This window comes from Agilicoccus flavus (assembly GCF_014857905.1).
In the GTDB taxonomy this organism is placed as follows: domain Bacteria; phylum Actinomycetota; class Actinomycetes; order Actinomycetales; family Dermatophilaceae; genus Agilicoccus; species Agilicoccus flavus.
In genome coordinates this window covers 1-55,773 of record NZ_JACYXE010000015.1, presented here as the reverse complement: position 1 = coordinate 55,773, position 55,773 = coordinate 1, and the positions used below count along the sequence as shown (strand labels likewise).

Sequence of the window (55,773 nt, the reverse complement as noted above, 5' to 3'; positions counted from 1 at the left end):
CGAGGAGGGCGAACGACCCGACGACGTTGTTCTCCCAGTACAGCTCGGGCGACTCGACGGACTCGCCCACGAGCGACTTGGCGGCGAAGTGGAGGACGCCGTCGGCGCCGTCCAGATGGTCGCCGATGTCGTGGATGCGGGCCCGGACGAACGTCGCCCCCGGTGGGACCGCATCCTCGTGGCCCGTCGACAGGTCGTCGACGACGGTGACGTCGTGGCCGGCGTCGAGCAGTTGGGACGTGACGACGGACCCGATGTACCCGGCCCCTCCGGTGACGACGAGCTTCATGCGGTGCCTCTCAGCGGTGGTCGTGGCGGAGCGCCCACTCTATCGCCGCGCCCGGCGCGGGGACGGGGTCCGCGCCCCAGGCGAACCCGAGATGCCGTGGCGCTCAGGGCCCCACACCGCCCACCGCTCAGTTCGCGGTCAGCGGTGTCGATGGGAGCGATCGAGACCCAGGAGGTTTGCATGGAGATCCGCCGCCGGTCACGGCCCGCCCTGTCCCGACGCGACCAGGGGGTGCTCGACCTCGAACGACGCTTCGGCCACGCCGCGGCGACCGCCGACATGAAGTTCGCCGAGGCGGAGCGCACGCTCGGGCTGACCCGGGCCGGGTACATGCTCGTGCTCACGGCCCTCGTCGAGGACCCGGCGGCGCAGGCGCACGACCCCGAGACGATCGCCAAGCTGCGGGCCGTCCGCTCCGCCGACGGGGACCCGGGAGCGATCCGGCGGTACTGACGGCCGAGGCCGCCCGGGGTGGACGGCTCGTTTTCGTCCCCCCGGCGCCCTCGTGCTACCGTTCCATGTCGTTGCGAGGAACCGGTTCGGGGCCCCGCGATCACCCTGTCCGGGTGGCGGAATGGCAGACGCGCTAGCTTGAGGTGCTAGTGCCCTTTATCGGGCGTGGGGGTTCAAGTCCCCCTCCGGACACCACACATCAGCCTCTTGAGGTCCGCAGGCGTCAGAGATCATCGAAGGCTCCGACCCACCGGGTTCGGGGCCTTCGTCGTGCCCGGGGCCGCCCGCTCGGCACACGCCCGCTCGTAGGCTGGCGACATGGCCGATCCCCAGACGCCCGATCCGACTCCCGCCCCCACGGCCGGAGACCGTCCTCGGACGACGGCCGGCGGCGCGCCCGACCCGCAGGACGAGGTCGCGCGGATCTGCTCCGAGCTGATCCGCATCGACACGAGCAACTACGGCGACGGGTCCGGGCCGGGGGAGCGGCCGGCCGCCGAGTACGTCATGGAACAGCTCACCGAGGTGGGGCTGGATCCCGAGTACGCCGAGTCGGGGCCGGGGAGGGCCAACGTCGTCCTCCGCACGTCCGGAGCGGATCCCGACCGGCCGGCGCTGTGCCTGCACGGCCACCTCGACGTCGTCCCCGCGAACGCGGCCGACTGGCGGGCCGACCCGTTCGGCGGTGAGCTGCGGGAGGACGGCTGCGTGTGGGGGCGCGGCGCGGTGGACATGAAGGACATGGACGCGATGATGTTGTCGGTCCTGCGCGACCTGGCCCGCACGGGGACGCGCCCGCCCCGCGACATCGTGTGGGCGTTCTTCGCCGACGAGGAGGCGGGCGGCGTCGACGGGGCCGGTTGGCTCGTCGACCACCGCCCCGATCTGTTCGAGGGGGTCACGCAGGCCGTCAGTGAGGTCGGTGGCTTCAGCGTCACCGTCCCGGGACCCGACGGGGCCGACCGGCGCGCGTACCTCCTGCAGACGGCCGAGAAGGGCATCGCGTGGCTCACCCTCACGGCCACGGGCACCGCCGGCCACGGCTCGGTCCCGACGCAGGACAACGCCGTCGTCCACCTCGCCCGCGCGGTGGCGGCGATCGCCGACCACCGGTGGCCGCGGCGCTACATCGCCTCGGTGCGGGGCCTGCTCGACGGTCTGCGCGACCTCACCGGCGTCGGCTACTCCGCCGACGACTGCACCGACCTCCTGGCGCTCATCCCGGGTGCCCGGGGCTTCGTCGAGGGGACCCTCGCCGACACGGCCAACCCGACGAGCCTGTCCGGCGGGTACAAGCACAACGTCGTCCCGCAGACCGCGACGGCCACCGTGGACTGCCGCTTCCTGCCGGGCCACTTCGACGAGCTCATGGCCACCGTGGCGGGACTGGTCGGGGAGCACGTCCGCGTCGACGTGCACCACCACGGCATCGACCTGCAGGCCCCGTTCTCCGGGGACCTGGTCGATGCGATGCACGCGGCGATCCGGGCGGAGGACCCCGAGGCGAGCCTTCTCCCGTACTGCCTGTCGGGCGGGACCGACAACAAGCACCTCGCCCGACTCGGGGTCACCGGCTACGGGTTCGCCCCGCTGCGGCTCCCGCCGGACCTGCCGTTCGCGCCCATGTTCCACGGCGTCGACGAGCGCGTCCCGGTGGAGTCGCTGCGGTTCGGCACGCGGGTGCTGTCCCGCCTCGTGCGCGACTGCTGAGAACCGGTACCGGGTTCCCCCGGGTTCCCCGGGTCGGCCCGTTCTCCGGTTCAGGCCGTCCGGCGCACGCGGATGATCTTGCGGCGCAGCCATACCCGGCGCCCCCCGCCGAGGTAGAGCCGCAGGCGGACCATCTCCCATTGCTCGCGTTCCGCCTGTTCGGCGAGGATCTGTCGGGCCTGTGAACGCGTCACGTCGCGGCCGAAGGTGAGGATGCGGTACTCGTAGTCGATCATCACGGCCATTGTCTCTCGCGCGTCCCGTGGCGCGGTGGGCGATCCGCCTCGCCAGGGGGTAGTTTCGACCCATGAGCGCTGACCCGCGGGCCGCCCTGGCCACCTTCGTCTCCGCCCTCGAGCGCCACCTCGAGGCCGCGTCGTCCCGGCGCGGCGAGAACGACCCGACCGTCGTCGCCGCCTACCAGGACGTCGCCGAGGCGTTCGACCGGTACGAGGACGCGCTCATGGACGCCTACGAGGAGGTCACCCCCCTCGAGATCTACAGCGACGACGAGGACGACGACTTCGACGAGGACGACGACGACGACGAGGACGACGACGACGACGGGGACGACGAGGACGGGCCCTACGTGGGCCTGGACGGCGACGACTTCGACGACGAGGCCTCGACGACCTGCCCGGCCGAGGGTGGCACGCAGGGGCGCTGACCTGCGCCGGCGTCGATCCGCCCGGCACGCTCAGCCTCCGTTCAGCGTCGCCGACCTAGACTGAGCCCAGAAGCAGACGCCACCTCGTGCGTGGCGTCTTTTCTGTGTCCGTTCTCCTGGTGTGTCCGTTTCCCGTCCGGCACGCCGTCCCGAGAGAGGAACCCCACCCGTGGAACTGTCCTACCTGGACGCCGTCATCCTCGGCATCGTCGAAGGCCTCACCGAGTATCTGCCCGTCTCGTCGACCGGCCACCTGACGATCGCCGAGCACCTGCTCGGCCTCCCGATCGACAACCCCACGGTCACCGGGTACACCGCGACGATCCAGATCGGCGCCATCCTCGCGACGCTGTTCTTCTTCTGGACGAAGATCCTCGGGCTGGCCAAGGCGTGGTTCGCGGGCCTGCGCGACGAGTCCGTGCGCGGCGACGAGTATCGCCTCGCGTGGGCGGTGGTCCTCGGCTCCCTGCCCGTCGGCATCGTCGGCTTCCTGCTGCGCGACCTCATCGAGGGCCCCCTGCGGTCCCTGTGGGTCGTCGCCTTCTCCCTCATCCTCTGGAGCGGCGTCATGTGGTACGCCGAGAAGCGCTACGAACGCACCGTGGCCGCCGGCGCGGAGCGGGCCGAGAACGACGTCACCATCAAGGACGGCCTCGTCATCGGCGCCGTGCAGTGCCTCGCGGCCGTGTTCCCCGGCGTCTCCCGCTCCGGGGCGACGATCTCCGCCGGCCTGCTCAGCGGCATCAACCGGGTCGCCGCCACCGAGCTGTCGTTCTTCCTCGCCATCCCCGCGCTCACCGCGGCGGGCCTGTTCGGGCTCAAGGACGTCGACCCCGCCATCATCCCGTTCGGTCCGATGATCGTCGGGATCGTCGTCTCCTTCATCGTCGCCTACGCCTCGATCGCGTGGCTGCTGCGCTTCGTCGCGACGAACTCGCTGCGCCCCTTCATCTACTACCGCGTCGTGCTGGGCCTCGTCCTCATCGGGCTGCTCGGCGGCGGGGTCATGTCCGCGACCTGATCGCGGCTCACAACCAGCCCACCCGCTTGAACTGGGCGAACAGGCCGGCGCAGGCGGTGAGCATGAGGCCGAGGGCGTAGAAGTAGCCGTAGTGCCACGTCAGCTCGGGCATCCAGTCGAAGTTCATCCCGTACACCCCGGCGATCATCGTGGGCACGGCCGCGATGGCCACCCACGCCGAGATCTTGCGCATGTCCTCGTTCTGGCGCACCGACACCTGTGAGAGGTGCGCGGCGAGGATGTCGGAGAGCAGGTGGTCGTAGGACTCGACGTGGTCGGCCACCTGGAGCAGGTGGTCGAGGACGTCGGCGAAGAAGGGACGAAGTCGCTTGTCGAAGGCGCGTCGGTGGTCCCCGGAGACGATGCGGCGCAACGGGACGACCAGCGGCAGGGACGCCCGCTTGAACTCGAGCACCTCGCGCTTGAGCTTGTAGATCTCGCTGCCCCGCACGTCGGTCGACCCCGCGAAGACGCGTTCCTCGATCTCCTCGAGGTCGCGACCCAGCTCGAGGTCGACCTCCACGTAGGTGTCGACGATGTGGTCGATCACCGCGTGCAGCACCGCCTGCGGCCCGAGGGCGGCGCGAGCGGGGTTGTGCTCGAGGCCGGCACGGATCCCCGCGAGCGGGTTGGCCTCGCCGGTGCGGACCGTCAGGACGAAGTGTGACCCGATGAAGATCTGCAGCTCCCCGGTCTCGACGTCGGAGGTCTCCTCGAGGTAGCGCAGGGTCTTGAGGTTGACGAAGATCGACTCCTCGTAGAAGTCGATCTTCGGCCGTTGCCGCCCCACCACGGCGTCCTCGACCGCGAGCGGGTGCAGGTGCAGCTGCTCGCGCATCGTCGCGAACTCGGCGTCCGTCGGGTCCTTGAGCCCGATCCACAGGTACCGGCTGCCCTCCGACGCCCCCGGCTCCGACAGGTGGGTCAGCTCGGCCCCGACGTCGCCGCAGGGTCGACGGACACCGTCGATGTACAGGGCCTGGTCCACGATCACGTCGTTCATGGGACCACGCCGGTGACCTCGCCGCCAAGCACGCGGCTCCTCGGGCCCACCCTGACCCTGCCGGAGGCACCGGGTCCGGGCGGCGACGCGGACCGTTCGTAGAGTGGGTGCGTGCCGACAGTCCTCGTCGTCCGCCACGGGCGGACCGCAGCCAACACGTCCGGGGTGCTCGCCGGGTGGACTCCGGGCGTGGGTCTGGACGACCACGGTCGGGCCCAGGTCGAGGCCCTCTCCGACCGGCTGGGCACCCTGCCGGTGCGGGCGGTGATGACGAGCCCCTTGCAGCGCTGCCGCGAGACCGCAGCCGCCCTCGCGCAGGCCTGGCCCGGCGTCCGGGTGGCCCAGGACGAGCGCCTCGGCGAGTGCCGGTACGGCGCGTGGACGGGGCGGGCGCTCACCGACCTCGCCGCCGAACCGATGTGGCGCGTCGTGCAGGACCAGCCCAGCGCCGCCAGGTTCCCCGACGGCGAGGACTTCCCCGGGGAGGGCATCGCCGACATGGCCGCCCGCGCGGTCGCGGCGATCCGCGAGACCGACGCCCTCGTCGAGGCCGAGCACGGGGCCGACGCCCTGTGGGTCGCGGTCTCCCACGGCGACGTCATCAAGGCGATCCTCGCCGACGCCGCCGGCACCCACCTGGACCAGTTCCAGCGGATCACCGTCTCGCCCGCGTCGCTGTCCGCCGTGCGCTACACGCCGCGCCGACCGTTCGTCCTCACGGTCAACGGCACGGGTCACGACCTGTCCGGGCTCGTCGCGCCGCCTCCCGTACCGGCGGACGGGACGCCGGACGGCGGCGCGCCCGCGGGATCGGGCGACGCCGCCGTCGGCGGGGGAGTGTGAGGACTCAGTACAGGCGGTGGTCGTTCGGGCCCTGCACCCGCAGCCACCGGTAGCCGTACCCCTCGAGGACGAGCTCGACGTCGCCCTTCTCGCCGACCTCGCACTTCTCGTCGGCGAAGACATCGACGAGCGTCGAGCCCGGCTCGGCCTGGTCGAGCCGGAAGCTGACGGTGGTCCCGTCGGGGCCGAAGTTGTGCGCCGCGATGACCGAGCTGCCGTCCCAGCGGCATTCGTGGACGAGCACGGAGGTGTCCGGCTGCTCGACGATGTCGACCTGGCCCCAACCGAGCTCGGGGTGCTGGCGGTAGCGGAAGATGAGCTGCCGCAGGAACGAGAGCATCGAGTCGGGGTCGCTGCGCTGGTCGGCCACGTTGACGTGCTCGGGCCCGTAGCCCCCGCTCGGCAGCGGGGAGATGAGCTTGCTCGCCGGCGCCTGCGAGAACCCGCCGTTCTCCTCCGACGTCCACTGCATCGGGGTCCGCACGGCCATCCGGCCCTCCTGCGCGAGGTCCTCGCCCATCCCGATCTCCTCGCCGTAGAAGATCGACGGCGTGCCCGGCAGCGTGAAGAGCAGGCTGTAGGCCATCCGGATGCGCCGCGGGTCGCCGTCGAGCATCGTCGGGACGCGCCGCTTGAGGCCGCGCCCGTAGACCTGCATCTCCTCCTCCGGCCCGAACGCCGCGAACACCTCCTGACGCTCCTTCTCCGTGAGCTTGTCGAGGGTCAGCTCGTCGTGGTTGCGCAGAAAGTTCGCCCACTGCGTCTGGCGGGCCAGCGGCAGCTTGCGGCGCTGCGCCAGGGACGTGACGATCGGGCGGCAGTCCTGCCGGGCCAACGCCAGGTACGTCGACTGCATCCCGATGAAGTCGAACTGCATCGTCAGGCCGTCGCCGCGGTCACCCCCGAAGAACGTGTGCTGGTCCTTGTAGGGGACGTTGACCTCGCCGAGGAGGATCGCGTCGCCGGTGCGCCGCGTGAGGAACGAGGTCACCTCGCGCAGGAACTGCTGAGGGTCGCCGAACGACTTCTTCTCCTCCGCCGAATAGCCGGTCGTCTCGAGGATGAACGGCACCGCGTCGACGCGGAACCCGTCGATGCCCATCTGGGTCCAGAAGCCGATGATCTTGAAGATCTCGTCCTGCACCTTGGGGTTGGCGATGTTGAGGTCCGGTTGGAACGTATAGAAGTTGTGCAGGTACCACTCGCCGGTCTTCTCGTCCTTCTCCCAGATGCTGTCCTCCTGGTCGGGGAAGACGACCTTGTCGGACGTGTCCGGCGGCTCGGTGTCGCGCCACACGTACCAGTCGCGGTACGGATTCTCCTTGCTCTTGCGGGCCTCCTTGAACCAGGGGTGCTCGTCCGAGGTGTGGTTGATGACGAGGTCGGCGATGACGCGGATGCCGCGGTCGTGGGCCGTGCGGATGACCTCGACCATGTCGCCGAGGGTGCCGAGGCGCGGGTCGACGTCGTAGTAGTCGGTGATGTCGTAGCCGTCGTCCTTGTCGGGGCTCGGGTAGAACGGCATGAGCCACAGGACCGTGACGCCGAGCTCGGCGAGGTAGTCGATCCGCTGGGCCAGACCCGGCAGGTCGCCGACGCCGTCGCCGTTGCTGTCGCAGTAGGTCTCGACGTCCAGGCTGTAGATGACGGCGTTCTTCCACCACAGGTCGCTCGTGTCGGTGATGCGCACGGGTCCTCCTCGCAGGTCGGGGCAGGCGCCGTCGGCGACGGCGCCGTCAGGCAGGACTACCCGCGTGGGGGGTCCGCGACACACGCGCGCCCACCCGCCGGGCCCGCGCCGGCCGCCGGGAGCGGGGCGACTATGGTCGATTCCATGGCCTTGATCGAGTTCGACCCGCCCGAGCGGTTCGTCACCGGGACGGTGGGTCCGCCCGGTCAGCGACAGTTCTTCCTCCAGGCCCGTGGCTCGGCCCGCACCGTGTCGGTGGGGCTCGAGAAGGCCCAGGTCCACATCCTCACCGAGCGCGTCGGCGAGCTGCTCGACGAGTTCGTTCCCGCGGCCGTGCCCGGGGCGGCCGACAACGACCCGCTCGCGACACCCGTCGAAGAGGACTTCCGCGTCGGGACCATGGGCCTGAGCTGGGACCCGCGGCGCGACCGGCTCGTGCTCGAGTGCCACGCCGCCGGCGACTCGTACGACTCCGCGGACGTCCTGGAGGAGGTCGAGGCGGGCGCCCCCGAGATCGCACCGGAGGACGACCCCACCCAGCTCGTGCTGCGCGTCGTCCTCGACGCCCCGTCCGCGCGCGAGTTCGTGCGACGCAGCGAGAGGGTCGTCGCGGCGGGCCGACCCCCGTGCCCGTTCTGCGCCGGCCCCCTCGAGTCCGAGGGCCACCTGTGCCCCCGCGCGAACGGCTACCGGCGCTGAGGCCCGGACCCGTCGACGACGTCCGGCGCCGCCTCGCCGCCGGGTCGCTCGACGTGCTCGGCCGGGTCCTCGACGCCTCCAACGCCGCCTTCCTCGCGCGGGTCGACGACCCGGCGGACGCGGCCGGCCCGACACCCGCCGAGGGCGGCGGGGCACCGCACGTCATCTACAAGCCCGTCGCGGGGGAGCGGCCGCTGTGGGACTTTCCCCACGGCCATCTCGCCTACCGCGAGGTGGCCACGTCGCTGGTCGCCGACGCGGGCGGGTGGTCGGTGGTCCCGCCGACCGTGTTGCGGCAGGGACCCGCCGGGCCCGGCTCGGCGCAGCTGTGGGTCACGCCCGTCCCGGGCGTCGACCCCGACGACGACGCCGAGGCCACCACGACCGGCGAGGATCACCGCGCCGATGACGCGTTCGACGACGGCGAGGGGGACGTCGACGACCGGGACGACCTCGACGACCTCGACGACGTGGAGGGCATCGAGGACGACGACCTCGACGCGCTGTACTCCGACGACGCCGACCCCGCCTACGTCCGCCTCTTCGCGCCCGACCGCCTGCCCAGCGGGTGGCTCCCGGTGCTCTCCGGCGAGCTCGGCGACGGGCGAGCGGTCGTCGTCGCGCACCGCGACGCCGCAGAGCTGCGCTCGCTGTCCGTCCTCGACGCGGTCCTCAACAACAGCGACCGCAAGGGATCGCACGTGCTCGTCGATGCCGGCGGACGGTTGTGGGGCATCGACCACGGGCTGACGTTCCACGTCGAGAACAAGCTCCGGACCGTCCTGTGGGGGTGGGCCGGGGAGCCGCTCCCCGACGCCGACCTGGAACGCCTCCAGCGCCTCGAGGCCCGGCTCGCCGGGTCGGAGGCGGATGCGCCCGGCGGGGAGCCCGGGGCCGGTCTTCCGGCGGCCGATTCGCTCGTCGAGGCCCTCGACGCCCTCCTGAGGGTCGACGAGGTCGAGGCGCTGCGTCACCGGATCGGTCGTCTGCTGCGTCGCCGCACCCACCCCCTGCCCAGCCGCGACTGGCCCGCCGTGCCCTGGCCCGCGCTCTGACGCCCCGTCCTCCCCGACCTCCCCGACCTCCCCGACCTCCCGGCCACGACGGACGACCCGGGCCGGGCGCACGGGGGCGCCGCCGGGGCACCGGTTAGGCTTTCGGCGTGAATTCCTGGCCGTCACCCCCCGTCCCCGCACTTCCCGGACGCGGAGGGTTCCCGGTCGTCCACGACAGCGCCTCCGGCGGTCCCCGCACGATCCGCCCCGAGGGCGACACCGCCCGCCTCTACGTCTGCGGCATCACGCCCTACGACGCGACGCACCTCGGGCACGCGGCCACCTACGTGACGTTCGACGTCCTCGGCCGCGTCCTGCGCGACGCGGGGGTCGACGTGGACTACGTCCAGAACGTCACGGACGTCGACGACCCGCTCCTCGAGCGGGCGCAGCGCGACGGCCTCGACTGGCGCGAGCTCGCCGCCCGCGAGATCCAGCTCTTCCGCGACGACATGAGCGCGTTGCGCGTCCTCGCCCCCCGGGCCTACGTCGGGGTCGTCGAGCGCATCGCGGGGATCGGCGCCGACGTCCGGCGGCTGCTCGACTCCGGCGCCGCCTACCTCGTGCCCAACGACGACGCCGTGCAGGCGGACTCCTCCGACGTCTACCTCGACGTGTCGGCGCGGCCGGACCTCGGCGGCGTCAGCGGCTGGACCCGTGAGCAGATGCTCGAGGTCTACGCCGACCGCGGCGGGGACCCGGATCGCCCCGGGAAGCGCGACGCCCTCGACCCGCTCCTGTGGCGGGCGGCGCGCCCCGGTGAGCCCTCCTGGGAGGTCGACGGGCTGCCGGCGGGCCGCCCGGGCTGGCACATCGAGTGCACCTACATCGCCGCCGGCGAGCTCGGCCCCGCGTTCGACGTCCAGGGCGGCGGCATCGACCTCGTCTTCCCGCACCACGAGATGAGCGCGGTCCAGGCCGACGCGCTCGACGGCGGTCCGTTCGCCCGCGCGTACGTCCACCAGGAGATGGTGGGGCTCGACGGGCACAAGATGAGCAAGTCCCGGGGCAACCTCGTGCTCGTCTCGAAGCTGCGGGCCGGCGGCGTCGACCCGGCCGCGATCCGCCTCGTCCTCCTCGGGCAGCACTACCGCACCCCGTGGGAGTGGACCGACGATCTCCTGCGCGTCGCCGAGAACCGGCTCGCGGCATGGCGAGAGGGCGTCGACCGGATCGACGAGGACGCGGCCCGGGCCCTGCTCGCCGCCCTGCGTGAGCGGCTCGCCGACGACCTCGACACCGCCGGCGCCCTCGCCGCCGTCGACGCCGCGGTCGCGGCCGCCCCGGGGGCCGGGGACGGCTCCGACGCCGCGTCCCGCACCTCCGGGTCGGGCCTGACCCGCGACGCCCTCGACGCTCTGCTGGGCGTCCGCCCCTGACCACGACCTGACCCCGACCCCCGACCGGTGCGGCGGCCCGCCGCCGGTGACGGTCGGCCGGCCCGCTCCCGCCGGGTCAGGGGTGGGCCGTCAGGAGCCCGCCGGTCGGTCCGTCTCGCCGGGGTCGTCGCGTCGGCGCAGGTAGCGCTCGAACTCGCGGGCGATGGCGTCGCCGCTCGCCTCCGGGTGGTCGGCGGTGTCCTGGGCCTCCTCGAGGGCCTGGACGTACTCGCTGACCTCCTCGTCGCTCGCCGCGAGCTCGTCGACCCCCCGCTCCCACGCCTTCGAGAGCTCCTCGAGCTCGCCCCGGTCGATGGTCGCCTCGAGCACGTCCTCGAGGCGGGACAGCAGGGCCAGGGTCGCCTTGGGCGACGGCGTACCGCCGGCGTAGTGGGGGACCGAGACCCAGCAGGACAGGGTCGGCAGGTCGTTCTGCGCGGCCGCGTCGGCGAGCACGCCGACGATGCCCGTCGGGCCCTCGTACGTCGGCTCCTCGAGCCCGAGGCGATGCGTGAGCCGGGCGTCCTCCGAGAACACGGACACCGGGCACGGCCGCGTGTGCGGCACGTCGGCGAGCAGCGCCCCGAGCGCGACGACGAGGACGGCGTCGATGTCAGTGATCGCCTCGAGCAGTTCGACGACGAAGCTGCGCCACCGCGTCGACGGCTCGATGCCCTGGACGAGGATGACGTCGCGGCCGCCCAGCGCCCGCGGGGCGTGCAGCAGGCGGGTCGTCGGCCACGACAGGCGCCGGCGTCCGTCCTCGTTCGCCACGCGCGGCCGGTTGACCTGGAAGTCGTAGTAGTCCTCGGGATCGATGGCGGCGACGGGCACCGCGTCCCACAGCTGGGCGAGGTGCTCGACGAGGGAGGAGGCCGCCTCCCCGGCGTCGTTCCAGCCCTCGAACGCGGCGATGACGACCGGGTCGACGAGGTCGGGGAGGTCGTCGAACTCGATCACCGCTGGGCCTGTCGTCGCCGGCGGCGCTGCGGGGGCGGGGGTGCCGCCGCCGGGCTCGCGTGTCGTGCAGTCATCCCCCCAGCGTACGAACCCCGTGCGCGGGCCCGGGGCGTGCACCCCCGTCCGAGGGGCTTCGCTAGCATCGCGGGGGTGACCAGCCGGAGCACGACAGCATGAGTGCCACCCCGTCCACCCCGTCCACCGAGGCCGTCGGCGGCGCGCCGCCCTCCGCCGCCGGTGGCGATCCGCACGAGCTGCCGGCCGCGGTCCTGTGGGACATGGACGGCACGCTCGTCGACACCGAGCCCTACTGGATCGAGCAGGAGCACCGGCTCGTCGAGCGGTTCGGGGGCACGTGGACCGAGGCGGACGCCCACTCGCTGGTCGGGAACCCCCTGCTCGTCTCGGCCGAGTACATCCGCGCACACACGCCGGTGACCCTCACCCCGTTGGAGATCGTCGATGAGCTGCAGAGCGGTGTCATCGCCGCGCTGAGCCGGCGCCTCCCGTGGCGGCCCGGAGCCCGCGAGCTCCTCGCCGAGCTCGGCGACCTGGGCGTCCCGTGCGCCCTCGTGACGATGTCGTGGCGGCCCATGGTCGACGCGCTCGTGGCCACGCTGCCGGACGGCGTGTTCGCCGCCATCGTCACCGGCGACGAGGTGACGCGGGGCAAGCCCGATCCCGAGCCCTACCTCACCGCGGCCGCCGCCCTCGGCGTCGACATCGGCGACTGCGTGGCCATCGAGGACTCGAGCACCGGGTCGGCGTCCGCGCTCGCCGCGGGCGCCCGCACCATCGTCGTCCCGCACGTCGTCGCCGTGCCGCCGGCCGACGGCCTGTTCCACCGGAAGACCCTGGAGGGGCTGCGCGCCCGCGACCTCCTCGCGGCGACCGCCCCCTCCGCACCGTGACCGATCCCGTCGCCGACGTCGACCGGCTCGTCGACGTCACCGAGGATCTGCGCCACCCCCGTCCGCGCCTGGTGGTCCGCCACCGCCGCCCGGACGGTTCGGTCGCCGACGTCGTCGGCCTCGACGTCGACTCCTGCCGGGGGCGCCCCGGCCCGGTCGGCCGGCACGGTTCACCGGCGGTGCGGGTCCTGCCCGACGACGGGCCGCTCGTCGTCGTCCCCGCCGACGCGATCGCCGCCACCCGCGTCGTCCCGCCGCGCGCGGTCCGGCCCGTCTCGTCGCCCGCCGCGATCGAACGGATCGCCGCCCGAGGCTGGCCCGGTGTGGAGCAGACCCGCCTCGGTGGCTGGCTCCTGCGCGCCGGCGGCGGCTGGACGGGCCGGGCGAACTCGGCCCTCACGGTCGGCGACCCGGGCGTCCCCCTCGAGGAGGCCCTGGACGCGGTGCGGGCGTTCTACCGCGACCGCGGCCTGACCGCCCGGCTGCACGTCCCGCTCGAGCTCGACGGGTCCGACCCGAGCGGCCTCGACCCCGACCTGCGCGGGCGGGGGTGGCGTCCGGTCGACGAGACCCTCGTGCTCGTCACCGACCTGCGCCGACTCGCCCTGCCCGAGGACGACGGGTCCGACGGCGGGTCGGACGATGGGTGCAGCGGCGGGTCGGCGACGCCCGGCGACGTGCCCCCGGGCCTGGAGGTCGGGTGGGCCGACGAGCCCGACAGTGCCTGGTTCTCGCTGACCCGCGGCGGGAGCGCCGCCGACGACCCCGCGGCCGCCGCGGTCCTGCGGGCCGTGCCGGCCCGGTACCTCACCCTGCGCCGCCCCCGCGGTGACGTCGCCGCCGTCGGGCGCGTCGTCGTCACCGACGACTGGTGCGGCATCGGGGGCATCGAGGTGGCGCCCTCCGCGCGGCGGGCGGGTCTCGGGCGGGTGGTCACGGGTCTGCTCCTGGGCCGCGCCCGCGCCGCCGGGGCCCGCTTCGCCTACCTGCAGACGCTCCGGGCGAACACCGCGGCCCTGGCGCTCTACGACGCAGCCGGGTTCACGCCCCACCACGCCTACCACTACCTCGCCGAGGGCCCCGATCCTGACCGACCGGTCACGTCTCCCCCGGTGAGCTGACCGGGCGGTCAAACTCGTCAGGGGCCGGGCGCCGCCTCTGGCCCCGGGTCGGGCGGTCGCGGCACGACGTGCGATCCCGTGCGGCGCGACGCCGGTTCGAGCTCCGTCGCGCCGTCGGGCAACGGTGGGGGAGTGCCGCCCCACGCGGGACAGACCGGCCGGAAGTGGCACCAGTCGCAGCGGCGCGACGGAGCCGGTCGCCAGTCCCCCGCCCGCACGCACCCCTCGATCGCCTGCCACAGGGCCGCGACCTTGCGCTCCGTGGCCCGCAGGTCGGTCTCGTCCGGGTCGAACGTGAGGACCTCGCCGCTGCCGAGGTAGACGAGCTGGAGCCGGGCGGGCACGACCCGGCGCATGCGCCACAGGACGAGGGCGTAGAAGCGGAGCTGGAACATCGCCGCCGCCTCGAACCCGGGCCGGGGCGCGCGGCCCGACTTGTAGTCGACGATGCGGATCCGCCCGTCGGGGGCCACGTCCACCCGGTCGACGTAGCCGTGCAGGCGCACGCCGTCGCCGGGCTCGACGACGTGGTCGGTGACGACGTGCAGCTCCCGGTCGGCGGGCTCCAGGCGGGTCGGGTCCTCGAGCACGAACCACCGGTCGACGAGGGCGAGGGCGTCGTCGAACCACGCCTGCAGCACCGCCGGGTCCGCCGCCGACACGAGGTCGGCCAGGTCGTCGGCCCGGGTCACCATCTCGCTCCAGACCTCGGGCATGAGCCGCTCCGCCGTGGCGCGCGTCCGGTCGGGGGCCGGGGCGTCGAAGATGCGCTCGAGCACGCCGTGCACGAGGGTGCCGCGCGCGGCGGCCTCGCTCGAGGGCTCGGGCAGCCGGTCGATCGCGCGGAACCGGAACAGCAGCGGGCAGGACATGAAGTCCTGCGCTCGCGTCGGTGACAGGGCGGCCCGCATCGCCCCAGGCTAGGAGACGGCCGAACCATCCCCTCGGATCGTCCACCGCGCGCTCTCGCCGCGGGCCCGGAGCACGCCGGGCGCCCGGTGGGCGGGCACGGGGTCGGCGCGGCGGCGGCCGTAGACTCGGCGATCATGGATCGCCCGCAGACCACGCAGACCGCCGACACCCTCGGTGCGCCCGGCGCCGACGCCCGGACGCCGGTGGGCGCGGACCGGATGCGCGGCCCGTTCCGCGTCGGCGACCGGGTGCAGCTCACCGACCCGAAGGGGCGGATGCACACCATCGTCCTCGAGGCGGGCAAGCAGTTCTTCACGCATCGCGGCAGCCTGCGCCACGACGACCTCATCTCGGCGCCCGACGGATCGACGGTGACGAACACCACCGGGGTCGAGTACCTCGCGCTGCGCCCGCTGCTCTCGGACTACGTCATGTCGATGCCGCGGGGCGCGGCGGTCGTCTACCCCAAGGACTCGGCGCAGATCGTCGCGATGGCCGACGTGTTCCCGGGAGCCGTCGTCGTCGAGGCCGGCGTCGGCTCCGGGGCGCTGTCCATGTCACTGCTGCGCGCCGTCGGCGACGCCGGATCGGTGCACTCGTTCGAGCGCCGCGCGGAGTTCGCCGACATCGCCCGGGCCAACGTCGAGGCGTTCTTCGGCGGGCCCCACCCCGCGTGGCGGGTCACGGTGGGCGACCTCGTCGAGTCCCTGCCCGACGAGGTCGGCGCGGGCACCGTCGACCGGGTCGTCCTCGACATGCTGGCGCCGTGGGAATGCCTCGACGTCGTCGCCGACGCGTTGGCGCCGGGCGGCGTCCTCATCTGCTACGTCGCCACCGCGACCCAGCTCTCGCGCGTCGCCGAGGCCATGCGCGACCACGGCGGGTTCACCGAGCCGAACGCCTGGGAGTCGATGGTGCGCGGCTGGCACCTCGAGGGTCTCGCCGTCCGCCCGGAGCACCGGATGCACGGACACACCGGCTTTCTCATCACGACGCGTCGGCTCGCGCCCGGGGTGACCCCGCCGCTGCGCAAGCGCCGCCCCGCCAAGGGCGCCTACGGAGTGGGCGGCGCGAGCAGCGGCGCCTCCGGAACCTCCGGTGCCTCCGGCGGTCTCGTCGATGCCGAGGAGGCGTGGACCCCGGACGACATGGGGGAGCGACACCTGTCCGACAAGAAGCTGCGCCGCCTGGCGCGGTCGGCGGCGGCCTCCACCGCGCGGGCCGACGACGACGGCACCGACCCCGGCAGCGCCGACGGTCGAGCCGGCGGCAGCGACGCCGGGGGGTCAGGACGTCCGCCCGCCGACCGCCTGCCCGAGGACAGCATGCCCGCCGACACCGCGCCGGACACCGCGCCCGACGACGCGCCGCAGGAGGCCCTGTGACCACCACCCCGCCCCCCGGTCCACCCGCCGGCTCGAGCGCCGGCCCGAGCGCCGCGCGGCTGCAGGCCGAGCTGCGGGCCGCGGCGCGCCGCAACGACGAGCTCGTCGGCGCCCTCAAGGGGGCGCGCGACCAGCTCGTCACGCTCCGCACCCAGGTCGAGGCGCTGTCGGCGCCGCCGTCCACGTTCGGCGTCCTCCTCACGCACACACCGGCCGAGGGCGAGTCCCCGGCCACCGCCGACGTCCTCTCCGGCGGCCGCCGGCTGCGAGTGCCGGTCAGCCCCGAGGTCGACCCCGCCACCCTGCTCCCGGGCCGCGAGGTGCGGTTGTCGGAGTCCCTCGCCGTCGTCGAGGCGGGCCGCTACGAGGACCTCGGTGACGTCGTCGTCGTCCACGAGGTGCTCACCGGCGACCGCGTCGTCGTCACGCTGCGCGGCGAGGACCAGCGCGTCGCCCGCGTGGCCGCGCCGCTGCGCACGGAGACGTTGCGGCAGGGCGACACGGTGCTGCTCGAGCCCCGCAGCGGCTTCGTGCACGAGGTCATCCCGCGCGCCGAGGTCGAGGACCTCGTGCTCGAGGAGGTGCCGGACATCGGCTACGAGGACATCGGCGGGCTCGCCGGACAGATCGAGGCCATCCGCGACTCGGTCGAGCTGCCCTACCTGCACCCCGAGCTCTTCCGCGAGCACCGGTTGCGGCCCCCGAAGGGGGTGCTGCTCTACGGCCCGCCCGGATGCGGCAAGACGCTCATCGCCAAGGCCGTCGCCGCGTCGCTCGCCCGGCAGAGCGCCCAGCTCGCCGGGCGGGAGGAGACGACGAGCTTCTTCCTCAACGTCAAGGGCCCGGAGCTGCTCAACAAGTACGTCGGCGAGACGGAGCGGCAGATCCGGCTCATCTTCTCCCGGGCCCGTGAGCACGCGAGTTCGGGCGCGCCCGTCGTCGTCTTCTTCGACGAGATGGACAGCCTGTTCCGCACCCGCGGGTCCGGTCTGTCGAGCGACGTCGAGACGACGATCGTCCCGCAGCTGCTCGCCGAGATCGACGGCGTGGAGCGGCTCGACAACGTCATCGTCATCGGGGCCAGCAACCGCGAGGACATGATCGACCCCGCGATCCTGCGCCCGGGCCGGCTCGACGCCAAGGTGAAGATCGACCGGCCCGACGCCCGGGCCGCGGCCGACATCTTCGCCAAGTACCTCACCGTCGACCTGCCGCTGTCGCAGGACGACCTCGACGCGGCCGGAGGGGACGCGCAGGTCGTCGTCGACCGGCTCATCGAGGCCACCGTCGAGCGGATGTACGACCGGGGACCCGAGAACCGGTTCCTCGAGCTGCGCTACGCCTCCGGCGCGGGCGAGATCCTCTTCTACGCCGACTTCGCCTCGGGAGCGATGATCCAGAACATCGTCGACCGGGCGAAGCGGGCCGCCATCAAGGACCTGCTCGCGGGCGGCGCGCGCGGGCTGACGCTCACGCACCTGCTCCAGGCGTGCACCGCGGAGTTCGCCGAGAACGAGGACCTGCCGAACACGAGCAACCCCGACGAGTGGTCGCGGGTCTCGGGGCGGCGCGGGGAACGCGTCGTCGAGCTGCGCCGCATCGCCGATCTCCCGGCCGACCCCGACGGCGGCGTCCACCACCATCACCGGGTGGAGGAGGTCGCGGTCCGCGGCGACGTGCTCTGAGGAGCCTCAGGCCGACGTCGACCTCGCGGCGCGTCGCGCGGACCACGCCGCGCCCACGACCCGTCGACCGAGCAGCAGGACGCCGGTGACCACGGTGGCCACGACGACGAACGAGGGGGCCGTCCCGGCCCCGGTGAGCGTGCGCACGGCCATGCCGCCGGCGACCGTGGCCACCCAGACGACGACGCCGTCGCGCACGCCGATCGGCGCCCGACGGCGCGCCCCGGCGACGACGAGCCAGCCGAGGGCGGCCCCGGCGAGGAACGGCCACGCCGTCTGCCACAGCCCGAGCAGCGCGCCTCCCTCGCCGTGGCTGCGCCGCCCGAGCGCGGCGAACAGCAGGAGGACGCCGGCGTCGAGCAGCGCCGCGAGCGCCGCCGACCGGGAAGGCCTCACGCGGGACCGGCGGAGTGGTGGCCGGCGAACGAGAGGCGGAGTTGCGGCGGGGCGTGGCGCGGGTCGACCCCGTCGAAGAGGCTGCTCACCGACTCCCCGATGTGGATGCGGGCGATCGCCTCGGCGAACAGCTTGGCCACCGACCGCACCCGCAGGGCGGGGAAGTCGGGCGGCGAGGGCACCGTGTCGGTGGTGACGACCTCGGTGACGAGCGGGTGCGACCCGAGACGCTCGACGGCGCGACCCGAGAACAGCCCGTGCGTGCAGGCGATCGCGGCGGACGGGCAGCCGGCCTCGCCGAGCTTGTCGAGGAGGCCGATCATCGAGCCGCCCGTCGCGATCTCGTCGTCGAGGACGATCGCCGGCTTGCCGTGGACGTCGCCCACGATGGAGTCGATCTCGACGCGGTCGTCGGCAAGGCGCTGCTTGTTGCCCGCGGCCACCGGCAGCCCGAGGAGCCGGGCGAACTGGGTGGCCGTCTTGGCGTTGCCGAGGTCCGGGGAGACGACGACGTGGTCGGTGAGGTCCCGGCCGCGGAAGTGGTCGGCGAGCACCCCGATCGCGGTGAGGTGGTCGACGGGCACCGAGAAGAAGCCGTGCACCTGGGGTGCGTGCAGGGCCATCGTCAGGACGCGGTCGACGCCGGCGGTGACGAGCATGTCGGCCACGAGCCGGCCACCGATCGAGATGCGGGAGGCGTCCTTCTTGTCGGACCGGGCGTAGGCGTAGTGCGGGATGACCGCGGTGATCTGGGCCGCGGACGCGCCGCGGGCGGCGTCGATCATCATGAGCAGCTCGACGAGGTGCTCCTGCGTCGGCGGCACGAGCGGCTGCACGATGTAGACGTCGCGCTGGCGGCAGTTGACGAGGAGCTGCGCCTGGAGGCAGTCGTTGCTGAACCGTTGGATGTCCACGGGGGACAACGGGACGTCGAGGTGGTCGCAGATCGCGCGCGCCAGCCCCTCGTGGGCGCTGCCGGAGAAGACGATCACGTCGCGCATGCAGACCACCTCGGGTCGTTCGGTACGGCCTGGTCGGCAGCCTACTCAGCGCGCCGCGGGTGCGCCGCCACCGACCCGCGCGCGAGCGACGGCCGGTAGGTTGACGCCCATGGAGCCGACCCGTCCGCCCGTGTCCGTCGCCCGCGTCATGGGGGTCGAGACCGAGTACGGGATCAGCGTGCCGGGCAAGCCGCACGCGAACCCGATGGTCGGCTCGGGGCGCGTCGTGCAGGCCTACGCCCGCACCGCCGGCGGCACCCGCGTGCGATGGGACTACGCCGGCGAGGCGCCGATGTCGGACGCGCGCGGCTTCGACCTCGACCGGGACCGGGCCCACCCGAGCCAGCTCACGGACGAGTGGGAGGACGACCCGATGGTCGCCAACGTCGTCCTGACGAACGGCGCGCGGCTCTACGTCGACCACGCCCACCCCGAGTACTCCTCGCCGGAGGTCGCCTCGCCGCGGGAGGCGATCGTGTGGGACCGCGCCGGCGAGATCGTCATGGCCCGGGCGGCCGCGGCGCTCGCGGAACAGGCGACGGACGAGGGCGGTGGCGAGGTCCCCGACCTGTACAAGAACAACACCGACGGCAAGGGCGCGAGCTACGGGACGCACGAGAACTACCTCGTCCCGCGCGAGACGCCGTTCGGCGACCTCGTGGCCGGCCTCCTGCCCTTCTTCGCGGTCCGGCAGATCCTCTGCGGGGCCGGTCGCGTCGGCATCGGGCCGGAGTCGCAGCTGGCCGGTTACCAGATCTCGTCGCGCGCGGACTTCATGGAGGCGGAGGTGGGGCTGGAGACAACGTTCCGGCGGCCCATCGTCAACACCCGCGACGAGCCGCATGCCGTCGCGAAACGCTACCGCCGCCTGCACGTCATCGTCGGCGACGCCAACCTGTGCGACGTCGCCGCGCTGCTCAAGACGGGGACGACGAGCCTCGTGCTCGCGGCGATCGAGCGGGGCCGGGCCCCGTCGCTCGCGCTCGCCGACCCGGTGCGCGCCATCCGCACGGTCTCGCACGACCCCACCCTGCGCGCTCGCGTCGACCTCGCGGACGGCCGGTCGATGACCGGCCTCGACGTCCTCGAGGCCTACCACGAGGCCGTCGCCGCGATGCTCGAGGAGGGCGGCGCGGGAGAGGGCGCGGGCGGTGCGGACGCCGACACGCGACAGGTCATGACGCTGTGGGCGCAGACGATGGCTGACCTGCGCCGCGACGTGGCGAGCTGCGCGGACCGCATCGACTGGGTCGCCAAGCTGGCCCTGGCTCAGCGCTACCGCGACCGTGACGACCTGGCCTGGGACGACGCTCGCCTCCGGGCCGTCGACATCCAGTTCAGCGACGTCCGCCCGGGCAAGGGCCTCGCCCGGACGCTCGAGGCCAAGGGGCGCCTGCGCCGCCTCGTCGCGGACGACGAGATCGCGCGCGCCGTCACCCACGCCCCGGAGAGCACCCGGGCGTGGTTCCGCGGCGAGTGCGTGCGCCGCTACGGCCCCGAGGTCGTCGCCGCCTCCTGGGAGTCGGTGGTCCTCGCCCCGGCCGGCACGAGCGCCCGCCAGTGGGTCGGCACGCCCGAGCCGCTGCGCGGGACCCGTTCCCTCGCCGGCGACCTGCTCGACGCCTGCCCCGACGCGGCGTCCCTCGTCGCCGCCCTCACCGCGGGCTGACGCCACCCGTCCCGGGACCGACGCCGGGACCGGCGCCGGGACCGACGCCGCGACCGCCGTCGCTAGGCTGGACGAGGCGGTCACGCGCCCGCCCCGCCCGCCTCGCCCGGTTCTGCGCCCGGGCCTCGACCACGTGATCAGGAGCACCCATGGCCGGACAGCGGCAGTTCGACGAGCACTCCCGACGCCCCGACGAGCCCGACGACGGACCCGAGCCCGCGGTCTCACCCCAGGCCCAGGCGCAGGCGGCCCGGGTGGACGCCGACATCGACGACGTCCTCGACGAGATCGACGCCGTGCTCGAGTCGAACGCGGAGGAGTTCGTCAGCGGGTTCGTCCAGAAGGGCGGTCAGTGACGCCCCGGTAGGGTCGCCCCCATGGACCGGCGGATCTTCGGCATCGAGACCGAGTACGGCGTGACGGCGACCCACGACGGGCGCCGGCGCCTGTCGCCCGACGAGGTGGCCCGCTACATGTTCCGCGGGATCGTCGCGTGGGGCCGCAGCTCGAACGTCTTCCTGCCCAACGGCGCCCGCCTCTACCTCGACGTCGGCAACCACCCCGAGTACGCGACCGCCGAGTGCGACCGGCTCCTCGACCTCGTGGCCCAGGACCGGGCCGGCCAGGCGATCATGAACACGCTCGTGGCCGAGGCGACGCAGCGGATGCGCGACGACGGGCTCGCCGGGTCGATCTACCTCTTCAAGAACAACGTCGACTCCGCCGGCAACTCCTACGGCTGCCACGAGAACTACCTCGTGTCCCGGGCGACGGACCTCGCCCGGCTGGGCGACCTGCTCGTGCCGTTCCTCATGAGCCGCCAGATCATCTGCGGGGCCGGGCATCTCGCGCCGCGCGAGGGCGGCGCCCGGTTCTGCCTCAGCCAGCGCGCGGACGTGATGTGGGAGGGCGCGTCCAGCGCGACGACCCGGTCGCGGCCCATGATCAACACCCGCGACGAACCCCACGCCGACGCCGAGCTGTACCGCCGGCTGCACGTCATCGTCGGCGACTCCAACATGAGCGAGACGACCACCTGGCTCAAGGTGGGCGCCACCGACCTCGTCCTGCGCCTCCTCGAGACGGGGGAGCCGATGCCCGACCTCGGGCTCGCCAACCCGCCGAAGGCGATCCGCGCCATCAGCCACGACCCGGCCGGCCGCGCCCGGGTGGGCCTGGTCGACGGCCGGGAGCTGACGGGCGTGCAGATCCAGCGCGAGTACCAGGAGCGGGCCGCTGCGCTCGTCGCGCGCACCGGGGCCGCCGCGGAGCACGACGAGGCGGTGCTCGAGCTGTGGGACCGTGCGCTGACCGCGGTCGAGACCGGCGACCTCACCCCGCTCGCCCGCGACGTCGACTGGGTCGTCAAGCAGCGCCTCCTCGACGGCTACGCGAGCAAGCACGGCCTGGGCCCCGACGACCCCCGCCTCGCGCAGCTCGACCTCACCTTCCACGACATCGACCCCGACCGGGGCGTGTTCGGGCTGTACGAGAAGCGGGGGCGGGTCTCGCGCGTCGTCGACGACGCCGCGGTCCGCGCCGCGGTCGAGGCCCCGCCGGCGACGACGCGCGCCGCGCTGCGCGGCGCCTTCGTGTCGGCCGCGCGGGCCGCCGGCCGCGACTACACCGTCGACTGGACCCACCTGCGCCTCAACGACGGCTCACCCCGCACCGTCCCGTGCAAGGACCCGTTCGCGGCGCAGGACGACCGCGTGGACCGGCTCCTCGCGCAGATCGCCGGCGACTGAGCCCACCTGCGCGTCAGGCGCGTCGGGCTCGTCGGTCCGCTTCGGCCCCGGCGACATCACGGTCGTGCGTCGATCGCGCATCGGTCCCGCGTCGGGTCGACGCCGCGGCCCTCTTCGCCGGCGGGCGTGGCTAGGTTCGGCTCGTCCCGTCCCCCGATCGCCCGGAGGTGGCAGCGTGAGCGCCCGGCGCCGTCGACTGCTCGCGGCCGGCATCCTCCCGGTCGTCTTCCTTCTGCCCGCGTGCGGCTCGTCCGTGGCGGGTGGTGTGGCCCCTGCGACGGTCGCCGCGTCGTCGGGGACCGCCCTCGACGGCGTCGGCGTGAGCGCGGGCGCGGCGGGCGCCGCGCCGGCCCTGACACTGCCGAGCACCCCGTTCACCGTGCCGCAAGCGGCCCGGCGCGTCGTGCGACCCGGCACCGGCGCGACGATCACCGACCAGCAGAAGCTCACCGTCGACTACCTGCTCGTCAACGGCCGCGACGGCAAGGCCCGCCAGACGATGTGGGGGCCGGACGCCGCGCGCATGTCCCTCGCGCAGGTGCCGCAGTTCTCCGCCCTGGCCGGGCAGAAGGTCGGGGCGCAGGTGCTCTTCGCGATCCCGGCCGCGCAGGCCGTGGGCCCCGCGGGCGAGGCCACGCTCGACATCCGCGCGAGCGACACGCTGCTCTACCTGCTGCAGGTCACCGACGCCGCGGCGCCCCTGACGCAGGCGACCGGCTCGCCGGTGGCGCCGAGGCCGGGACTGCCGACCGTGCGGATGGGGGCGACGCCGAAGGCCCCCGCCACGTTCACGATCCCGCGGACCGACCCGCCGACCGAGACGATCGCGCAACCGCTCGTCCTCGGCACCGGCCCCGAGGTCATGCCCGGCCAGACCGTGCGGGTCACGTACACCGGTGTCACCTGGCGCGACCCGGCCACGCCCTTCGACCACTCCGGCAAGACCCCGACCGGGTACGCCGAGTTCCCGGTCGGCAACGGGCGCCTCATCAAGGCGTGGGACGAGCACCTCGTCGGGCAGAGGGTGGGGACCCGGCTCCTGCTCGTCGTCCCCCCGAAGGACGGGTACGGCTCCGCCGGATCCGGCCAGGACATCCGCGGCACCGACACCCTCGTCTTCGTCCTCGACGTCCTCGACGCCGGCTGAGGCGTCCTGCGCGCCGCGACGGCGGGACGGGGGCGGCCGGGGCCGCGGGGGCGGCGGGTAGCGTGATCGGGGTCGGCCGGATCCGGTCGACCGCCGTCACGAGAGGAACACGCCGATGCCCTTCGACCCGAACACGACCAAGCCCGAGGTGGACTTCCCGGAGGGCGGCGCGCCCGACGAGCTCGTCGTCGAGGACATCACCGAGGGCGACGGCGCGACCGCGCAGGCCGGCTCGACCGTCACGGCCCACTACGTGGGGGTCGCCCTGTCGACGGGCGAGGAGTTCGACGCGTCCTGGAACCGCGGGGAGCCGCTGTCGTTCCCGCTCGGCGCCGGCCGCGTCATCGCGGGCTGGGACCAGGGCATCGCCGGGATGCAGGTCGGCGGCCGCCGCAAGCTCACGATCCCGCCGCACCTCGGCTACGGCGACCGCGGCGCCGGCGGCGTCATCAAGGGCGGCGAGACGCTCATCTTCGTCGTCGACCTCGTGGACGTGAACTGAGCCGCGGGCGAGGGCGGGTCCCGGGCGACACGCCGCGCGATCGCACATCCGTTCGACGCGGGTCGCCCTCCGGCCTAGCATGTCCGACGTGAGCGAGAGCGCATCGACGCCGACGGCGGCCGCCGCCAAGACCGAGCGGCTGCTCAACCTCGTCATCTGCCTGCTGTACACGCGTCGGCCCCTGCTCAAGGGGCAGATCCGCGAGGCGGTCGCGCAGTACGCGAACAGCTCGGACGAGGCGTTCGACCGGATGTTCGAGCGCGACAAGGACGAGCTGCGCGCGCTGGGTATCCCGCTGGTGACCCAGCACATCGACACGTTCTTCGACGACGAGCCCGGATACCGCATCGACCGGCGCGAGTACGCGCTCCCCGAGATCGAGTTCGCCCCGGACGAGGCGGCCGCGCTGGCGTTGGCCGCCCGGTCGTGGGAGCACGCGTCGCTGGCGGGCCCGGCGGCTCAGGCGCTGCGCAAGCTCGCCGCGTCGGGGGTGGAGGCCGACGACGCGTCCGTGCTCGGCGTCGAGCCGGGCATCCGCACGAGCGAGCCGGCCTTCGAGGCCGTCAAGGACGCGGTCGTCACCGCCCACCCGATCGCCTTCTCCTACCGCCGTTCCGGCGCCGAGCCCACGCTGCGCCACGTCCAGCCGTGGGGCTTCACGTCGTGGCGCGGTCGCTGGTACCTCACTGGCTTCGACACCGACCGCGGCGACGCCCGCGTGTTCCGCGTCTCGCGGATCGAGGGCCGGGTGCGCCGCACCGGCGCGCCCGGCAGCTACGTCATCCCCGCCGACCACGTGCCGCGCGCGGTCGTCGCCGGGCGGGTCGGAGGGGACGAGACGGCCACCCGGACCGCCCGGCTGCGGGTCCGGGCCGGGCACGGCCACGCACTGCGGCGGCGCGCCACCGACCGCGACTCGCTCCGCGAGGCGAGCGCCGAGGACCAGAGCTGGAGCGTGCTCGACCTCACGTTCTCCGACGCCCACCGGCTCGCGGAAGAGCTGTGCTGGTACGGACCCGACGTCGTCGTCGAGGAGCCCGCCGACGTCCGCGACCTCGTCGTGGCCCGCCTGGGCGCGGTCCTGCGCCCGAGCGATCGCCCGACCGATCCAGGGGCCACCCCCGGTTCTCCCGCCCCCGGGGAGGTGCCCGCGTGAGCCCCGAGTCCGCGACCGCGCGCGTCGCGCGCCTGCTGACCATGGTCCCCTGGCTGCTGCGCCATCAGGGGGTGCCCGTCGAGGAGGCCGCGGCCGAGTTCGGCCTCACCCCCGCGAAGTTCGAGGCCGACCTGTCGCTGCTGTTCCTGTGCGGTCTGCCGGGCGGCATGCCCGACGACCTCATCGAGGCGGACTGGGACTCCGGGCGTGTGTACCTCGGCAACGCCGACGCCATCGCCCGGCCCCTGCGGCTCGGGCTCGACGAGGCGCTCACCCTCATGGTCGGGCTGCGCGCGCTGCGGGCGACCCCCGAGCTCGCCGACACCGACGTCGTCGACCGGGCGCTCGCCAAGCTCGTCGAGGCCACCGGCACCCACGCGTCGGAGCTCGCCGACGAGGCCGGGCGGCGCATCCACGTCGAGGTCGGTGACGGCGCCGAGGCGGCGCACCTGTCGGCCCTGCGGGGGGCGTTGCGGGACCACCGCCGCGTCCACCTGCGCTACCACGTCTCCGACCGCGACGAGGCCACGGAGCGCGACGTCGACCCGATGCGGGTCCTCGCCCGCGAGGGCCACTGGTACCTCGAGGGGTGGTGCCACCGTGCCGACGCGGTCCGGCTGTTCCGGCTCGACCGGATCGAGGAGCTGGGCGTGCTCGACGTCGACGGCACGCCGCCGGCCGCGGCCCGTCCCCGGGACCTGGCCGACGGCGTCTTCAGCGCCGCCCCCGACGACCGGATCGTCGAGCTCGACCTCGACCCCGGCGCCCACTGGGTCGCCGACTACTACCCGCACGAGCGCGCCGAGATTCGACCCGACCGGACCATGCGTCTCGTCCTGCGGGTCGCCCGCACCGACTGGGTGCGCCGCCTCGTGTGGCGCACCGGGGGAGCGGCGCGCGTCGTCGCCCCGCCCGAGCTCGCCGAGCAGGTCCACGACGGTGCCCGCGCGGCCCTGGCCGCCTACGGCCCGCGCACGACCGGCGCACAGCCGGCTGCCGGGGACCCGCGCGTAGACTGATCGCGCCCGCCTCACCGCACGCACGCCCCGACGAAAGGCCCGACATGCCCAGCTGGCTCGGTGGCCCCGAGATCATCGTCCTCATCGTCGTCATCGCGATCGTCTTCGGCTGGAAGAAGCTCCCGGACGCGGCGCGCAGCCTCGGCCGGTCGATGCGCATCTTCAAGGCCGAGGTCGAGGAGATGAAGCACGACAAGCAGGACGGTCCGCCGAGCGCGGCGAGCCGCGAGACGGTCGACGGCGAGTCCGTGCGGCGCGAGACCCGCACCGAGACGGTCACCGAGACCTACGCCGAACCGGCGCGGGACGAGACGCACCACCAGGTCCACCACCGCGCCGACGCCGACCCGGGCGACCCGACGCGCCCCGCGGGACCGAGCGGGTCCGGCGCCACGTCCGCCCCGCGCGACTGACGCGCCGCCCCACCCCGCATGGCCCTCCGTCGCCCGCCCCTGCCGCGCCGAACCCGGCGCGACCCCGAGGGCCGGATGGCACTCGCCGACCACCTCCGGGAGCTGCGCACCCGGTTCCTCGTCTCCGTCGTCGCCATCGCGCTCGGCTGCATCCCGGGCTGGCTCCTCTACCCCTATCTGCTGACCAAGCTGTCGGAACCCATCACGGCCGCCGGAGGTCAGCTCAACTTCCAGGGCCTCATGACCGGGTTCTCGGTGCAGCTGCTCGTCGCCCTCATGGTCGGCATCATCGTCGCCTCCCCGGTGTGGGTGTACGAGGTCTGGGCGTTCATCGTCCCCGGGCTGACGAAGAAGGAGAAGTGGACGGCGCTCGCCTTCCTGTCGTCGGCGGTGCCTCTGTTCCTCGCCGGCTGCGGGATCGCCTACCTCATCCTCGACAAGGCCGTGGCGATCATGCTCAGCTTCGTCCCGGCCGAGCAGCTCAACATCATGCCCGCGGCCGACTATCTCGTCTTCGTCACGCGGTTCATCGTCGCGTTCGGCCTCGCGTTCCTGCTGCCCGTCCTCCTCGTGGCGCTCAACATGGTGGGCGTCCTCCCGGCGGCGCTCATGCTCCGCTGCTGGCGCATCGCGGTCATCGTCATCTTCGTCCTGTCGGCCCTCATCACCCCGACCCCCGACGCCGTGACGATGTTCTTCCTCGCCGTGCCGATGGTCGTCCTCTACTTCGCGGCCTGCGGGGTCGCGTTCGGCCTCGACCGGCGACGCGAGAAGCAGCGGCCCGAGTGGGCCGACCTCGCCGACGACGAGGCCGGCCCCCTCTGAGGCGTCCTGGCCTGACGTAGCCTGGCGGGTATGTCGAGCCCCGCGGAACGGTATGCCCGCTCGAAGCGGCAGGGGGCCGGACGCCACCCGCGGCTCGCGGAGTTCGAGACCCGGTTCGACTTCCCGCTCGACGACTTCCAGACCTGCGCGTGCGCGGCCCTCGAGGAGGGCCGGGGCGTCCTCGTCGCGGCCCCCACCGGGGCCGGGAAGACGATCGTCGGCGAGTTCGCCGTGCACCTCGCGCTCGCCGGGAAGAAGAAGGCGTTCTACACGACGCCGATCAAGGCGCTGAGCAACCAGAAGTACGCGGACCTCGTGCGGGCGTACGGCCCCGAGCGCATCGGTCTGCTCACGGGCGACAGCTCGATCAACTCCGAGGCGCCCGTCGTCGTCATGACCACCGAGGTCCTGCGCAACATGATGTACGCGGGCTCGGACACGCTGCGGGGGCTCGGATACGTCGTCATGGACGAGGTCCACTACCTCGCCGACCGCTTCCGCGGGCCCGTGTGGGAGGAGGTCATCATCCACCTCCCCGACGACGTGCAGGTCGCCTCGCTGTCCGCGACGGTGAGCAACGCGGAGGAGTTCGGCGCCTGGCTGGAGCAGGTGCGCGGGGCCACCGAGATCGTCGTCACCGAACACCGGCCCGTTCCCCTGTGGCAGCACATGCTCGTGGGATCGAAACTGTTCGACCTCTTCGTCGACGACGGGTCCGTCGACGAGTTCGGCCGGCCGCGCGGCGATCGGGAGGCGCTCGTCAACCCCGACCTCGTCGAGACGATCCAGGAACGTCGCGCGAGCACCCAGCGCCGCGGGCGGCTCGAGGACGCCGGGGCCCCGCGCGGGCGCCGCGGGCGACCGCGCGGCGGGCGCGGCGCCGGGCAGGATCAGGGCTCGCGCGGCGCGCGGCCGGGGCAGGCCCAGCGGCACGGTTCGTCGGGCCCGCACGGTCCGCACGGCTCCTCCGGTGGGCACGGGCCCGGCCCGCGCCCGGGGAACGCGGGCCGCGCCCAGGTCGTCGACCTCCTCGACCGCCACGGCCTGCTCCCGGCGATCACGTTCATCTTCAGTCGCGCCGGGTGCGAGGCCGCCGTGGGCCAGCTCCTCGCCGCCGGCCTCGTGCTCGTCGACGACGACGAAGCCGACGCGATCCGCGCCCTCGTCGAGACCCGGGTCGCCGGCATCGCCGCCGAAGACCTCGGCGTCCTCGGCTACTGGGACTTCCTCGAGGGACTGTGCCGCGGCTTCGGCGCCCACCACGCCGGGATGCTGCCCGTGTTCCGCGAGATCGTCGAGGAGCTGTTCACGGCGGGGCGCATCCGCGCGGTGTTCGCCACCGAGACCCTCGCCCTCGGCATCAACATGCCGGCCCGCACCGTCGTCCTCGAGAAGCTCGTCAAGTTCAACGGCGAGACCCACGCCGACATCACGCCGGCCGAGTACACGCAGCTCACCGGGCGCGCGGGGCGGCGGGGGATCGACGTCGAGGGGCACGCCGTCGTCCTGTGGCACCCCGGGCTGGACCCGCTCGCCGTCGGGGGTCTCGCCTCGACGCGCACGTACCCGCTGCGCAGCAGCTTCCGACCCACGTACAACATGGCCGTCAACCTCGTGGGGCGCGTGGGGCGCGAGCGGGCACGCGACGTCCTCGAGTCGTCGTTCGCCCAGTTCCAGGCGGACGCCTCCGTGGTGGGCATCGCCCGGCAGCTCAAGGACCACGAGGAGGCGATGGCGGGGTACGAGCAGGCCATGACGTGCCACCTCGGCGACTTCGCCGAGTACGCGCAGTTGCGGCACCGCATCACCACCCTGGAGAAGAACGCCGCCAAGGCCGAGTCGGCGGGCCGCCGGGCCGCGGCCGAGGCGAGCCTCGACCGCCTCACCCCCGGCGACGTCGTGTGGGTGCCCGAGGGGCGGCGCGCCGGGCGCGCCGTCGTCGTCGCGACGAGCCGCCGGGGCGGGGGTGGCGGCCGGGGCGCCGCCGTCGGCCCGCAGCCGGGCGTCGTCACCGAGGACGGGCGGATGCGCCGGCTCACCGGCGCCGACCTCGACGGGCCGGTCGACGTCGTGGGGCGCATCACCCTGCCCAAGCGTCTGTCGCTGCGCAACGCCAAGGATCGGCGGGACCTCGCCGCCACGATGCGGGCCAAGGTGCCCGACCGTCCGCCGGCGGCACCCCCGGGCACCGACGACGACGTCGCCCGGTCCCGGTCCGCCGAACGGGTCGAGGACCTACGCCGCGAGCTGCGCGCCCACCCGTGCCACCGCTGCCCCGACCGCGAGCAGCACGCCCGCTGGTCGGAGCGCTGGTGGCGCCTGGAGCGGGAGACGGCGGCCCTGCGCCGCAAGATGGAGGGCCGCACGAACACCGTCGCCCGCACCTTCGACCGCATCTGCGCCCTGCTCGACGAGCTCGGCTACCTCGGCGCGGGCGGCACGACCGTCACCGACGACGGCCGGCGCCTCGCCCGCCTGTACACCGAGCGCGACCTGCTCGCCGCGCAGTGCCTGCGCCACGGGGCCTGGGAGGGGCTCGACGGTCCCGGCCTCGCGGCCGTCGTCTCCTGCCTGATCTACGAGCCGCGACGGGAGGACGCCGACCCGAGCCCGCGGATGCCGGACGACGCGGTGGAGAGGGCGCACGAGCAGATGGTCCGGCTGTGGTCGGCGCTGGAGGACCTCGAGGGCGAGCGGAAGGTGAAGCTCACCGACTACCCCGACCCCGGCATGGCGTGGATGATCCACCGCTGGGCCTCCGGCGCCCGGCTCGAGACGGTCCTGCGCGACAGCGACCTGTCGGCGGGCGACTTCGTCCGCCGCTGCAAGCAGACCGTCGACCTGCTCGACCAGATCGGTTCCGTCGCCGGGACCCCCGGGCTGCGCCGCGCGGCCCGCGACGCCGTCGCCGGGGTCATGCGCGGGGTCGTGGCCGCCGACCGGCTCGACTGACCCCCACGCGGTCCCCGCCGTCGCCCGGGCGGCGCCGACGTCGGATGGGGGTCGATCAGCGCGGGGCGAGGCCGAGGGCGTCGACGACGCGGTCGAAGGACGCGGCCAGCCCGTACTGCACGGCGAGGCGCGACATGGCGCTCACGTCGGCGACCTGCGTGGGCGGGGCGACGTCGAGGTCGGGCAGCGGCGCGTCGGGCGCGACCCGCACGACCCGCGGTGCGGCGTCGAGGTAGGCCGCGGACGCCTCGAGCTTCGCCCGCCGCGCGCCCTTGATGGCGGGATCGCCGCCGTCGACCGCGGCCCGGAGCCCGGCGAGGTCGCCGTAGGTGGCGAGGAGCTGCGTCGCCGTCTTCGCCCCGATCCCGGGCACGCCGGGCAGGCCGTCGCTCGGGTCGCCGCGCAGCACCGCGAAGTCGACGTACGCCTCGCCTGTGGCCACGCCGTACGCCTCGCGCAGGTACGCCTGGTCGATGAGTTCCGCGTCGCGCACGCCGGTGCGCGCCGTGTAGAGCACGTGGATGTCCGCGGCGTCGTCGACGAGCTGGAACAGGTCGCGGTCGCCGGTGACGATGCGGACCGGACGCCTCCCGCGCTCACGGGCCGCGTAGCTGCCGATGACGTCGTCGGCCTCGTACCCGGGGCAGCCCACCCGGGCGATGCCGAGGGCGGCGAGCGCCTCGACGATGACGGGTACCTGGACGTCGAGGTCCGGGGGTGAGTCCTCGGCGACCGCACTGCCGTCGGCCAGGCGGTGGCTCTTGTAGGTGGGGATCGCCTCGACCCGGAAAGCGGGGCGCCAGTCGTCGTCCCAGCACGCGACGAGCCCCGACGGCCGGTGCGCGGCGCAGAGGGTGGCGATCATGTCGAGGAACCCGCGGACCGCGTTGTTCGGCGGCGCGTCGGGGGAGGAGCGTCGGTCGGGGACCCCGAAGAACACCCGGTAGTACAGCGAGGCCGCGTCGAGGAGCAGCAGGGGGCCGCTCATCGGCCGACCTGCGACGTCGTCCGGGTGAGGTCGCCGGTGCGGGCCGACAGGACCCGCACGAGGTCGGCGGGCGTGACCTCGACGTCGAACCCGCGCCGACCACCCGAGACGAGGATGCTCGCGTGGGCCTCCGCGCTCGCGTCGAGGGCCGTGGGCAGGCGCCGCTTCTGGCCGAACGGGCTGATCCCGCCGACGACGTACCCGCTCGACCGCTCCGCGACCGCCGGATCCGCCAGGGTGGCCTTCTTGGCCCCGAGCAATCTGGCGGCGGCCTTGGGGTCGACGCGATCGTTGACGGGCAGGATCGCGACCCCGAGCCCGGTGTCGTCGAGCGCGAGGACGAGGGTCTTGAAGACGCGCGCCGGGTCCACGTCCAGCTCGTCCGCCGCCTCGAGCCCGAACGAGGCGGCCCGGCTGTCGTGCGTGTAGGTGTGCTCGGTGAAGGGGATGCCCGCCGCCGTCAGTTCGCGTGTCGCGGGTGTCCCGCCGCTCGCCTGCTTGCGTTGCGCCATGACCCCAGTCTGCCAACCCCGGGCGCGGGCCCACCCGCCACCGGCGTGTCCCGTCGGGACGCGCGGTCGGCACCGATTCCGAACGAGCTCTTTACCATCGTGGGTGCAGGGCCTCTGGCCTGCCCGGATACCGCATACGCCCAGCTCAGGGCAAAATTGACAGGCGGTCGACGGGAAGTAGGTTGGTCCGAAGTCGTCGCTCGCGCCAACCAGGACGAGACCACGGGTGCCCACGAACGACCGACCCCTCCCGGTCGGATCGCCGCAGGGGCCGCCCCCGGTCGACACCCCGGTGGGGGCACGGCTCACAAGGCCCGCTCGCCTAGTAGAAAACAGCTCCATCCCACCCCCTGGTGTGACGTGGTGCTGGCCCCAACGGCGTGGCGGGCCTTGTCTTGTCTTCGGGTCCTCACCCCCTCGGCGGCCCCGCCCCCGGCCGTCGGCCGCCTCCCGCCCGCCCGGTCCGCGGGCGTCCTGGGGTGTCGCGTGTGCGAGCCCGTCGGCGTGCCGCCCGTGTCTGCCGCCCGCGCCGACGTGGTCCCGGGCCACCCCCGAGGTCCCCGTAGACTCGCCCGGTGATCGCCCGTCTCGCCTGCGCGCTCGCGGCCGGTCTCCTCGTCTGGGCCGCCATGCCGTCGCGTGACCTGTGGTTCCTCGCCCCCGTCGGCGTCGCGCTCCTCGCCCTCGCGTGCGTCGGGGTCCGCGTGCGCACGGGATTCCTGCTCGGTCTGGTCGCCGGGGAGGCGATGTTCCTCCCGACGCTGTCGTGGTCGGGGATCTACGTCGGCCCCCTCCCGTGGGCCGCGCTCGCCACCCTCGAGGCCCTCTACGTCGCCGCTCTGGGGGCCGTCCTCGCGCTGCTGCAGGGCGGGAACCGCGCGCTCGAGGGGACGTCCAGGCTCCGGCCCGTCGCCGGCGCCCTCGCGTGGGTCGTCGCCGAGTACGCCCGCAGCACGACGCCGTTCGGTGGGTTCCCGTGGGCGCGTCTGTCGTTCTCCCAGGCCGACGGCTCGCTCGCGCGGGTGGCCGTGCTCCTGGGCGCCCCGGGGGTCACCTTCGTCGTGGCGCTCGTCGGCGGCGCCCTCGCCGCGGCCCTGGCCGCGGGGTTGCCCCGCCTCGCCCGGCGCCGCGGCGAGGGTCCGGCGCCGCGCCGGCGCCCCGCCTCGCTCGCCGCGGCCTCCGCCGCCGCGAGCGCCGCGCTCCTGCTCGGCGCCGCCGCGTCGGTCCCCGCCCCGACCGTCACCGGGACGGCGGACGTCATGGCGATCCAGGGCGACGTGCCGCAGATGGGGCTCGACTTCAACGCCCAGCGGCGCGCGGTCCTCGACAACCACGCCCGCGTGACCGGGGAGGCGGCGGCGCAGGTCGCGGCCGGCACCTACCGCCGGCCCGATCTCGTGCTGTGGCCCGAGAACGCCTCGGACATCGACCCGCTGCGCAACGCCGACGCCGCCGCCGTCATCGCCTCGGCGGTCGCGACGGTGGGCGCGCCCACGGTCGTCGGCGCGGTGCTCGACGGGCCGGGCGACTTCGTGTCCAACGCGAGCCTGCTCTATGCCCCCGGCGGCGGCGTCACCCAGCGATACGTCAAGCGGCGACCCGCGCCGTTCGCCGAGTACATCCCGTACCGCTCGTTCTTCCGGAACTTCTCCGACAAGGTCGACCTCGTCGTGCGTGATTTCGCCGCCGGCGACACGGTCGGCGTCTTCGAGGTGCCGACCTCGTCCGGCGGCACCCTCGCGGCGTCGATCAACATCTGCTTCGAGGTGGCCTTCGACGACCTCGTCCGCGACGGGGTCGCCCACGGCGCGAACGTCATCACCGTCCAGACGAACAACGCGACGTTCGGGCTCACCGACGAGTCGGTCCAGCAGCTCGCGATCTCGCGGCTGCGGGCGATCGAGCACGGCCGGACCGTCGTCCACATCTCCAACGTCGGCGTGAGCGGGATCATCACCCCCGACGGCGTCGTCCACCAGCGGACCGCGCACTTCGCGCCGGCGATCATGTCGGGCACCGTGCCGATGTCGACCGACCTCACGCCCGCCACCCGGCTCGGGCCGTGGCCCGAGCGGGTCGCGGCGGTGCTCCTGAGCGCGCTGGTCGTGGCGGCCGGGGCCGGCCGCCGACGGGCGCGGGCTAGCCTGGGTCGCGATCCGCAGACCCCCCGAGGAGTTCGATGAGCCCGTCCGACCCGTCCGCCCCGGCGCCGGGACGCCCCGAGCTGGAGCGCGTCGTCGTGCTCGTGCCCACGTACAACGAGCGGGAGAACCTGCCAGGGGTGCTGGAGCGCCTGCGCGACGCCGTCCCGCAGGTCGACGTCTGCGTCGTCGACGACGGCTCACCCGACGGCACGGGGGACCTCGCCGACGAGTACGCCGCCCGGGACCCGCAGGTGCACGTCCTGCACCGCAGCGCCAAGGAGGGTCTCGGCGCCGCCTACCTCGCGGGGTTCCGCTGGGCCCTGCACGCCGGCTACGACGCGATCGTCGAGATGGACGCCGACGGGTCGCACCGCCCCGAGGACCTGCCGGCGCTGCTCGCCGCCGCGGCGGACGCCGACGTCGTCATCGGCTCGCGCTGGGTGCGCGGGGGAGAGGTGCTCGACTGGCCTCCGCACCGCCGCGCCCTGAGTGTCGGCGCCAACCTCTACGTGCGGGTGCTGCTGGGGATGCCGGTGCGCGACGCCACGGCCGGGTTCCGCGTGTACCGCGCCGGCGCCCTCGAGACCATGGGCCTGACCGACGTCGCCTCGCAGGGCTACTGCTTCCAGGTCGACCTCACGTGGCGGGCCGCCCAGGCGGGGCTGCGCATCGTCGAGGTGCCCATCGTCTTCGTCGAGCGCGAGCTGGGGGCGTCGAAGATGAGCGGCGACGTCGTCGCCGAGTCGCTCGTGCGCGTCGCGGGATGGAGCCTGTCCTACCGGGGTCGCCGGATCAGGGAGGCGGTGCGCCGTCGCCGCACCGGCCCCGCCCGGTCCTGAGGGCGCATCAGGCCTCTCGCGGGGACCCCTCAGGTCTCACCCCGCCCACCGACGCACGGCGGCCCCGCACCGATCGGGTGCGGGGCCGCCGTGGCGTGCAGCCGGCCTGGGGTCAGGCCGAGACCTTCTCGCCGCGGGAGGCGCGCAGGAGGGTCAGCCGCTCCTGCAGCAACTCCTCCAGCTCGGCCACGGAGCGGCGCTCGAGCAGCATGTCCCAGTGGGTACGCGCGGCCTTGACGGTCTTCTCCTCGGGCTCGGGCCCGTCCACCAGCTTCGCCTCCTGGCCGCAACGGCACTCCCAGATCGGGGGCACGTCGGCCTCGACGGAGAAGGGCAGCTCGGAGACGTGGCCGCTCGCGCACGTGTATCGCGTGATCCGGCGCTCCGACAGGACGACGTTCTCGTCCGTCTCCATGCTCAGCGCGCTCAGGTTGGTGCCGCGAAGCGAACGCTCGGCCATGGTGTTCCTCCCTCGTTCCTTGCTCGGCCCGGTCGGGCCATGTTCTTCGGCGTCAACGCCTGCGTCGGCGCCGGTGTTCCGGTGAGCGGGCGCTCACTCGGTCGGGTGCTGCGTGCTCGGCCCCTCGGCGGTTCCCCCGACGGGGTCCTGCCGAGCCCCACTGCCGTCGTGCTCGACTCGTCTACTGCGCGTACTCCCAGTGCCACGGCTCCGGCTTGCTCCCGTCGGCCTGCGCCCACGCGGGGTGGTAGAAGCCGAACAGGGGGGCGTGCTGGGTCATCCACAGGTGCGCCGGGGTACCGAAGCTTTCGATGCCCCCGCACAGGTCGGTGGCCAACCCGAGGCCGTGGTTGCTCGTGCCCGGCTTGGCGGCGAGCACCGGCTTGCGGGCCTTGACCGAAACCTGCGCGGCGTACGAGCGGTAGGTGTCGGTGATGCACAGCTCCTGGCCCGTGTCCTTCTTGTACGCCGTCGCCAGTGCGTTCAGTGCTCGCGCCGCCACCGGCCGCATCATGTGGCCGGGACGTCCCTCGATGGCGCACAGGGCCGCGCCGGGGAGGTGCCCGTTCGGGTACACGCCGGTGTTGCTGCTGCACAGCGGCTTGGTCACCATGTCCTTGAGGGCGGCGAGGTCGACCCCGCCGCCGGACCCCGACGTGATGCCGAGCTTGCCGAGGGCGGCGCTCTGGCCGCGGGCGACCTTCTGCAGGTCGAGCACGGCCGTCTGCTGCGCCGCGAGCGCCCCGTCGACCTGCTTCTGGGCGGCGACGGCCTTGGCGGTCGCCGCCTCGCGCTGGAGGCGGGCGGCGACGGCGGCCTTGGCGGTCACCTGCTGCGCTTTGGCGAGGGAGGTGTACCGGCGTTCGTCGGCGCGGCGGGCGTCGGCGAGGAACTGCACGAGGGCCGCGTTCTGCTCGTTGTCGGTCGTGTCGGAGGCGAGGTCGACGATGGCGGCGATGTCGCGCAGGGCCGTCGAGCCGTTGACGTACGCCTCGTACGCCATGCGGTCGACGTCGGTCCGCGCCCCCGCGGCCTGGCGGGACAGCGACCGCAGCAGGCGCAGCTGCGTCGCCTCGCGGGTGCGGGCCGTCGCCTCCGCGGCCTTGGCGGCCGTCACGGCCGACATCGCAGCGTTCGACCGGGCCGCGAGGGCGGCGAGCTTGCGGCTGGCGGCGGCCACCTGGGCGTTGCTCTTCTCGAGGTCGGCCTGCAACCGGGTCGCTTGGGCGACCTGCGCCTTGACCTGGGCGGGGGTCAGGGACGGCTTGTCGTCACCGCTGCCGCCGGCTGTCGAACCCGGCGCGTTCGGGTCGGCCGCGGGGCCGGCCGAGGGCGCAGGAGCGGGGGCGGCGGAGACCGCCGGAGCGGTCAGGCACAGGCCGGAAGCGACCATGGCGATCGTCGTGCCCACGCGCCATCGGTGCTGCAGTCGCACGTCGGGCCCCTTCTGCGAACGTGATGGAGTGTCGGTGAGTCGAGCAGGTCGGTCGGGGTGGGCGTGGTCGGTGCGGATGGACCTCGGTGCGTGGACGTGCGTGTCCCGTGCGGCTTCCCCCGCCGACGAGCAAGCGATCGTCCCCCCGACGAAGAACTTCTCGCATACCACGGTACAGATGACGAGGCCCCCCGGCCAATCGACACGGGGGTGGCGTGTCGGGTCGAACGTCCGACCCCCGCGGGCCGTCGGAGCCGAGTGGACCAGCGGCGACGGGGGATTCGGCAGCGGCCTCGGGTTTGTGGACCGGCTCCACGGGTAAGGACGCTGGGTACGTTCATCCACGTCACGAGGAGGACCACATGGGTATTGCGGACAAGGCGAAGAACGCCGCCGAGGAAGCCGCCGGCAAGGCCAAGGAGGCCACCGGGCGCGCCACGAACGACCGCAGCCTCGAGGCCGAGGGACAGGGCGACCAGAGCAAGGCCAACGTCAAGCAGGCCGGCGAGAACGTGAAGGACGCGTTCCGCAACTGACGCGACACCGGAACGGCCCGCCCCACTCGGGGCGGGCCGTTCCGTCGTCTCCGGGCGTCGGTCAACCCCGGGCGACCGTGTCCAGCCGGGCGAGCCCCGTGTCGAGGTCGCGGCCGAGGAGCTTGTCCATGCTGACGACACGGCCTGCCAGGGCCATCAGTCCACGCTGCTGACCGTGCATGGTCCAGGTCACGTCGGTGCCGCCGCCCTGGGGCACGAAGGTGAACTCGACCTCGCTGTGCGAGGCGAACGGTCGCACGAAGCGGAGGTCGAGGGTGATGCGGCCCGGTTCGATCGAGACGATCTGCATGCTGCCTTCGCCCGCCTTGCGGTTCCCCTTCCACGTGTGCCGCGCGCCGGGGCGCGCCTGCGGACCCGTGTAGTCGTGCCGCATCTGCGGGTCGAGGTCCTCCCACGGGGACCAGGCCGGCCAGGCGCGGAAGTCCGCGACGTGCGCCTGGACCGTCGGCGGTGGGGCGTCGACGTGTCGGCTCCGGCTGACGGTGTACGTGCGCATGGGACGACTCCTGGGCCGAAGGGACGGGCACCGCTGACCGCGGCGGGGTGCCCGCCTTTCAGCCTACGCACCGGGCGGTCAGGGGGGTCAGGAAGACCGGGAACCGGCGTGACCTACCCGCCGGGCCTGCGCCGGACCGAGACGTGGCTCGGGCTGTCGTTCGTGAAGGGCCGTCCGTCCCGGTCACCGATGCGGTGCTCGGGTTCGAGGCCGGCGTGCTCGGCCATGAGGTTGCACGTCCGGGGCGAACATGTGGGCCGCGTCCTCGTCGTACCGCCGGGCCGCGGCCTCGTCCCACACGTCGTCGCTCGTCATCGCGCGGGTCCGACACCACACGGCCGAACACGTGCCGGTTCAGGTCGGCGGCGGGAGCGTGCTCGCGTAGGCGACGCCCACGTCGATCCAGCGGTCGAGATCGTCGTCGGCCCCGAGTCCGTCCTCCGAGACGAGCAGCCAGCCCGTGAGCGGCGCGCCGCGCATCTCGAAGGGCTCGACGTGCGGCGCCCGGAGGTACTCGGCTCCGTCCTCGGGGTCGATGCGCACCATGAGGCCCCCGGACGTGGCGGCCACGCTCATGCGCCCGCCGACGAGGAACGCGAGGCCGCCGAACATGCGCTTCTCGGTGATGTCGGCGCGATCCGCGAGACGGTGCCGGATGCGCTGGGCGAGGCCCTCATCGAAGGTCATGACGACATTCTCGCCCCCGACGCCGCGGGCGTCACCCCACGAGTTTGTCGGGGGTGAACGGCAGATCGCGCACGCGCCGGCCGGTCGCGTCGTAGATCGCGTTCCCGATCGCCGCGGGCACGCCGACGATACCGACCTCCCCGATCCCCTTGGCGCCCGTGGGGGAGACGTAGGGGTCGAACTCCTCCACCCAGTCGGCGTCGAGGTCGAGGACGTCGGCGTGGGCGGCGATGTGGTACCCGGCGAGGTCGTGGTTGACGACGTGCCCGGTGCGGGGATCGCGATGCCCCGCCTCGTGCAGCGCCGCCGAGAGACCCATCGTCATGCCGCCGACGAACTGGCTGCGCGCGGTGCGCGGGTTGACGATGCGGCCGCACGCGAAGACGCCGAGCATCCGGCGCACGCGGACCTCACCGGTCACCTCGCTCACGGCGACCTCGGCGAAGTGTGCGCCGAAGGAGTGCCGGGCGAACTGGCGCGCCCCCGACGGCAGCCGGCCCTGGGCCCGGGCGGTCGCGCCGTCGGCCGGCAACGGCCCGTGCTTGCGCCGGAACGCCCGCGCCGCCGCGATGATCGAGTTGCCCCACGTGTACGTGCCCATGCTGCCGCCGGCGATCATCGCGACGGGCAGGCCCGTGCTGCCGATCCGGGCGTCGACGAGGTCGACCGGCACCTCCAGGGCGTCGGCCGCGATCTGGGGGAGGATCGTCCAGGCCCCGGTGCCCAGGTCGCTGGCCTGGAGCTCGACGACGTAGCGGCCGCCCGCGAACGTGATGCGCGCCCACGTCGAGAGGGCATGCGAGGCGGGGAAGCTCGCCGCGGCCACCCCCATCCCGAGCAGCCACTCGCCGTCGCGCCGCTCGCCCGGCCGCCCGGTCCGCACCTCCCACCCGAAGCGGTCCGCGCCCGTGTCGAGGCAGGCCAGGAGGTTGCGGGTGCTCCACGGCTTGCCGGTGTCGGGGTCGACGTCCGGTTCGTTGCGTCGCCGCAGCTCGATCGGGTCGAGCCCGGTGGCCACGGCCAGCTCGTCCATCGCCGTCTCGAGCGCGAACGCCCCGCTGAACTCGCCCGGGGCGCGCATGAACGTGCCCGGCGCGATGTCGAGGGGGACGACGCGCTGCTCGGTGCGCCGGTTCGGGGTCGCGTACATGACGCGCGTGATGCCGACGGCCTGCTCGACGAAGGTCGCGAGCTTGGCCGTGGGCGAGACCGACTCGTGCACGACCGCCGTGAGCCGTCCGTCGGCGTCGGCGGCGAGGCGCAGCCGCTGCGCGGTCGGGGGCCGGTACCCGACCGTGGCGAACATCTGCTGCCGGGTGAGCGCGAACTTCACGGGCCGCCCGGCGAGCAGCTTCGCCGCGAGCACGACGAGCATGACGTGCGCGTGCGGCATCCCCTTCCCGCCGAACGCCCCCCCGACGAAGGGGGAGTGGATCTTGATCTGGTTCGGGAGCAACCCGAGCATCGGCGCGAGGATGAGCTGGGTCGCGATCGGGCCCTGGTCGGCCTCGTAGATCGTCAGGCGGCGGGCGCGGGGGTCGAGACCGGGCCGCGGGTGCCACAGCGCCGTGATGGGGTGGGGCTCCATGGGACTGTGGAACTCCGTCGCCGTCGTGTAGGTCGCGTCGACGAGGTGGGCGGCCCCCGCCAGCCCCGCTTCGACATCGCCCTTCTCCTCCCGGGGGTTGCCGGCGGCGCCGCGCTTCGGCACGGTGGCGGCGGGATGGTCGGCGTGGAAGTCGACGTCGCCGCCCTCGTCGTCGTAGCGCACCCGCACGAGCGCCGCCGCCTCGCGGGCCGCTTCGGGGGTCTGCGCGACGACGGCCCCGATGTACTCGCCCCGGTGGCGCACCCGGTCGGACTGCAGGACGACGAGTTCACCCATGAGCTTCGTGCGCAGCCGCGGCGCGTTGCGATGGGTCAGGACGAGCAGCACCCCCGGGACGCGTTCGGCCTGCGTCGTGTCGATGTCGACGATGCGGCCGACGGCGATGGCCGAGGTGACGCCGAAGAGGTAGGCGGGGTTCTCGACCTCCTGTTCGTAGGCGTAGGGGGCCGTCCCCGTGACCTTCGCCGGGCCGTCGACCCGGGCCCGGTCCGAGCCGATGCCGCCGAACCCGCGCCCGGCGACGGTCCGCCTGGGAGCGGGTGCCCCCGTCGCCGGCGGCGCGTCCGGCACGGCCACGGGCGGTGCGTCGGGCCCGGGCGTCGGTGTCGAGGGCGGGGCGGGTGGGCTGATCGTCACGAACGCGCTCCTTCGTCGGCGAGGCCCGCGAGCACCGCGAGGGCCGTGTTGCGCAGGATGGGCACCTTGGCCGCGTTGTCGCGACCCGGCCGCGCGTGGGCGAGCTCGGCGTCGATGGCCGCCGCGAACGCGGCCGCGTCGGCGGGCCCTCCGACCAGCGCCTCCTCGGCCCGGCGGGCGCGGAAGGGTCGGTGGCAGACGCCGCCGAAGCCGAGCCTCGCGTCGCGCACCCGGCCGTCGACGACGTCGAGGGCGGCCGCGACCGACACGAGCGCGAACGCGTAGGACGCCCGCTCGCGCACCTTCCGGTAGGCCGACCGGGTCCCCGGCGCCAACGGCGGGAGGTCGACGTGCGTGATCAGCTCGCCGGGGACCAGGTGGGTGTCGGTCTCCGGGCCGTCCTCGGCCCGCCGGTACAGCTCCGTCATCGGGATCTCCCGGTCGCCGGCCGGGCCGGTCGTGCGCACGACCGCGTCGAGCGCGACGAGCGCGACGCACAGGTCGGACGGGTGCACGGCCATGCACCGCGGCGAGGTCTCGAAGATCGCGTTCCCCGCGGCGTACCCCTCCAGCGCGGAGCAGCCCGAGCCGGGATCGCGCTTGGTGCAGGGCATGGTCACGTCCTGGAAGTAGACGCACCGGGTGCGCTGCAGCAGGTTGCCGCCGGTCGTCGCCATGTTCCGCAACTGGCCGGAGGCGCCGGCGAGGAGGGCCTGCGCGACGACCGGGAAGCCGCGCCGCAGCGCCGGGTGGGCCGCGAGATCGCTGTTGCGCACCAGCGCCCCGACGCGCAGGCCGCCGCCCGGCAGCTCCTCGACCTCGTCGAGGCCGATGCGGGTGATGTCGACGAGCCGCTCGGCCGAGCGCACCCCCAGGCGCAGGTGGTCGACGAGGTTCGTCCCGCCGGCGAGGAAGACCGCGCCGTCGCCGGCCCGGTCGAGGGCGTCGGCGACGTCGGTCGCCCGCTCGTACACGAACGGCCTCACGAACGGGCCCTCGCGACGTCGCCGATCGCGGCGACGATGTTGACGTACGCCCCGCACCGGCACAGGTTGCCGCTCATGCGCTCGCGGATCTCGTCGTCGGTGAGCTCGACGGGGGAGTCGACGTCGCGCACGTCGGGGCTCACGTGGCTCGGCATCCCGGCGCGCGCCTCGGCGAGCATCCCCTCCGCCGAGCAGATCTGGCCGGGGGTGCAGTAGCCGCACTGGAGGGCGTCGCGCGCGACGAACGCCTCCTGGAGGTCGCCCAGACGATCCGGGGCCCCGAGACCGGCCGAGGTCGTCACCTCGGCGCCGTCGTAGGAGGCCGCGAGCGCGAGGCAGGACAGGATGCGTCGACCGTCCGCGAGCACGGTGCAGGCGCCGCACTGGCCGTGGTCGCAGCCCTTCTTGACCGAGGTGACGCCGAGGCGGTCCCGCAGCGCGTCGAGGACACTCACCCTCGGGTCGAGGTCCAGCTCGCGATCCACGCCGTCGACGCGCAGGCGGACCGGTACGGTCTCGACCCGTCCCGCAGCTCCGGGGTGGGCCGGCCGGGGTGGGAGCGGTGCTGCGGGCGTCGCCATGGGTGGCCTCTCGTCGTGCGGTCCGGACCTTCGTCTTCCCGACGCCACGCGGGCGCCCCTCTCGACGCTACGCGCGCCGGCCGCGGTCCGCCGGGTACTGCGGCCGGATGTCCCGCGCGACGGCCCGCTCGACCTCCGCCAGTCCCTCGGCCGAGACGAGGTCGAGCCGCCGGGCGAGCCGGGCGGCCTCGTCCCACGTGTCGACGGCGAACACCCCCTCGTCGGCCCAGGCGCGCCGCGTGTCCGCGTCGACGCCGACGACATCGTGGATGAAGACGGCGACGACGTGGTCGCCGTAGCGGCGGCGCGCGTCGAGCCCCACCTGCGGGTCGGCCTGGCCGCTGTCGCCGCAGAACACCATCCGACACTCGGGGAACAGGAGGCGGTCGCGGTGGAAGTTCTCCCGCTTCCGCTCGGCGATCGCCGCCCTCGTGTGCAGGTTGAGGAACGAGCCGCCCATGACGGTGTGCGGGGGCAGGCCGAGGTCGCCGAGGGCGTTGCGGGTGTACCGCTCGACGAGGCCGCGGGGGCCGGCGGGGCGGGCGGTGACGAAGGTGAGGTCGCCCGGTCGGCCGGGGTCGACCGTCGACCCCTCGTCGAGGGCGTGGAGGAACTCGACGATCCCCGGGTAGATCGTGCCGCGCAGGTACCGGTCGTCGTGGATCGCGCACTTCACGGTGTCGTCGATGTCGCACAGCACCCGCACGTCCCGGCTGGGACCGGTGGCGTCGGCCTGGGCGACGATGTGGTCGAGCAGCACCCCCCGGTGCGCGTCGTCGAGGCGGTCGAAGACGAGTTGCTCGAGGTCGTGCTGGTCGCCCTGACTGTTGAGCAGGTACTTGACCCGCTGGAACCGCTCGCCGGTCAGTCGCGTGAGCAGACCGACGACCACGTCCTGCTCGTCCTCGCTCACGCCGCCGTCGTGGACGTCGTGGACGAGGGCCGCGACGGCCTCGTCGCTGAGCAGCGCGACGTCGGGCAGGGCACGGGCGGTCGGTCGCGCGTGCACGACGAGAGCGCCCGGGCGGATCTGCACCTCCAGCGCCGTGACGTCCTCGATCACGTCGCCGTCGAGCTGGACGGCCACGGGGGAGGGGAGCTCGACGGCGACCCGGGAGGCAGTGCGACGCCGCAGCCCGGCCGGTGCCTCCTCCCGCGGGAACAGGCCGGAGGCGGCGATGCCGACCCAGTCACGGACCCCGGCCGGCGTCACCTCGAGCACGTGGAACCGGCCGTCGTCGGGGTGGGCGCCGGGGACGACCCGCAGTCCCGCCGGGAGTCGTCCGCAGTTCGCGACGAGCAGCGTCCAGGGCTGCCACTCGCGGGCGGGGCCCCCGTCCAGCGCGACGCGCATCGGCACCCCCGGCCGGGTGAGGTGGCGCAGGCCCGGGAGCACGTAGCCGAGCCAACCGAGGCGGGAGGCGTGGTGGCCCGGCACGTCCTGGAGGGTGAGGGCGTCGTGGCCGACGCCGAGGACGACGAGGAAGCTCGACTCGCGCAGTCCCGAGGACGTGGTCAGGGTGACCCGGCCGAGGTCCGCGTCTCGGGGCGCGCCGACGAGGGCGACGCGCACCGCCCGGTCGAGGTCGAGGGGCAGGCCGACGTTGCGGGCGTACAGGTTCGCCGTGCCGGTGGGCACGACGCCGAGGCGGGCCCCGGTGCCGGCCACCGCGCCCGCGACCTCCCGCACGGTGCCGTCGCCCCCGACCGCGACGACGATGTCGGCCCCGTCGGCGAGGGCCGCGCGGGCCTGGTCCGCCCCGGGGGAGTCGGGCGTCGTCTCGTGGACCCCGACCAGGCGCAGGCGCAGTCGCTCGCACGCGGCGCGGAGCACGGCCGCGGCGCGGTGTGCCCGCCGCGCGTGGCGGGGGTTGACGATCACGGCCACACGGGCGCCGGGGGCCGAACTCTGGGAGGTCATGCGTCCCGATTGTGCCGGGCACCTGGTGGAGGCGCCCGTCCGCCTCCCCGCCGGCACCCGGTCGGCCCGACGGGGCGGTGTCGACAGAATGGGGGCGATCGACCCGTCTCGCCCCTGGAGGACTCCCATGACCTACGACGTCGGCGCCTTCCGCGCGCGCTTCCCCTCGCTCGCGTCCGGCATCGCCCACTTCGACGGGCCCGGCGGCACGCAGACGCCCCGCGAGGTCGGGGAGGCGATCGCGGCCACGTTGACGGGTCCGCTGTCCAACCGCGGCACCTCGCTGGCCTCGGACTCCGCGGCCGAGGAGGCCGTCGCCCGGTTCCGGGCCGCGTACGCCGACCTCCTCGGGGTGTCGGCGGCGGGGATCGTCTACGGCCGCAGCGCGACCCAGCTGACGTACGACGTCTCGCGGGCCCTGTCGAAGACGTGGGGCCCGGGCGACGAGATCGTCGTGTCCCGGCTCGACCACGACTCCAACGTCCGCCCGTGGATCCAGGCGGCGGAGGCGGCCGGCGCGGTGGTGCGGTGGATCGACATCGACCCGGCCACGGGGGAGATCGCCTGGGAGAGCGTCGAGTCGGCGGTGTCCGACCGCACCCGACTCGTCGCCGTCACCGCGGCCTCCAACCTGCTCGGCACGAAGCCGGACGTCGCCCGCATCGCCGAGGCGGCCCACGCCCACGGCGCCCTCGTCCACGTCGACGGGGTCCACTACGCGGCGCACGCGAGCGTCGACCTGCGCGAGCTGGGTGCCGACCTGTTCGTCTGCTCGCCCTACAAGTTCCTCGGGCCGCACTGCGGCGTCCTGGCCGCCGACCCGGGGCTCCTCGAGACGATCCGGCCCGACAAGCTCCTGCCCTCGACCGACACGGTGCCCGAACGCTTCGAGCTCGGGACGCTGCCGTACGAGATCATGGCCGGCGCCGCGGCCGCCGTCGACGTCCTCGCCGACCTCGCCCCCGGCGGGGCCACCGAACGTCGTGCCCGGTTGCGGGCCTCGTTCCACGCGATCGACGCCCACGAGACGCGGCTGCAGCAGCGCATCGAGGAGACACTGGCCGGGCTCGGGGACGCCGTCGTGCTCCACTCCCGCGCCCGGCACCGCACGCCGACGCTGCTGTTCACCTTGCCGGGTCGCCGCACCGCGGACGCGACCCGGTTCCTCGCCGGCCGTAACGTCCTCGCCCCGGCCGGCTCGTTCTACGCGATCGAGCCGTTCCGCCGTCTCGCGCTCGACGACGACCACGCCCTGCGCGTCGGCCTCGCGCCCTACGTCGACGACACCGACGTCGACCGTCTGCTCGACGGTCTCGCCGCGTTCGTCGGCGGCTGAGTCGCCCTGCCCGACCCGATGAGACGGAGAACGAGGCGGAGAACAGGGGACACGGACGCGCGCCGGCTCAGACGCTGTGAGGCTCGCCCTCCGCGGCGGCCGCCTGGCGCCGCTCACCGGCACGCTTGCCCCGACGCGCGAGCACGATGGTGACCGCCGCGAGCGTCCCCGCGACGAGGATCGGCAGCACCTGATTGAGGTTGTAGGCCGCCTGGAACGACGTGGTCTCGGCCACCACGACCTTGACCAGAGCCTCCAGCACGTAGCCGGCCCCCCACAACCCGGTGATGAGCCGCATGAGGCCGCGGAACGACGGGTACTGCCACAGCTTGCCGAAGCGTGCCTCCCCTTCCGGGGTCCCTCGGCCGGCGAAGCGCTGCGCGAAGTAGAACATCAGCGGGCGGGGCACGACGGGCAGGAGCGTGACCAGGCACAGCAGCCCGAACGCCGCGGTGATCGCCGAGTCCTTGAGCAGCAGGAATGTCGGGCCCGTGTCGCCGACCACCGCGACGGCCGCGGACAGGACGTTGAGGCTCACCATGACGACCGCGAACGTGTCGAGGGTGCGGCGCAACACGGCGACGAGCACCGCCTCGAGGAGCGGGGGTGCGCTCGCCAGGAGGTAGGCGCTCACGTCCGACGCGCCCTGGCCCTTGGCGACGTTGAAGACGACGAGGGGCGCGACCATGCTGAGGGTGATGGTGAGGGCCAGGTTCGCCCAGCCCGGGACCCTGGGACGGGTCGGGCCGTCCGGAACCGAACCCGGGGTGCTCGAGTCGTTCGTCCGCCTGCTCACGACTGAAGCATGACACGCCTTGTGGGATGCGCGGTATAGACGTCATATATTCTCAGGGGCATGACGCAGGCGCCCGAGTCGGGATCGCGACGGTCCCAGGCCGCCTCGCGCATCGGTTTCGCGTTCGGCCTCCTCGGGGCGATCGCCGTGCCCGGCCCCCTCCTCGTCCCGCTCCTCGGGCACCTCGGAACCGGCGAGCCTGCCGCGCGGCAGATGATCTCCCGGCTCGTCGCCGCCGGAAACCTCGAGGTCGAACGCCACGGCCGCGTCGCCGTCTACGTCCTGGCCGGGCCGATGCTGCGCCGCTATCGAGCGATCGGCGAAGGGGTCGAGCCGCCGCCGTGGCGGGGTCGTTTCCACGTCGTCGTCCACGACATCCCCCAGACCCGTCGTCGCGCACGCGAGACCTTGCTCGCGGCCTCGGCGCGGGAGGGGTTCGGGCCATACCGACCCGGCCTGCTGCTCGGCTGCCAGGACCCGCGGCCGTGGGTCGAGCCGTTCTCCTCGGATGCCGCGCTCCGCATCGAGGTCGGGGAGTTGGCCGTCGATCGGGAGGCCGCGCACCGGATGGCGGACGTCGCCTGGGACTACCGCGGCCTTCGGGCCCGAGTGGGGCAGGCCGTCGACCGGCTCGTGCGCTCGGCCTCCGAGCGGTCGCAGGACGGTTGGGTAGAGGCGCGTCGCCTCGACGACGCCTTCGCCACGGCGACCCCCCTGTGGTCCGCCAGCGCGGCCATCCCCCGCGATCTGTTGCCCGAGGCCGTGGGTCTCGACCGGCTGGGGGAGCTCGTCGCCGCCATCGGCCGGCAGTCCGGGCCGGTCTTCGCGGCGACGGTCGAGGACTACGTCGCCGCCTCCCCCTACCGTGAGCTGCTCCGGCGCGACCCCGGCAGTGGGCCCCGCGACCTCATCGGCTCGTGAGGACGACGAGCTGCCGGGTGGCCCGGGTCATCGCGACGTAGGCGAGGACCGCGCGACGGCGGCGTTCGCGGCGGGAGGCGTCGGGGTCGCCGAGCCGGCGCCGGGCGGCGTCGAGGTACGGCAGGTCCGAGCGGGTCCAGGCCTGGGGCTGCGCGCGCTGCAGGGTGCGGATCTCCTCCCAGCTCAGGCCCGGGGCGCACAGCCGCAGGTAGGCGGGCACCGACCACAGGTCGCCGACGAGGTCGGTCGGCTCGATGGTCGGCCACGCCCGGTAGACGGCCGAGGTGAGCGCCTCGTCCTCGCGCAGCGACGCGTCCAGCCGCTCGGGCTCCACACCGCCCCCGAGCCGCTCGTGGACGATCCAGACGAGGTCGCCCCAGATCGTCTCCCGCGCCTCGTTGTGCGGCGTGCCGGGGGCCGGGGCGTCGAAGGCGGCCGCCCAGTCCAGCTCGCTCACGTGCACCTGACCCCAGTCGGTGTCGATGTCCATCGGCGGGGGGGTCTCCTCGTAGAACGCGACGGCCGTCTCGATGCCGCCGACGAGATCCGCCCGCGCCTTGAGGCGGGCCACGTCGGGATCGGCCTCCTCGGGTGCGGAGGCGCCCTCGGGCACGAGGTCGGCGACCGTGCACGTCCGGACCCCCTCCTCGCCGAGGCTCGGCAGGACGTCGGCGACGTACGCGAGGTAGGCGTCGTGGGGCCCGACGAACAGCACCCCGCCGCGGCGGTGCCCGAGGCGCGGGTCGGCGTAGAGCAGGTAGGCCGTGCGGTGCAGGGCCACGACGGTCTTGCCCGTGCCCGGCCCGCCGTCGACGACGAGCGCCCCGCGTGAGCCGGCGCGGATGATGGCGTCCTGATCCGCCTGGATCGTGCCGAGGACGTCGCGCATGCGGGTCGACCGGCTGCCGCCGAGGCTCGCGATGAAGGCGGACTGGTCGTCGAGGGCCGCGTGCCCCTCCAGGCCCTCGGGGGTGAACACCTCGTCCCAGTAGTCGGTGACCCGGCCGCGCGTCCAGCGGTACCGACGCCGGCTCGCCAGCCCCATGGGGTTGCCGTGCGTGGCCCCGAAGAACGGCTCGGCGGCGGGGGAGCGCCAGTCCAGGAGCAGGCGGCGGCCGTCCGCGTCGGTCAGGCCGAGGCGTCCGACGTACATCGGCCCGTCCGCGTCGGCGCCGTCCACACTGCCGCCGACCGCACCCTCGGCGGCCGGGTCGCCGGCACCCGCCGTGACCATCCGCCCGAGGCACAGGTCGACGCCGAACCGGCTCAGAGCCCGCAGACGCGCGCTGAGCCGATGGACCTCGAGATCCCGCTCGAGGGCCGTCTGCCCGTGGTCGGCCCGGGTCAGGCGCGTCGTCGTCAGGCGGGCGGACAGCTCGGCGACGCTCGCCTCCAGGCCGGCGGCGATGGCGGCGAAATGGTCCTCGTCGGTGCCGATGAGCGTCGGGTCGGCCTTCGCCGACAGAGGGTCGGCGAGGGCGAACACGCTGGTCTTCTCGGGGGTCACGGCACGGGCTCCGATCCGTCGATTCGTGCGTCGAGGAGCGAGTGTGCGTGCTGACCAGGGCCTTGCCGCAAGGCCCCCTCCCCGCTGTACGGTGGAACCAGGCCGGGGGCGGCGAGGGAACCGGGCGGCCAGCACGGCCGACGCGCCGACAACGGGCTGCGGAGCGCGGCCCAGCGGGTCATCCTGAGCTGCATGAGCGATCGCTTCGACACCCGCGCGGTGCACGCCGGCCGGGAGGACCTCACCGACCTCGGCGTGCACGCCGTCCCCCTCGACTTCTCGACGACCTACCCCTCCCGCGACAGCCGGGAGGAGGCGCAGCGGCTCGACCTTCTCGCCGGGTGGGGCCCTCGACGGCGGGCCACCCGTCTACGGTCGCGTGAGCAACCCGACGGTCGAGCGTTTCGAGCGGGCTCTGGCCGACCTCGAGGGATGTGAATCGGCGGTCGCCTTCGCCAGCGGCATGGCCTCGCTCTCGGCCGTGCTCCTGTCCCGCGTGGCCGCCGGGACGCCGCACGTCGTCGCCGTGCGACCCCTCTACGGCACCTCCGACCACCTCCTGGCCTCGGGGTTGCTCGGCACGGAGCTGACGTGGGCGCCGGCCGACGGGGTCGCCGACGCGATCACCGAGCGGACCGGCCTCGTCGTCGTCGAGACGCCCGCCAACCCGACGCTCGCCGAGGTCGACCTCCGGGCGGTCGCGGCGCAGTGCGGCGACGTGCCGCTGCTCGTCGACAACACGTTCGCGACGCCGGTGTTGCAGCGGCCCGCGTCGCTGGGCGCGTCCTTCGTGCTGCACAGCGCGACGAAGTTCATCGGGGGGCACGGCGACGTCCTCGGCGGCGTCGTCGCGTGCAGCGAGGAGCGGGCCCAGGCCCTGCGCCAGGTGCGCTTCGTCACCGGCGCGAACCTGCACCCGCTCGGCGCCTACCTGCTCCTGCGCGGGCTGCCGACCCTTCCGCTCCGGATGCGGGCGCAGTCGGCCACCGCGCACGTCCTCGCCGAGCGCCTCGCGGGGCACCCGGGTGTCGAGCGGGTGCACTATCCGGGCCTGGGCGGGCCGCGCCCGGCGGATCAGATGAGTGGCGGGGGAGCGTTGGTGTCGCTCGAGGTCGGCGGCGATCCGCACGCGGTCATCGCCGCGGTGCGGCTCATCACGCCCGCGGTGAGCCTCGGCAGCGTCGACACGCTCATCCAGTGCCCGGCGGCGATCAGCCACCACATCATGGACCCCGCCGACCGCGCCGGCGCCGGCATCAGCGACCGGCTGCTGCGGATCTCCGTCGGTCTCGAAGACGTCGAGGACCTCTGGGCCGACTTGCGCCAGGCCCTCGACGGCTCCTGACCCTGGCCACGCCACGCGGCTCGACGCGGATCGACAGGAGGACGTCGCCCGCGGCGGCGCATCGGTGATCGTCACGACCGAGCTCGGCGCCAGGAACAGGTCGGCCGTGCGGGCGGCGGCGTCACCGACCGCGACCGCCGGGTCATGCCGCGCCGGAGTATCGGTGCAGCTCGGAGTCACTTTATGGTGGTCGCATGACTGCGCCCCGACGTCCGGCGAACCTCGTAGCCGCGGCCTGCGTGCTACCTGTCACCGACGTGGACCGCTCGATCGAGCACTACCGGGCGCTCGGCTTCGAGGTCGCCAAGCTCACCGATGAGTACGCGATGGCGCAGCGCGGCGATGTCGCCCTGCACCTGTCGCTGATGCCCGAACTCGACCCGCTGAAGGGCGCCGGTTGCTGCTACCTCTACGTCGACGACGCGGACGGGCTCGCGCACGAGTGGGCCGAGGCAGGCGTGGGGCAGACTGTCGCTCCCGTCGACACCGACTACGGCCTGCGCGAGGGCGCGCACGTCGACCCCGACAACAACTTGCTGCGATTCGGGGCCGACGCCGCCGGCTGACGTCGCCGTCCAAGCCGTGTCGTACGTCGCCCCGACCTCCCCCGCCGAACCCCGCGGTCATGGGTTTGCCTCTCCCCTCGTCGCCGGCCTCGCAGTGCGGACCCGTGCAGCAGGAGGGCGACCGGCTGCGCGAGACCTCATTCGGGAGGGCGCCGTCATGGGTCGCTGCGAATGGTCGTTCCGCATTGACCGGCCACCGGGAGCCCCCTCGACGCCTCCTGACCTCGCCCACGCCACGCTGCCGGGGCGCGAACCGTCAGGAGGCCACCGCCGGCGTCGGCGCATCGGTGATCGTCACGACCGAGCTCGGCGCCAGAAGCAGGTCGGCCGTGCGGGCGGCGGCGTCACCGACCGCGACCGCCGGACCATCCGGGGGCCGGGCGTGGAAGGTGCCGGGGCCGTAGAACTGCCCGTAGCGCAGCACGACGCCGCCGGCGGCGAGAGTGGCCTCCTCCATGACGGCGACCGCCTCGGCCCCCTCGCCCGTCATCGGCCACGCGACGCTCTGCACGAGCAGGTGTCCGACCCCGTGAGCCCGAGCCGCGGCGAGCAGGCGGGGGATCGCCTCGCGCCGGATCCGGGCGTTCGCCGCGCGCCGCGCCGGCAGGTCGTCGGCCGAATCCGGCAGGTCGTCGGCCGAATCCGGCAGATCGCTCACCTGACAGACGAGCACCTCGGGGTCGGAGGCCCCGAGAACGTCCCCCACAGTCGCCTCGACGTAGACGTCGAGCACCCGGCCGTGCGCACCGAGGGCCCGGACGGCGTCGACGCCGGCGGGGGAGCGGGAGGTCCCGGTGACGGCGTGCCCGGCGGCCACGAGGCGGGGCACGAGCTCCCTGTCGATGACACCGGTGGCCCCGACGACGAGGATGCGCATGGACGGACCGTAGCCGAGGGATGCCTCGCGCCGGGAGGGCCCGGCCGTCACGATGGAGCCGAGGGTGCCACCGGATGAGGAGGACGCATGGGACGGCTGATCTACGGCGGTATCGGGTCGCTCGACGGCTTCATCGCCGACGTCGACGGCGACTTCTCCTGGAGCGCGCCGGACGAGCAGGTACACGCCTACCTCAACGACCGCGATCGTGAGGTCGCGGCCGAGCTGTACGGCCGGCGTCTCTACGAGGTGATGAAGGTGTGGGAGACCTACGGCACCGAGCCGGACGCGTCCTCGGTCGTCCGCGACTACGGGCGGCTCTGGCGCGACCGCGACAAGGTCGTCTACTCGACGACCCTGGCCGACGTCGACACCGCGCGCACCCGCCTGGAGCGGACCTTCGACCCGGTACAGGCGCGGCGCCTCGTCGACGAGGCCGGGGGAGACGTCACCATCGGCGGCCCCGACCTCGCCGCGCACGCCCTGCGGGCCGGGATCGTCGACGTGGTCGAGTACTACGCCAACCCCGTCGTCCTCGGCGCCGGCACCCCCTGGCTCCCCGCCGGCCTCCGTCTCGACCTGCGGCTCGTCGACGAGCACCGCTTCGACTGCGGCGTCGTGCACCTGGCCTACGAGGTCGTCAACCGACCAAGGCTGTCGGGTCGGCCGTCGACGTCCGCCGGCATGGGTCAGTGAGGTCGTAGCGCAGTATCGACGACACGGACCCTGCGGTACAAACGAGCGCGTCGGTGTCTGCGCAGGTCAGACGCCTGCTCGTTGCGGATGGACCTTCGGGTGCGACGTCGACACTGCGCTACGCCCGGTCGCACCTGCCCAGTTGATGCGGTCGGCAGTGGCGTGAGCACTCCGACAGACCTGCCGTCGCCGCCCCGCAGCGCCCACGCGGTGGGTGTCGGCCTCCGGGATCTGCCTGTCAGGCGCCTCACCTCACCAGGCGACGTCAGTGGCCGGAATTGCCTTCCGCAGCTATGCAGTCTTCCGGTAGAATCGCATCATGGCCTTTCATGGATATGTCGCGATGCAGGCCAGGGGAGTGGTCTCACTGCCGGCGGAGGTCCGGCGCCGGCTGCACCTGGATGAGCCGGGTGCCCAGATGGAGATCACCGAACGCGAGGACGGCGTGCTCGAGCTGCGTCCTTCTCTGCCGGTGCCCGCCGACCAGGTCTGGTTCTGGGAGGAGCGGTGGCAGAACCGGGAGCGAGAGGTGGACGAGTTCGTCGCGGCAGGTGAGGTGACCGTGCACGCCGACGGTGACGGCTTCCTCGATCACCTCACTTCACTGGAGCAACCGGATCGGTCGTGAAGTTCGAGACCACGCCGGCGTTCGAAAGCGACTACCGCAGGCTCAAGCGCGAGCATCAGGCGACGTTTCGTGCGGTGCTGAGGGAGAAGTTCATCCCGGCCTGCGACGAACTGTCGCGCGACCCCGGGGCGCCGTGGCCCAAGGCACTGCGCGTCAAAGCAGTCCGAGGCGCTCGGGGTGTCCTCGAGATGACGTGGTCCTTCTCGAGTCCCGATGGCCGGGCCACCTTCGAGCTGGTCACGGTCGATGACGAGCTGCGCTGCCGTTGGCGACGGATCGGCGACCACGACGTCTTCAAGCAACCATGACGAGCCCACCCGGCGCGGGGGAGCCGCTGACGTCAGGCGCAGGCCGGGGCGGGATCGTCGATGCCGGCCGGGACATGACCCCCGATTCGTCGCAGCGTCGAGGCGGAGGCACTCCTGCGGACCTCTTCGGGCAAGGCGACGCCGACGTTCGCCACCTGGCGGCCGCACAGTACCGTGGGTAGTACCATTAGGGAGTGCCGTCCATTCAGAAGATCGTCGCCTCCATGAGGGCCGATCCTCGCAACGTTCGGTACGACGACCTGGTCAAGGCCTGCGAGCACTACTTCGGCCCACCGCGCACGCGTGGTGGCTCGCACGCCGTGTTCAAGATGCCGTGGCCTGGCGACCCGCGTGTCAACATCCAGGATGATCATGGCAAGGCCAAGGCGTATCAGGTGCGCCAGGTGTTGCTCGCCATTGACAAGAAGGAGGCCGCAAGATGACTGAAACAGTCGTGGATGTGAGCCGGTATACCTATCGCGTCTCCTGGTCGCCCGAGGACGAAGAGTTTCTAGGGACGTGTATAGAGTTTCCGTCCCTATCTTGGCTGGCACCCGAGCAGGTCGACGCCCTCAACGGAATCCGAGAGGTCGTCTCAGAGGTGGTCGGCGACCTGCAAGAGACTGGCGAGACCGTGCCCTACCCGCTGTCGTTGCGCACCTATTCCGGGAAGTTCAACCTGCGGGTTGGGGAGCGCCTCCATCGCAAACTTGCCATGCAGGCGGCTGACGAGCACCTGAGCCTCAACCAATACGTCGTCCGGAGGCTCAGCGACGCACCTTGAGCCATCAAATATCGTTGGTTCGACACCCAGCCGCCGGCTTCACAAGACTTCCGGCACCGTCAGCGACCTCATGCGTGAACAGCGTCGGTGATCGTCTACGGCGACACCCGGGCCACCGCATCCCAACTGGTAGGCACGGGAGTTGCAGAGAAGGGAGTAGCCCTGCTGAGGAGGGGAGTGGCCCGTCGGCCCCCGCAGTCGCGAGGCGGATGAGTCCCCGGCTGCACAGCGGTCTAAGGTCGCGCGTGCGCCCGTCCAGGAAAGGCCGACCGTGACCGATCGTCCTGAAATCGTCTGTATCTGTGGCTCGGCGCGATTCATGGCCGAAATGCGGGCGGCGAACCGCGACTTGTCCTTCGCCGGCGTCATCGTCGTTGCCCCCAGCGAAGCGGACGAGTCACCTACCCCGGCGCAGAAGACAGTCCTGGACGCCCTGCACCTACGCAAGATCGACCTGGCCGACCGGGTCCTAATCGTCAACCCGGGCGGGTACGTCGGCGAGTCGACGCGCAGGGAGATCGACTACGCCCGAGCGAGCGGCAAGCCGATCACGTTCACCGATCCCATCTGAGGAAGGGCGCGCGGCGCTCACCTCGCATCGAGCCGGGAGTTCCCCGTTCTGTCGTACCGTGACCCTCGTGTTGCCCGCTGCCACGCCCCGGCTCCGATTTCGGGAGATGACCGAGGCAGACCTCCCCGACATCGCGACCTTGGAGCTCGGCGGCTCCCGCGGCCCCACAGGCTGGATCGAGTGGAATCGCAGCAACTACGCCGACCACGGATTTGGGCTATGGATCATCGAGACCCACTCGGGCGAGTTCGTCGGCGACTGCGGGCTGACCATGCAGGAGGTAGAGGGCGAGTGGCTTGTCGAGGCCGGCTGGCACGTGCGCTCCTCGCTCCGTCGTCAGGGATACGCCGCCGAGGCGGCTGCAGCGGTCGTCGAGGCTGCCCGCGGGGCGGGCATCGACCACCTAATCGCAATCATCCGGCCCGACAACGTCGCCTCCCAGGGAGTTGCAGCGAAGATTGGGCTAGCGCTCGAGCGTGAGGTTCACAAGAACGGAGGCCCGGCGCTGGTCTTCGGCGCCGACCTCACCCTCAATCAGACGTCCGCGCTCGAACGGGAGCCGCTTGTCGTGGGAGCCGGGAGCCACGACCAGTACGCGGTGCGAGAGGCAACCGAGGCTGACGCGGACCAGATGGCCGTGGTCGAAGCTCTGGCGCGACAGATTCTGGTGCAAGAGGGCGTAGACCTGAACGCGTTGACGGCTCCGCAAGGGTTCCAAGAGGCCACGTCATGGACGCTCGCCTTAGCCCTGATCCACCGGTGATGATTCGTCATCGGTGATTCCGGTGGATCGCGACGAGGCTCGCAGTGTGGGCGTGGGTGAGCTGCCGGCCGGTGCCGGCTCTTCCACTTCGGGGTCCTCGGGTTGTGCCGTGTGCGGCAGGGTGGTCAGGTCGTGACAGCGGTGGGCGGGCCGGTCGCGGCCGACCACAGTGACTCCCAGCCGGGTGCCCAGGGCCAGTGCGTGGGCAGGTGC

Annotated in this window: 57 protein-coding genes and 1 tRNA gene (1 of these 58 only partly in view); 37 read left to right on the top strand and 21 right to left on the bottom strand. The window is 73.5% G+C overall.

Annotated elements, in window-relative coordinates; translation table 11 throughout:
• Positions 1–289, bottom strand: the 5' portion of a protein-coding gene (galE, locus tag ICW24_RS17645; protein ID WP_226347042.1) for a UDP-glucose 4-epimerase GalE. Its footprint begins 674 nt before the window's first position; only the first 289 of its 963 coding nucleotides appear in the window; its start codon is at positions 287–289; its stop codon lies beyond the left edge, outside the window.
• A 180-nt stretch (positions 290–469) separates the two neighbouring features.
• Between galE and ICW24_RS17640 the strand changes: the two genes are divergently transcribed.
• The 3 genes from ICW24_RS17640 (at position 470) to ICW24_RS17630 (ending at position 2,452) form a co-directional block, all read left to right on the top strand.
• On the top strand, positions 470–742 hold the full coding sequence (locus ICW24_RS17640; RefSeq protein WP_226347041.1) for a DUF3263 domain-containing protein: 273 nt from the start codon (positions 470–472) through the stop codon (positions 740–742).
• A gap of 107 nt (positions 743–849) precedes the next feature.
• Positions 850–937 (top strand) — tRNA-Leu (locus ICW24_RS17635).
• A 123-nt stretch (positions 938–1,060) separates the two neighbouring features.
• Positions 1,061–2,452 (top strand): M20/M25/M40 family metallo-hydrolase, encoded by a 1,392-nt coding sequence (locus tag ICW24_RS17630; RefSeq protein WP_226347040.1) that lies wholly within the window; start codon positions 1,061–1,063, stop codon positions 2,450–2,452.
• A 50-nt stretch (positions 2,453–2,502) separates the two neighbouring features.
• Here the strand turns inward: ICW24_RS17630 and ICW24_RS17625 are convergent, their stop codons facing one another.
• Positions 2,503–2,688, bottom strand: coding sequence for a DUF5703 family protein (locus tag ICW24_RS17625; protein WP_226347039.1), 186 nt, complete (start codon positions 2,686–2,688; stop codon positions 2,503–2,505).
• Between the two features lie 71 nt (positions 2,689–2,759).
• On the opposite strand from ICW24_RS17625, the gene ICW24_RS17620 reads away from it, so the two are divergent.
• Both ICW24_RS17620 and ICW24_RS17615 read left to right on the top strand, forming a co-directional pair.
• On the top strand, positions 2,760–3,119 hold the full coding sequence (locus tag ICW24_RS17620) for a primosomal protein (RefSeq protein WP_226347038.1): 360 nt from the start codon (positions 2,760–2,762) through the stop codon (positions 3,117–3,119).
• Between the two features lie 169 nt (positions 3,120–3,288).
• Complete coding sequence (locus tag ICW24_RS17615; RefSeq protein ID WP_226347037.1) at positions 3,289–4,140, top strand: undecaprenyl-diphosphate phosphatase; 852 nt, start codon at positions 3,289–3,291, stop codon at positions 4,138–4,140.
• A gap of 7 nt (positions 4,141–4,147) precedes the next feature.
• Here ICW24_RS17615 and corA read toward each other — a convergent pair whose 3' ends face one another.
• The gene (gene corA / locus ICW24_RS17610; protein WP_226347048.1) at positions 4,148–5,134 is read right to left on the bottom strand and encodes a magnesium/cobalt transporter CorA; all 987 of its coding nucleotides are present in this window, start codon (positions 5,132–5,134) and stop codon (positions 4,148–4,150) included.
• A 120-nt stretch (positions 5,135–5,254) separates the two neighbouring features.
• On the opposite strand from corA, the gene ICW24_RS17605 reads away from it, so the two are divergent.
• Positions 5,255–5,986, top strand: coding sequence for an MSMEG_4193 family putative phosphomutase (locus ICW24_RS17605; protein ID WP_226347036.1), 732 nt, complete (start codon positions 5,255–5,257; stop codon positions 5,984–5,986).
• Positions 5,987–5,990: 4 nt separating this feature from the next.
• On the opposite strand, the gene ICW24_RS17600 is transcribed toward ICW24_RS17605, so the two are convergent.
• Positions 5,991–7,676, bottom strand: a complete 1,686-nt coding sequence (locus ICW24_RS17600; RefSeq protein WP_226347035.1) for an alpha-amylase family protein — start codon at positions 7,674–7,676, stop codon at positions 5,991–5,993.
• Positions 7,677–7,820: 144 nt separating this feature from the next.
• On the opposite strand from ICW24_RS17600, the gene ICW24_RS17595 reads away from it, so the two are divergent.
• From ICW24_RS17595 to mshC, 3 genes are all read left to right on the top strand, one after another.
• Positions 7,821–8,375 carry a DUF3090 domain-containing protein gene (locus ICW24_RS17595; RefSeq protein ID WP_226347034.1) on the top strand — a complete coding sequence of 185 codons (555 nt, stop codon included), beginning with the start codon at positions 7,821–7,823 and terminating at the stop codon, positions 8,373–8,375.
• Positions 8,345–9,430, top strand: coding sequence for an SCO1664 family protein (locus ICW24_RS17590; RefSeq protein WP_226347033.1), 1,086 nt, complete (start codon positions 8,345–8,347; stop codon positions 9,428–9,430). The genes ICW24_RS17595 and ICW24_RS17590 overlap by 31 nt, the downstream gene beginning before the upstream one ends.
• Before the next feature lie 107 nt (positions 9,431–9,537).
• Positions 9,538–10,809 carry a cysteine--1-D-myo-inosityl 2-amino-2-deoxy-alpha-D-glucopyranoside ligase gene (gene mshC, locus ICW24_RS17585; RefSeq protein WP_226347032.1) on the top strand — a complete coding sequence of 424 codons (1,272 nt, stop codon included), beginning with the start codon at positions 9,538–9,540 and terminating at the stop codon, positions 10,807–10,809.
• Between the two features lie 90 nt (positions 10,810–10,899).
• Here mshC and ICW24_RS17580 read toward each other — a convergent pair whose 3' ends face one another.
• A complete protein-coding gene (locus ICW24_RS17580) occupies positions 10,900–11,769 on the bottom strand; it encodes a PAC2 family protein (protein WP_226347031.1) in 870 nt (289 codons plus the stop codon).
• A 173-nt stretch (positions 11,770–11,942) separates the two neighbouring features.
• Here ICW24_RS17580 and ICW24_RS17575 point away from each other — a divergent pair, with 173 nt between their 5' ends.
• Positions 11,943–12,680 (top strand): HAD family hydrolase, encoded by a 738-nt coding sequence (locus ICW24_RS17575; protein WP_264176757.1) that lies wholly within the window; start codon positions 11,943–11,945, stop codon positions 12,678–12,680.
• Complete coding sequence (locus tag ICW24_RS19810; protein ID WP_226347030.1) at positions 12,677–13,801, top strand: GNAT family N-acetyltransferase; 1,125 nt, start codon at positions 12,677–12,679, stop codon at positions 13,799–13,801. Before ICW24_RS17575 ends, ICW24_RS19810 begins: the two co-directional genes overlap by 4 nt.
• Before the next feature lie 17 nt (positions 13,802–13,818).
• On the opposite strand, the gene ICW24_RS17565 is transcribed toward ICW24_RS19810, so the two are convergent.
• The gene (locus tag ICW24_RS17565; protein WP_226347029.1) at positions 13,819–14,712 is read right to left on the bottom strand and encodes a RecB family exonuclease; all 894 of its coding nucleotides are present in this window, start codon (positions 14,710–14,712) and stop codon (positions 13,819–13,821) included.
• A 219-nt stretch (positions 14,713–14,931) separates the two neighbouring features.
• On the opposite strand from ICW24_RS17565, the gene ICW24_RS17560 reads away from it, so the two are divergent.
• Positions 14,932–16,098 carry a tRNA (adenine-N1)-methyltransferase gene (locus ICW24_RS17560; RefSeq protein WP_226347046.1) on the top strand — a complete coding sequence of 389 codons (1,167 nt, stop codon included), beginning with the start codon at positions 14,932–14,934 and terminating at the stop codon, positions 16,096–16,098.
• Positions 16,095–17,783 carry a proteasome ATPase gene (gene arc, locus ICW24_RS17555; protein ID WP_226347028.1) on the top strand — a complete coding sequence of 563 codons (1,689 nt, stop codon included), beginning with the start codon at positions 16,095–16,097 and terminating at the stop codon, positions 17,781–17,783. Before ICW24_RS17560 ends, arc begins: the two co-directional genes overlap by 4 nt.
• A 6-nt stretch (positions 17,784–17,789) precedes the next feature.
• Here the strand turns inward: arc and ICW24_RS17550 are convergent, their stop codons facing one another.
• Entirely contained in the window at positions 17,790–18,179 is a 390-nt protein-coding gene (locus ICW24_RS17550; protein WP_226347027.1) for a DUF3054 domain-containing protein, read from the bottom strand.
• Positions 18,176–19,180, bottom strand: coding sequence for a ribose-phosphate diphosphokinase (locus ICW24_RS17545; protein ID WP_226347026.1), 1,005 nt, complete (start codon positions 19,178–19,180; stop codon positions 18,176–18,178). Before ICW24_RS17545 ends, ICW24_RS17550 begins: the two co-directional genes overlap by 4 nt.
• Before the next feature lie 109 nt (positions 19,181–19,289).
• Here ICW24_RS17545 and dop point away from each other — a divergent pair, with 109 nt between their 5' ends.
• The 10 genes from dop to ICW24_RS17495 all read left to right on the top strand — a co-directional run bounded on the left by dop (position 19,290) and on the right by ICW24_RS17495 (position 30,611).
• Positions 19,290–20,849: a depupylase/deamidase Dop gene (gene dop / locus ICW24_RS17540; protein ID WP_226347025.1), complete on the top strand. Its 1,560-nt coding sequence runs from the start codon at positions 19,290–19,292 to the stop codon at positions 20,847–20,849.
• 149 nt (positions 20,850–20,998) lie between these two features.
• Positions 20,999–21,205 (top strand): ubiquitin-like protein Pup, encoded by a 207-nt coding sequence (locus ICW24_RS17535; protein ID WP_226347024.1) that lies wholly within the window; start codon positions 20,999–21,001, stop codon positions 21,203–21,205.
• 21 nt (positions 21,206–21,226) lie between these two features.
• Positions 21,227–22,597, top strand: a complete 1,371-nt coding sequence (gene pafA, locus ICW24_RS17530; RefSeq protein ID WP_226347023.1) for a Pup--protein ligase — start codon at positions 21,227–21,229, stop codon at positions 22,595–22,597.
• A 175-nt stretch (positions 22,598–22,772) separates the two neighbouring features.
• On the top strand, positions 22,773–23,744 hold the full coding sequence (locus ICW24_RS19805) for an FKBP-type peptidyl-prolyl cis-trans isomerase (protein ID WP_226347022.1): 972 nt from the start codon (positions 22,773–22,775) through the stop codon (positions 23,742–23,744).
• 115 nt (positions 23,745–23,859) lie between these two features.
• On the top strand, positions 23,860–24,246 hold the full coding sequence (locus tag ICW24_RS17520; protein WP_226347021.1) for an FKBP-type peptidyl-prolyl cis-trans isomerase: 387 nt from the start codon (positions 23,860–23,862) through the stop codon (positions 24,244–24,246).
• Positions 24,247–24,334: 88 nt separating this feature from the next.
• A complete protein-coding gene (locus tag ICW24_RS17515) occupies positions 24,335–25,402 on the top strand; it encodes a helix-turn-helix transcriptional regulator (RefSeq protein WP_226347020.1) in 1,068 nt (355 codons plus the stop codon).
• Positions 25,399–26,421, top strand: coding sequence for a helix-turn-helix transcriptional regulator (locus ICW24_RS17510; protein ID WP_226347019.1), 1,023 nt, complete (start codon positions 25,399–25,401; stop codon positions 26,419–26,421). Before ICW24_RS17515 ends, ICW24_RS17510 begins: the two co-directional genes overlap by 4 nt.
• A gap of 44 nt (positions 26,422–26,465) precedes the next feature.
• Positions 26,466–26,834 (top strand): Sec-independent protein translocase subunit TatA, encoded by a 369-nt coding sequence (gene tatA / locus ICW24_RS17505; protein WP_226347018.1) that lies wholly within the window; start codon positions 26,466–26,468, stop codon positions 26,832–26,834.
• Positions 26,835–26,909: 75 nt separating this feature from the next.
• Positions 26,910–27,659, top strand: a complete 750-nt coding sequence (gene tatC / locus ICW24_RS17500) for a twin-arginine translocase subunit TatC (protein WP_226347017.1) — start codon at positions 26,910–26,912, stop codon at positions 27,657–27,659.
• A 30-nt stretch (positions 27,660–27,689) separates the two neighbouring features.
• Positions 27,690–30,611: a DEAD/DEAH box helicase gene (locus ICW24_RS17495; protein WP_226347016.1), complete on the top strand. Its 2,922-nt coding sequence runs from the start codon at positions 27,690–27,692 to the stop codon at positions 30,609–30,611.
• 55 nt (positions 30,612–30,666) lie between these two features.
• Here the strand turns inward: ICW24_RS17495 and ICW24_RS17490 are convergent, their stop codons facing one another.
• Positions 30,667–31,599: a 5'-3' exonuclease gene (locus ICW24_RS17490; RefSeq protein ID WP_226347015.1), complete on the bottom strand. Its 933-nt coding sequence runs from the start codon at positions 31,597–31,599 to the stop codon at positions 30,667–30,669.
• The gene (gene ybaK / locus ICW24_RS17485; RefSeq protein WP_226347014.1) at positions 31,596–32,111 is read right to left on the bottom strand and encodes a Cys-tRNA(Pro) deacylase; all 516 of its coding nucleotides are present in this window, start codon (positions 32,109–32,111) and stop codon (positions 31,596–31,598) included. Before ybaK ends, ICW24_RS17490 begins: the two co-directional genes overlap by 4 nt.
• 575 nt (positions 32,112–32,686) lie before the next feature.
• On the opposite strand from ybaK, the gene lnt reads away from it, so the two are divergent.
• Both lnt and ICW24_RS17475 read left to right on the top strand, forming a co-directional pair.
• Positions 32,687–34,294 carry an apolipoprotein N-acyltransferase gene (gene lnt / locus ICW24_RS17480; RefSeq protein ID WP_226347013.1) on the top strand — a complete coding sequence of 536 codons (1,608 nt, stop codon included), beginning with the start codon at positions 32,687–32,689 and terminating at the stop codon, positions 34,292–34,294.
• Positions 34,291–35,094 (top strand): polyprenol monophosphomannose synthase, encoded by an 804-nt coding sequence (locus tag ICW24_RS17475; protein WP_226347012.1) that lies wholly within the window; start codon positions 34,291–34,293, stop codon positions 35,092–35,094. Before lnt ends, ICW24_RS17475 begins: the two co-directional genes overlap by 4 nt.
• A 112-nt stretch (positions 35,095–35,206) precedes the next feature.
• On the opposite strand, the gene ICW24_RS17470 is transcribed toward ICW24_RS17475, so the two are convergent.
• Positions 35,207–35,554 carry an RNA polymerase-binding protein RbpA gene (locus ICW24_RS17470; protein ID WP_226347011.1) on the bottom strand — a complete coding sequence of 116 codons (348 nt, stop codon included), beginning with the start codon at positions 35,552–35,554 and terminating at the stop codon, positions 35,207–35,209.
• Positions 35,555–35,735: 181 nt separating this feature from the next.
• Positions 35,736–36,989 (bottom strand): M15 family metallopeptidase, encoded by a 1,254-nt coding sequence (locus ICW24_RS17465; RefSeq protein ID WP_226347010.1) that lies wholly within the window; start codon positions 36,987–36,989, stop codon positions 35,736–35,738.
• 362 nt (positions 36,990–37,351) lie between these two features.
• On the opposite strand from ICW24_RS17465, the gene ICW24_RS17460 reads away from it, so the two are divergent.
• A complete protein-coding gene (locus ICW24_RS17460) occupies positions 37,352–37,525 on the top strand; it encodes a CsbD family protein (RefSeq protein WP_226347009.1) in 174 nt (57 codons plus the stop codon).
• Between the two features lie 61 nt (positions 37,526–37,586).
• On the opposite strand, the gene ICW24_RS17455 is transcribed toward ICW24_RS17460, so the two are convergent.
• From ICW24_RS17455 to ICW24_RS17430, 6 genes are all read right to left on the bottom strand, one after another.
• Positions 37,587–38,042, bottom strand: coding sequence for an SRPBCC family protein (locus tag ICW24_RS17455; protein WP_226347008.1), 456 nt, complete (start codon positions 38,040–38,042; stop codon positions 37,587–37,589).
• A 354-nt stretch (positions 38,043–38,396) separates the two neighbouring features.
• Complete coding sequence (locus tag ICW24_RS17450) at positions 38,397–38,729, bottom strand: TfoX/Sxy family protein (protein ID WP_226347007.1); 333 nt, start codon at positions 38,727–38,729, stop codon at positions 38,397–38,399.
• A 31-nt stretch (positions 38,730–38,760) separates the two neighbouring features.
• Positions 38,761–40,974 (bottom strand): xanthine dehydrogenase family protein molybdopterin-binding subunit, encoded by a 2,214-nt coding sequence (locus tag ICW24_RS17445; RefSeq protein WP_226347006.1) that lies wholly within the window; start codon positions 40,972–40,974, stop codon positions 38,761–38,763.
• Complete coding sequence (locus ICW24_RS17440) at positions 40,971–41,960, bottom strand: FAD binding domain-containing protein (protein ID WP_226347005.1); 990 nt, start codon at positions 41,958–41,960, stop codon at positions 40,971–40,973. Before ICW24_RS17440 ends, ICW24_RS17445 begins: the two co-directional genes overlap by 4 nt.
• Positions 41,957–42,445: a 2Fe-2S iron-sulfur cluster-binding protein gene (locus ICW24_RS17435; protein WP_307781371.1), complete on the bottom strand. Its 489-nt coding sequence runs from the start codon at positions 42,443–42,445 to the stop codon at positions 41,957–41,959. The genes ICW24_RS17440 and ICW24_RS17435 overlap by 4 nt, the downstream gene beginning before the upstream one ends.
• 163 nt (positions 42,446–42,608) lie before the next feature.
• Positions 42,609–44,462, bottom strand: coding sequence for a diacylglycerol kinase family protein (locus ICW24_RS17430; protein WP_226347003.1), 1,854 nt, complete (start codon positions 44,460–44,462; stop codon positions 42,609–42,611).
• Positions 44,463–44,589: 127 nt separating this feature from the next.
• Between ICW24_RS17430 and ICW24_RS17425 the strand changes: the two genes are divergently transcribed.
• Positions 44,590–45,798: a cysteine desulfurase-like protein gene (locus tag ICW24_RS17425; RefSeq protein ID WP_226347002.1), complete on the top strand. Its 1,209-nt coding sequence runs from the start codon at positions 44,590–44,592 to the stop codon at positions 45,796–45,798.
• A 67-nt stretch (positions 45,799–45,865) separates the two neighbouring features.
• On the opposite strand, the gene ICW24_RS17420 is transcribed toward ICW24_RS17425, so the two are convergent.
• Complete coding sequence (locus ICW24_RS17420) at positions 45,866–46,594, bottom strand: VC0807 family protein (RefSeq protein ID WP_226347001.1); 729 nt, start codon at positions 46,592–46,594, stop codon at positions 45,866–45,868.
• Between the two features lie 60 nt (positions 46,595–46,654).
• On the opposite strand from ICW24_RS17420, the gene ICW24_RS17415 reads away from it, so the two are divergent.
• Positions 46,655–47,515, top strand: a complete 861-nt coding sequence (locus ICW24_RS17415; protein WP_226347000.1) for a hypothetical protein — start codon at positions 46,655–46,657, stop codon at positions 47,513–47,515.
• Here the strand turns inward: ICW24_RS17415 and ICW24_RS17410 are convergent.
• The gene (locus ICW24_RS17410) at positions 47,502–49,022 is read right to left on the bottom strand and encodes a HelD family protein (RefSeq protein WP_372360964.1); all 1,521 of its coding nucleotides are present in this window, start codon (positions 49,020–49,022) and stop codon (positions 47,502–47,504) included. The two genes, ICW24_RS17415 and ICW24_RS17410, sit on opposite strands and share 14 nt — an antisense overlap.
• Before the next feature lie 379 nt (positions 49,023–49,401).
• On the opposite strand from ICW24_RS17410, the gene ICW24_RS17405 reads away from it, so the two are divergent.
• A complete protein-coding gene (locus ICW24_RS17405) occupies positions 49,402–50,367 on the top strand; it encodes a trans-sulfuration enzyme family protein (protein WP_307781370.1) in 966 nt (321 codons plus the stop codon).
• 194 nt (positions 50,368–50,561) lie between these two features.
• Positions 50,562–50,933 (top strand): bleomycin resistance protein, encoded by a 372-nt coding sequence (locus ICW24_RS17400; protein WP_226346999.1) that lies wholly within the window; start codon positions 50,562–50,564, stop codon positions 50,931–50,933.
• Between the two features lie 256 nt (positions 50,934–51,189).
• Here ICW24_RS17400 and ICW24_RS17395 read toward each other — a convergent pair whose 3' ends face one another.
• Positions 51,190–51,810, bottom strand: a complete 621-nt coding sequence (locus tag ICW24_RS17395) for an SDR family oxidoreductase (protein ID WP_226346998.1) — start codon at positions 51,808–51,810, stop codon at positions 51,190–51,192.
• An 87-nt stretch (positions 51,811–51,897) separates the two neighbouring features.
• Between ICW24_RS17395 and ICW24_RS17390 the strand changes: the two genes are divergently transcribed.
• The 7 genes from ICW24_RS17390 (at position 51,898) to ICW24_RS17360 (ending at position 55,560) form a co-directional block, all read left to right on the top strand.
• A complete protein-coding gene (locus tag ICW24_RS17390) occupies positions 51,898–52,506 on the top strand; it encodes a dihydrofolate reductase family protein (protein ID WP_226346997.1) in 609 nt (202 codons plus the stop codon).
• A gap of 319 nt (positions 52,507–52,825) precedes the next feature.
• Positions 52,826–53,134: an AbrB/MazE/SpoVT family DNA-binding domain-containing protein gene (locus tag ICW24_RS17385; RefSeq protein ID WP_226346996.1), complete on the top strand. Its 309-nt coding sequence runs from the start codon at positions 52,826–52,828 to the stop codon at positions 53,132–53,134.
• Complete coding sequence (locus tag ICW24_RS17380; RefSeq protein WP_226346995.1) at positions 53,131–53,442, top strand: hypothetical protein; 312 nt, start codon at positions 53,131–53,133, stop codon at positions 53,440–53,442. Before ICW24_RS17385 ends, ICW24_RS17380 begins: the two co-directional genes overlap by 4 nt.
• A 194-nt stretch (positions 53,443–53,636) precedes the next feature.
• Complete coding sequence (locus ICW24_RS17375; protein WP_226346994.1) at positions 53,637–53,885, top strand: toxin HicA; 249 nt, start codon at positions 53,637–53,639, stop codon at positions 53,883–53,885.
• Positions 53,882–54,226: a type II toxin-antitoxin system HicB family antitoxin gene (locus ICW24_RS17370; protein WP_226346993.1), complete on the top strand. Its 345-nt coding sequence runs from the start codon at positions 53,882–53,884 to the stop codon at positions 54,224–54,226. The genes ICW24_RS17375 and ICW24_RS17370 overlap by 4 nt, the downstream gene beginning before the upstream one ends.
• Before the next feature lie 271 nt (positions 54,227–54,497).
• The gene (locus ICW24_RS17365) at positions 54,498–54,797 is read left to right on the top strand and encodes a hypothetical protein (RefSeq protein ID WP_226346992.1); all 300 of its coding nucleotides are present in this window, start codon (positions 54,498–54,500) and stop codon (positions 54,795–54,797) included.
• 58 nt (positions 54,798–54,855) lie between these two features.
• Positions 54,856–55,560, top strand: a complete 705-nt coding sequence (locus tag ICW24_RS17360; RefSeq protein WP_226346991.1) for a GNAT family N-acetyltransferase — start codon at positions 54,856–54,858, stop codon at positions 55,558–55,560.
• Positions 55,561–55,773: the final 213 nt, after the last annotated feature.

Bases quoted from the DNA above. Each gene is read 5' to 3' on its own strand.
- ICW24_RS17640 (WP_226347041.1), top strand. From the start codon at position 470: ATGGAGATCCGCCGCCGGTCACGGCCCGCCCTGTCCCGACGCGACCAG.
- ICW24_RS17630 (WP_226347040.1), top strand. From the start codon at position 1,061: ATGGCCGATCCCCAGACGCCCGATCCGACTCCCGCCCCCACGGCCGGA.
- ICW24_RS17625 (WP_226347039.1), bottom strand. From the start codon at position 2,688: ATGATCGACTACGAGTACCGCATCCTCACCTTCGGCCGCGACGTGACG.
- ICW24_RS17620 (WP_226347038.1), top strand. From the start codon at position 2,760: ATGAGCGCTGACCCGCGGGCCGCCCTGGCCACCTTCGTCTCCGCCCTC.
- ICW24_RS17595 (WP_226347034.1), top strand. From the start codon at position 7,821: ATGGCCTTGATCGAGTTCGACCCGCCCGAGCGGTTCGTCACCGGGACG.
- ICW24_RS17575 (WP_264176757.1), top strand. From the start codon at position 11,943: ATGAGTGCCACCCCGTCCACCCCGTCCACCGAGGCCGTCGGCGGCGCG.
- ICW24_RS17565 (WP_226347029.1), bottom strand. From the start codon at position 14,712: ATGCGGGCCGCCCTGTCACCGACGCGAGCGCAGGACTTCATGTCCTGC.
- ICW24_RS17560 (WP_226347046.1), top strand. From the start codon at position 14,932: ATGCGCGGCCCGTTCCGCGTCGGCGACCGGGTGCAGCTCACCGACCCG.
- ICW24_RS17545 (WP_226347026.1), bottom strand. From the start codon at position 19,180: ATGCGCGACGTGATCGTCTTCTCCGGCAGCGCCCACGAGGGGCTGGCG.
- dop (WP_226347025.1), top strand. From the start codon at position 19,290: ATGGAGCCGACCCGTCCGCCCGTGTCCGTCGCCCGCGTCATGGGGGTC.
- ICW24_RS17535 (WP_226347024.1), top strand. From the start codon at position 20,999: ATGGCCGGACAGCGGCAGTTCGACGAGCACTCCCGACGCCCCGACGAG.
- pafA (WP_226347023.1), top strand. From the start codon at position 21,227: ATGGACCGGCGGATCTTCGGCATCGAGACCGAGTACGGCGTGACGGCG.
- ICW24_RS17520 (WP_226347021.1), top strand. From the start codon at position 23,860: ATGCCCTTCGACCCGAACACGACCAAGCCCGAGGTGGACTTCCCGGAG.
- tatA (WP_226347018.1), top strand. From the start codon at position 26,466: ATGCCCAGCTGGCTCGGTGGCCCCGAGATCATCGTCCTCATCGTCGTC.
- tatC (WP_226347017.1), top strand. From the start codon at position 26,910: ATGGCACTCGCCGACCACCTCCGGGAGCTGCGCACCCGGTTCCTCGTC.
- ICW24_RS17495 (WP_226347016.1), top strand. From the start codon at position 27,690: ATGTCGAGCCCCGCGGAACGGTATGCCCGCTCGAAGCGGCAGGGGGCC.
- ICW24_RS17490 (WP_226347015.1), bottom strand. From the start codon at position 31,599: ATGAGCGGCCCCCTGCTGCTCCTCGACGCGGCCTCGCTGTACTACCGG.
- ybaK (WP_226347014.1), bottom strand. From the start codon at position 32,111: ATGGCGCAACGCAAGCAGGCGAGCGGCGGGACACCCGCGACACGCGAA.
- ICW24_RS17475 (WP_226347012.1), top strand. From the start codon at position 34,291: ATGAGCCCGTCCGACCCGTCCGCCCCGGCGCCGGGACGCCCCGAGCTG.
- ICW24_RS17470 (WP_226347011.1), bottom strand. From the start codon at position 35,554: ATGGCCGAGCGTTCGCTTCGCGGCACCAACCTGAGCGCGCTGAGCATG.
- ICW24_RS17460 (WP_226347009.1), top strand. From the start codon at position 37,352: ATGGGTATTGCGGACAAGGCGAAGAACGCCGCCGAGGAAGCCGCCGGC.
- ICW24_RS17455 (WP_226347008.1), bottom strand. From the start codon at position 38,042: ATGCGCACGTACACCGTCAGCCGGAGCCGACACGTCGACGCCCCACCG.
- ICW24_RS17450 (WP_226347007.1), bottom strand. From the start codon at position 38,729: ATGACCTTCGATGAGGGCCTCGCCCAGCGCATCCGGCACCGTCTCGCG.
- ICW24_RS17430 (WP_226347003.1), bottom strand. From the start codon at position 44,462: ATGACCTCCCAGAGTTCGGCCCCCGGCGCCCGTGTGGCCGTGATCGTC.
- ICW24_RS17425 (WP_226347002.1), top strand. From the start codon at position 44,590: ATGACCTACGACGTCGGCGCCTTCCGCGCGCGCTTCCCCTCGCTCGCG.
- ICW24_RS17415 (WP_226347000.1), top strand. From the start codon at position 46,655: ATGACGCAGGCGCCCGAGTCGGGATCGCGACGGTCCCAGGCCGCCTCG.
- ICW24_RS17400 (WP_226346999.1), top strand. From the start codon at position 50,562: ATGACTGCGCCCCGACGTCCGGCGAACCTCGTAGCCGCGGCCTGCGTG.
- ICW24_RS17395 (WP_226346998.1), bottom strand. From the start codon at position 51,810: ATGCGCATCCTCGTCGTCGGGGCCACCGGTGTCATCGACAGGGAGCTC.
- ICW24_RS17390 (WP_226346997.1), top strand. From the start codon at position 51,898: ATGGGACGGCTGATCTACGGCGGTATCGGGTCGCTCGACGGCTTCATC.
- ICW24_RS17385 (WP_226346996.1), top strand. From the start codon at position 52,826: ATGGCCTTTCATGGATATGTCGCGATGCAGGCCAGGGGAGTGGTCTCA.
- ICW24_RS17370 (WP_226346993.1), top strand. From the start codon at position 53,882: ATGACTGAAACAGTCGTGGATGTGAGCCGGTATACCTATCGCGTCTCC.